This window comes from Shewanella sp. SM69 (assembly GCF_025653985.1).
GTDB classification, from domain to species: domain Bacteria; phylum Pseudomonadota; class Gammaproteobacteria; order Enterobacterales; family Shewanellaceae; genus Shewanella; species Shewanella oncorhynchi.
The window spans coordinates 230,687-280,229 of sequence record NZ_JAKKRV010000005.1 but is presented as its reverse complement, the minus strand read 5'-3'; the positions used below and the strand labels follow the sequence as shown (position 1 = coordinate 280,229).

The following is a 49,543-nucleotide window of genomic DNA, read 5'->3' as shown; positions in this document are numbered from 1 at the left end:
CATAACGATAAGGCAAGGCTCAATTTTCGCGACAAAGGGCAGCAAGTCTTTGCGTCTAAGCATTTTCTTTTTGATTAACTTGCCCGCTTTATCGACGCCAACAGCATGAAAAACAGACTTTGCGATATCTAAACCGATTGTAGTAATCTTCATAGGTGGACCCGTCCTCTTTCTGATGAGTTTTAGCGACTACATCGTGGCCCATTGCGAGGCCGATTTAAAGTGGATGGGTCCATTCCATTATCCATGCCTATCGACGTGCCGATGCGAGCCAAATGGCACCAGTAGAATATACAGGATTGATTTTTGCAGCCTTGTTAGGCTGGTGGATACTCGATGAAGAACTCAGCCTAGTGATTTTAATCGGTATTGGATTGGTCATTTTCTCATCCATATTGCCAAGCTACTGTGAGCTAAAGGCGAAATGGAAAAGCCGGCGAAGTTAACCTCGGCCGGCTCTTTAATTCGACATCTCGATCGCAATACAACTAAATCAATATGCCTTGTGCTTAGAAACGGAATTTACCGCCAATATACACACCATCTTCGAAAGTAAAATTGCGGGCATCATCGTATTCGAAGGCAATCTTGCGGTAACCAACATAAAGTGCCATGTTTGGCGTTATACGGTATTGCACTTTTGAGTCTAATTCATAATGACCATCAACATTGCCAAATGACAATACAGACGGTGCATAGTAAGCCGCGGCGTGCAGTGAAATATTGGGTCCCATTGATAGTGCATAACGACCACCAACAGAAACGGCACTGCCATTGGGTGAATAGTCAGACCAAAGCTGGCTTAACTGAGCACCGACCTCAAAGTGATGCACACCCGCATCATGAGTCATGTGCATTGCACCTTGAGCGATATGACCGCCTTCATCCGCATAGATATAACCCAAAACTGCGTTAGTATCTTTGTTCAATTGCAGTTCCAACTCAGTTGAAACCACATCGTTGTTCAACCCAAGATTAAATTCTGACGCATTCACTTGCAGCGCTGCTGCACTCAATAATAAGACACTTGCTACTCTGAACTTAGCCATAAAAAAACACCTCAATAATGACTGTGGGTAATAGCCGCGGATCATACCGAATAAATAAAGAAAATCAGCCTATTTGCGTATAAAGAGGGATTATTTGCGAGGAATATACAAATGTAAAACAAGATGAAAACACATTAAGATCTAAGTCTTTTCACTTGCAACACAATTAGACCGCAGGAGTACGATCGCCAACTAAAGACTGCATTATCGCTTCAGCATCGACATTAACGCTTAAAGCTAAGTAATACCAACCCACAGTATTTCCTGTGCCACGAATACTCAAATAATTACGCCAAAACTTAAAACCTGCCTTCAATAAATTAGCTTGACTCGACGTGTTTTCGGCGCGAATAGTGGCGTATAAAATCAAGATCCCCAAAGCCTTAGCCACTTCGATACGTTTTTGCGTTAAACCTTGAGCTATGCCTTGACGCCGATAATAGGGCGACACCACCAGATAACCCAATTCACCGACAGTGCCTTTATCGACAGTGCCTTTACCGGCTTTTATCGCGGCGCAACCGACAATCTCACCCTCGATAGTTTTCGCTAAGATCACCGCACGTGAATGGAAAAAGACCTGATGATCCAACGGATGAGCATTATCATCACGCCCATCAATTAATTGTGCCGCCAGTGCTAATTCTTCCGGCTTTTCACCTATAACAAACTGAATGTTATTCATATCCAGATTAAACCGTTAATGTTCCCAACATACGGTGAATGCACACCAAATTGCCGTGCATTCATCTTCCAAACTCACCCAAGAGCCCACGCTACAGATATAACAACGTCGCCATACCTAAGAAAGTAAAGAAACCCACCACATCGGTCACAGTCGTTAAGATCACTGAACCCGATAACGCCGCATCTTGATTAAACTTTTGTAACACCATAGGCACTATCACCCCAGCTATGGCAGCAACGGCCATATTAATCAATATCGCACAGCCAATCACTATACCTATCGTCGCTTCACCGAACCACCAGCCAGAGACTAAACCTATCACTATCGCCCACAAAAATCCGTTAACTATGCCAATGCCGAGTTCGTTTTTCATTAGCGAAAACAAGTTACCCGCCGAAATCTGTCCCATGGCCATGCCGCGGATCATTAGTGTTAGAGACTGGCTCCCCGCAATACCGCCCATAGAAGCAACAATCGGCATCAACACCGCTAATGCAACCACTTGCGATAGGACATTTTCAAATAAACCAATGGTCGCTGAGGCAAGGAAAGCCGTCAGTAAATTGATCCCAAGCCATACAGCACGGCGCTGAGCACCTTTCATAATCGGGGCGAACAAGTCGTCGGATTCATCCATACCCGCTGTTGCCATCAACTGCGCCTCATAATGCTCACGCACTAATGCCGTTGCGGTTCGTAGCGTCACACGGCCGATTAACTCTCCGGACTCATCAATCACAGGCAATTCAATTTCGCGGCTGTGCTCTATCGCTTCAGCCGCTTCTAAAAGACTCGTATCGGCGGATAACGCACGGCAGTCCTCAGACAAAAGTGAAATCAATAATTCATCGGGATTATGTTTAAAAATATCATAACGACGAACAGTACCTTGATACTTATCCAGATCATCAACGATAAACAAATTGTCGTTACAATCGAGCTCTATACGGCGAAAGAAGCGCTGCGCTTGAGCAACTGTCGCCTTATCACTGAGCACCAACATTTGATGATCGGTATAACGGCCGATTTCATTCTCAGAATATTGATCATAAAGTTCGAATCGTTGTCGCTGACGCTCCCCCATCTGAGCCAAGGCACGATCGGTAAAACTTTCAGGAAGATAATCACTCCACTCAATTAAATCTTCAGGGCTTAATTGCGCAAATAACAGATCCACTTCATTGTCAGGCATCCGCTTCAGGATCCCCATGCGTGGATCGGCACGCATCAGGCTCAGCACAGTCACTCTGTCAGCAAATTCAACTTGCTGCCAACGCTCATAACGCTCATCCAAGGGCAAGGACTCAAGCGCTAAGGCTATGGTTCCAGGTTCTGAGTCATTCAGAATTTCACTAAACACTTCAGCCTGTTCTTCGCCTTCAACTTCAGTGAGTTGTTGAACTACTTGCCCCACATCCGCTTGCATGTTTGTTTCGTATTCTGCGTCATTTTCTATCACACAGATGCCCTTTTCTTTAGCCACAAAATTGCTGTAACTATATTGATAATTAAGTAAATTAGCAAACCCACAAAATAAATTGCGCGCAATTATATTGCTGAAAATTATTTTAAGGTTTATGCTGTTTGGCTAAGATCCTACGGAGGTGAACATGACTACGAATATATACAGCCAATCAGCAACAGACATTCAAGGCAACGCGGTAAGCTTAGAGCAGTATCGGGGCAAAGTACTCTTAATCGTCAACACCGCCAGTGAATGTGGATTTACACCGCAATACAAAGGATTAGAAGCGCTATATCAAAAATACAAAGATCAAGGATTAGTGATTTTAGGCTTTCCTTGCAATCAATTTGGCGCCCAAGAAAAAGCCGATGAACAAGGCATTCAAGCCTTTTGTGAATTGAATTTTGGCGTGACGTTTCCGCTATTTTCTAAAATAGAAGTGAATGGCGAACATACGCATCCACTTTATCAATACCTTAAGAAAGCCGCTCCCGGCGTATTAGGCACTCAAGGTATTAAATGGAATTTCACTAAATTTTTAGTTAATCGCCAAGGCGAAGCAATCGAAAGATTTGCATCAACGACCAAACCCGAAGCATTAGAAAGTAAAATTGCTGCTTTGCTAAAATAATTTAATCACTATCTATTTGAAATCTTGCAATTTATAAAAATTTAGATTTATTTTAATTTTTTATGGAACTTTAACCGTACAAGGCCCCTCAAATGTATTGAACAGTGAATGTCTTTTTCATGTTCATCATCTCCCTGGGGCTTCTAGCGCAGTCCCCTTGACCTAGGAATAGGTCATTAGGCAACCATTAGGTTGCCTTTTTTTATCCCTTTATTTTATATGTAATATAAATGTAACAACTAAGTGTGGGCACTCAATATCTCTCAAAAACTTTTTTTGTCTTTTTTCTGATATCGGTGAACTTAATTAAAAATGGCGACTCTGAGTATAGGTAAGGATTAACGGATAAGATTAAATGCACCTTGAGAATGAAATATGTGAAGTCGCAGTTTCATGCACTCAAATGACACAGTTTCTGTTTTATCGCATTGAGTCGAATTGGTTGGTCGTTCATCATCATCTCCCTTTTGGGGCACAATAGAAAACACGCTAGCGCACTGAATTCTATTTGTATCCCGCACTGATTTCCTTGTGGCAACCTTAGGTTGCCATTTTTTTTGCTCAAATTTCAACAAGCGCTAACGCTAGCTCATAGATTAATAAATCTGGCATACGTTTAATTTTTATCCCCATGATTTCAATGTAAAACAAATGTAACACTTAAGTGTAAGCACTCAGTATTTCCCAGAAAAATGTCCCAGAAAATCTTTTTGAAACTTTTTGGGATTTTTTTTGATATCAGTGAACTTAATTAAAAATGGCGACTCTGAGTATAGGTAAGGATTAACGGATAAGATTAAATGCACCTTGAGAATGAAATATGTGAAGTCGCAGTTTCATGCACTCAAATGACACAGTTTCTGTTTTATCGCATTGAGTCGAATTAGTTGGTCGTTCATCATCATCTCCCTTTTGGGACACAATAGAAAACACGCTAGCGCATTGAATTCTATTTGTATCCCGCACTGATTTCTTTGTGGCAATCCATAGGTTGCCATTTTTTTTACCTAAATTTTTATAAGCTGAGTGATTTGTCCAATTGAACTTGAATCGAAGGATGGTAGCCTGCACGCGCCTTTGTATAGATGTCTTTTAATTCAGAGTGATATCCCGCAATTTGTAACTCAGCATAGAGTGGCCGCACAAATTTACCGCGTCCAATACGCACTAAATAGGCACTTAATGCCGGCAACACAGGATCATAATGATTACGAATCGCGACTCGAAACCAATCACAGGCAATTTCTGCATTAGTCGATTGGGTTAATTGGAAGGTTTCATCCAGATCCATCAATTGAACTTGACTAACGACTTCTGGTAATTGGGTCAGAAAATATTGCCAATGGTGCACTCGCCAATCTTTAACACTTAATCTGCCCGCTGCTGTTCCCTGTAGAAAACACGCCAGCGCATCATCGACTTTATCTAAACTCATGGATGTTGGTCCACAATAGCCCTTAGGTAAGCCTTCACCATAAATCCACGTTAATAGTTCAGCTTCAGTGATTTTATCTGCATGTAATTGCAGTAAAGTTTGTTTTGCGTACTCGACAAACACTTCGGTGGTAATGGCTTTAAACGCAAAATGATTCACATAAGTGAGTAAAAATTTATCAAATTCTACTCGCCCTAGCCTGCGCTCTAAATCATGGACAAACATCGAAGCCTTATCATAAGTAAAACGATTAAAGGCAAGATTAGGATCGTCCTGCTGCACATTAGCGGGTAAAGTTTGCTTACCCGTAGGCAAAGACGCGATTTCTTCTTTTAAGCGACCAAACTCTATTACCCATTCTAATTCTGCCTGTTCTTTGCCGTAGACAGCCTCGACAATACGGTTAGTAAAATAGGTCGTGAAACCTTCGTTTAACCAGAGATCACGCCAAGTCGCATTACTGACCAAATTGCCCGTCCAAGAATGCGCTAACTCATGGGCAACGGTTGACACTAAGCTTTTATCGCCAGCAATGAGTGTGGGCGTTAAAAAGGCTAAACGCGGATTTTCCATTCCACCGAATGGGAAACTCGGCGGCAAGATAATCATGTCATAGCGGCCCCATACGTAAGGACCTAACAATGACTCGACAACGTCGAGCATCTGTTCAGTATCTTCAAACTCTTTTGCCGCGGCCGCTAGCATGCTAGGCTCGGTATACACGCCGCATCTTGGACCTATCGCTTGAAAGGCAATATCACCCACAGCCAAGGCCATTAAATGGGTCGGAATAGGCTGTTCCATCTCAAAGTGAAACACACCATTAAGTGGCGTATCGGGATGATTCATCGCGCTCATAACGGCGCGCATGCCTTTGGGCACTTGCACCTTAGCATCAAAAGTGATCCGCGCCTTAGGCGTATCTTGTAATGGGATCCAACTGCGGGCATTGATCGGTTGCGATTGACTAAAGAGGTAAGGTAACTGTTTACCCGCGGTTTGCTCTGGCGCTAGCCACTGTAATCCTTGGGCGGACGGAGAGGTTTGATAGTGAATACAAACCTGCTTGCATGGAGATTCTGGTAACGTGATACACAATTTTTGCCCGAGGATGGGGTCAGCTTCATTAAGCACAAAGTCGAGCGGTTCATCATCCATTTCTGTTAATGCATTCACCCCCTCTATACCATTAAAGCAAGTCACAGCAAGTATGGTTAGATCTCGACTATCAAGCCAAAGCTCTGTTACATCACACTCAAGAAAATCCAAGGACAGCGTCGCTTTAGCGAAAAGACGCTGCGCGTCAAAATCCACCATGACATCCAAAGAGACATGGGTCACTTGCACTTGTTCGGTATTCGCAAAAGAATGGTAATCTCGGGTTAAATCCCAAGGGGCTACATCAGCTAACATACTCTTAGTTGGTTGCAACACTGTCGCCTCGATATTCAAGTTTTGAGCGGTATGTTCTAAATAGTGAGTTATGAGTTACCTTGCAGTGGTGACGGGCTTGATAACTTATCACTAATCATTGGGAGGTATTATCGACTGCAAATTTACTCAGAGGCAAATCGTAACTGAGCTCTAGAGCTCCTTAGGAACAAGTTTTTTGTAACAGTTCATCTTTGGGTCTAGGTACCGAGTTTGCAATAAGCTATCTCTAGCTTGCTGGATTTATCGGTAGTCACAGTAGAAGCAGCTAAAATTGAGACGTGCAAACTTGGCAAAAATCGAGTCAGCCTCTTTTTATAAAAACAAAATGCAAAATTATTTAAAATATTTCGCACTTTCCCTGAACTAATTTGATGATGCTGAGTCAGATATTATGAACCGAATCTTTGTAATGAGTTTCTTCGTTCATCATCATTCTCCTTTAGATGGTTTCTAGCGCGACCGTCCCAAGATTCCGAATTGGAATTTACAGCAACCTACTTAGGTTGCTTTTTTTATGTCTTTAATTTGGTCTAAATCCGACATCATCACACATTTAAAACCACAAAAACAAAAAGGACCTCCTAAGAGGTCCTTGATTAACAAGCCGTTTGGCTTACAAGCGAATACCTACTTGCTCTAAATCCTTAGCAACTACGCTATTAGGCACTGGCACATAGCCATCTTTCTCTACCACTTGCTGACCTTGCTTAGACAACACATAACGCAGGAATTCTTTTTCCATTGGTGCTAAGTCTTTGTTTGGTTGCTTGTTCACGTAAACGTATAAGTAACGTGATAGTGGGTAAGTACCATTAGCCGCGTTTTCAGCTGTAGCTTCGATAAACTCATTGCCTTTCTTAGCGATGGCAACAGCTTTAACACCTGCAGTTTTGTAACCGATACCTGAGTAGCCAATCGCATTCAAAGATTGAGAAACAGATTGCACAACAGAAGCTGAACCAGGTTGCTCGTTTACGTTAGCTTTAAAGTCACCTTTACAAAGCGCGTGCTCTTTAAAGTAACCGTAAGTGCCCGATACTGAGTTGCGACCGTAAAGTTGAACGTCTTTGGCAGACCAGTTACCGTCTAAGCCTAAATCGCCCCAACGTTGGATGTCACTGCTACCACATTTGTGAGTTGAAGAAAAAATGCCATCAACTTGCTCAACGCTTAAGCCTTTGATTGGGTTATCTTTGTGCACGAATACGGCTAAAGCATCGATAGCTACACGAATCGCAGTTGGTTTATAACCAAAATGCTTTTCGAACGCTTCAACTTCATTAGGCTTCATCTTACGGCTCATAGGACCGAACTGTGAAGTGCCTTCAGTCAACGCTGGTGGCGCAGTAGAAGAACCCGCCGCTTGGATCTGAATGTTGACGTTAGGGTACATTTGTTTAAATTCTTCTGCCCAAAGTGTCATCATGTTGGCTAAGGTATCTGATCCTACAGATGATAAGTTGCCAGATACACCGCTCGCTTTTTCATAAGTAGGCAGAGATGGATCAATCGATGCCATCGCAGTGGCAGAGAATACACCAGCGGCTGTTAGAGTAATCGCGCCGACAAGCTTTTTCAGTTTCATTATGTGCTCCAGTAGTAAGCTAACTAATTTGTAACTTAAGTTTCTTCAGACGCAGCCAGTATCAATCGCTACAATGACAATTCTATGTCCGTGATATGACACTTAAATGACAATGCACTATTTATCGCTTTTTTCTGTCATTAATACCAATCACATTAAATATCTAATCAGTTCAGAGCCTCACAGGCATTTCAATCCAAGGCGCATTGATGCAGAAATAGTTATTCCCTTTTAAGTCAATGCAACACCGGAGTGGGATGCTTGTGTGGCTCCCGAAGGGCGGCTGATGTTAACGGCATGGCAACGCGCTTTATACTGCGTTTAAGGCTTTCGACAGAGCACCACTCTGCCTTCAAGCCTTCGCCTTGTCTAAAGCGCGTTGAATCCCCGCTGAATGAACAGATATTTAATACTATTGGTATAATAAAGACTCAATAAACCTAGAAACAAAAACAGGCCCTAATGGCCTGTTTTTATTTCTAGATTTATTGTAAATATTTCACTCACACATACTATTTCTTACGTTCGATAAGATGCAAAGGGATAATAAAGCTAAAAGTACTGCCTTTACCGACTTCACTGCTGATTTTAAGCTTACTGTGATGGTGGTTAAGCGCATGTTTTACTATCGCTAAACCTAAACCACTACCACCGGTTTGCCTTGAGCGCGCACTGTCTACCCGATAAAAGCGTTCCGTTAATCGACCAATATGCTGAGCCGCAATACCTTCACCCGTATCCGTTACGCTAAAGATGGCACCCGTAGCCACACTGCACCACTGCACTGTAATTTTCCCGCCAGGTTCTGTGTAACGAATCGCATTAGAAATCAAGTTAGAACAGGCACTTCTCAGCTGCAATTCATTGCCGTGAGAATCAAGTCCAGGCTCACAATAGAAACTCAACTCATACTTATCTTGTGCCAGCGCCTTAGCTTCCTCCTTGAGCACCTCCATCAACTGCGTCATATTCACAGTGTTTTCGAGGTTAATATCCGCCGCATCTTCAATTCGCGATAACATCAATAGCTGTTCGACCATAGATTGCATTCGTCGTGTCTGCTGCTGCATCAATGCTAACGGCTTGACGTTCATCGAATCAGGTTCAGCCATGCTTTGCATCATTTCGAGGTAACCCTGTAGCACAGTGAGCGGCGTTTTTAATTCATGCGACACATTCGCGACAAACTCTTTTCGCATTCCCTCAAGCTGACGTATACGAGTGATATCCCGCGCAATTAACAGTAACTGCCTGTCACCGTAAGCCATGATACGGATTTCAAGCAAACGCCTATCCGATACCGGCGAAGGTAACTCCAGCGGCTCTTTGTATTGTGCGGATTTAATGTAAGCAGAAAAATCAGGATGACGAATTAAATTATCGATTCGTTGACCATTATCCTGTGGCCACACAAAACCGAGAATGAGTTGCGCTAACTTGTTACACCATAAAATATTATGCTCTGAATCAAGCACGACAGCGGCATCGGGTAACGCCTCAGCACCTTGACGAAATCGTGCCAGCAGTGCGGCCAGTTGACCGACTCGTCGACGATTCTTCCCTTGAAGGCGATAAATACCGTTAAATACACCTTCCCAGCTCCCACTGCCCTGCGGCGGCGTGAGTTTTCTATCCCGCCATAACCAAAAGTTAAGCCGTGATAATTGTCGGTAATGCCAGCAAACTAACCCTAGCGTGCCGATAAAGAGTATCCAGAGAAGTTTCCCTACCAATAAACCTATTAGCGCGCAAAGCAGTAGATATAAACCTAAGCGCGTAAACAACCGATACCCTGAATAAGAGTCAGACATAAATAAACCCAAACATCAGGCTAAATAAGAGGAGCACAAGATAGCGTAAAAGCTAACTTGTGCCTAACAGTTATTCAGCACTAAATGCGTGTAGAGAAACGATAACCAGCGCCACGAACCGTTTGGATCAAGCGATCATGACCAGACTCTTCAACGGCTTTACGAAGGCGTCTGATATGCACGTCAACGGTTCTGTCTTCAACATACACATTGGTGCCCCACACATTATCGAGCAGCTGTTCACGGCTGTAAACACGCTCAGGATGGGTCATGAAAAAGTGTAATAAACGAAATTCGGTTGGGCCCATATCTAATACAGTTTCACCCACACTCACCCTGTGACTCACAGGATCGAGCATTAAGCCCTGTACATCAATGGTTTCTTCTAAACGAGTCGGTGCACTACGACGCAATACAGCTTTAATACGTGCGACCAGCTCTTTAGGGGAAAAAGGTTTAGTGATGTAATCATCGGCGCCAACTTCGAGGCCTTTGACTTTATCTTCCTCTTCACCGCGGGCGGTTAACATAATGATCGGAATTTGGCGCGTAAACTCATCTTGCTTTAAGCGTTTCGCCAATTGAATACCACTTCCGCCAGGAAACATCCAATCCAATAAAATCAGATCGGGGTAAGGCTCCTTTAGCAGCGCAATGGCCGAATCAAAATCTTCCGCCGCAGAGGTGGTAAACCCATGCTGTTCCATTACAAAAGTCAGCATCTCGCGGATGGCCAACTCGTCTTCTACTATCAATATCCTTGCAGTCATAAGTGATTTTCTGTCAGTGAATGTCAACACGGCTATTATTAGTCATTTTTATTACAAATTTATGAATAAGTGCGCCGCTTGAGCCATATAGTAGTAATATTTGTCATAATAAGTTTATATAACTGTTTGTTTATAGCAATAAAAAAGGAGGCTATATGCCTCCTTAATTGAGCTTTAATGCTAGATTTAGAATTTGTGTTCTAAGCCAACACCAATGTATTTGTCATCATCTGTAGACGCTTCTAACGAACGGTTCGTGTAGAAAGCGAATAGTTTAGTTGGCTTACCTAAGCTGTAGTCTGCACCTACCGACCATGAATCACCAAGTTCTTCCATATCTTGGAACTGAGCTTTTAAAGTAACAGCATCGATATCATAGGCAGCGCTTAATAGATAGCCGTTAGCACTTTCTGCAGTGACTTCAACTGGCATCGACGTTGCAGAATCAAATTTATAGGTTTGTTCTTGTTGCTGGTACATACCACCCAGTTTAATACCGGCTAACTTAGCTTGTAAGCTGGCACGAACAATCTCATATCCAGACACATCTGAGTCATAGGCAAGAGATGCATAAACGGGCGTTTTCTTCAGTTTCGCATCACCATACATGGCCGCTAAGCTAAAACCATCTTGAGCAAATTGACCTTTTACATCATTTCCTTCGGCAACATAGGTAACACCGAATACAAAATCACCAAAGGAAGGCGTAAGGTAAGTCGCCGTTTGAGCAGCGCGAACTTCACCCTTGAACAGCTTACCTAAGTCACCTGAAAGGTCGTTAAACTGATCAACATCACCTTGAGAAATTTTCAACAAGGTATCATTACGACCCACAGAGAACGAACCAAATGCGCCTTTCAAACCAACAAATTGGTTACGTGCAGTAAAGTTATCGCTTGATGCTGCACCTGTATCAACTTGATATTCCACTGTGTAGAAAGCTTCCAGCGAGCTAGACAGCGCAAAATCACCCTTCACACCAAAACGAGAAGCATTACTTTGAATAGTTGTTGTAGCATCACCTTTCTCATCATTTGATTGAGCAGTGACATTCAACTTACCATAAACAGTCAGTGGCTCAGCGGCATTAGCTGAAGCCAGAGTTGCAGAAGCTAGCGCAGAAGCAAGTAGAGTTTTACAAAAAACGTTCATCATTTAATCCTTTCGACGTTATGTTCGTCTTGGTTATTGGTTTGGAACGACCGAAAGTTTGCAATGAATGTGTTTCAATTTTATTTCAATTGTGACCATTAACGTTGGCGAGCAAAAAAGCTGACGTGAAGCCAGGCACAAAACCCAGTAAAAATGCAGGCTGCAGCTAAGCTAATTATTATGTTACAGTTTAATGAATTCTGATCCTCAGTTAAAAATCAGCTATTGAACACAGGTTTACCCCGTCCAAACTATGCCGTAAACTGCCACTTTAATTTTCAATGGGCGCCTCTTATGTGGTTTAAAAATCTTACTCTTTATCGTTTCAATAAACCTTTTGCCGTCGAAACCGAAGCGCTAGAAACTGCGTTGGCCGATTTTACTTTCTCCCCCTGCTCAAGCCAAGATGTCAGTAAATTTGGTTTCTCAAATGCGTTAGGCAAAAAAGGCAGTTCTTTGGTCCATAGCGCTGACAATCGTCATCTGATCTGCGTGACTAAAGAAGAGAAAATTCTGCCAGGCCAAGTCATCAAAGAAGCCTTAGAAGAAAAAGTGGCTCTCATTGAAGATGAAGAAAATCGTAAACTGGCGAAAAAAGAAAAAGATGCGCTAAAAGATGAAATCATCACTAGCCTACTCCCACGCGCTTTTTCGCGCCGAAGCCAAACCCACGCCTTGATTTTACCTGAGCTAGAAATGATCCTCGTTGATAGTTCAAGTGCCACTAAGGCCGAAGAATTATTAGCGCTATTACGTAAAGCTCTCGGCAGTTTACCTGTGATCCCACTGAGCTTTAAAGCGCCAGTCGAATCCAATTTAACTGAATGGTTAAAACTTGGCAGCGCGCCATTACCCTTTGAAATGCAAGACGAAGCCGAGCTAAAATCTGAAGCTGATGAAGGCGGAATTGTGCGCTTTAAGCAGCAGGATTTGAAAGAAGACGAAGTGTTAGCTCACTTAGCAACAGGTAAGCAAGTACACAAGTTAGCGCTGCATTTCGGCCAATCGATTGCACTATTATTGCAATCAGATGCCAGCGTGAAGCGCCTTAAATTCTCTGAAGAATTTAGAGCAGGGAACGATGAAGTCGGCACTGACGATCCTATGGCTCGTTTAGATGCAGACTTTGCCCTAATGGGCAGCGAGTTAGTCGCCTTGATGCATGCACTCGTGGCCGCCCTTGGTGGACTCGAAGACGCACAAGTTTAAGCAAAACTCGTTAAGCAGACGAGATCTGCAACTCGCTTGTTAGACTGAGCCGTACAAGATAAGAAAAGGCGCCTCCATCAAAATAATGGTTGCGCCTTTTTTATGACGATTTTACTTTAGGTGGCTTTAAGACAAAGGCATTTAGATGCTAAATATGAAGTCATAACCACATTAAGCTTTAGTCGCTAACTCGCCTTTATTGTCAAACGGCCAATCAATGCCTAACCAAGTCTTGAAGAAAGCTTTTTGCTGTTTAGTCGCTTTTGCATCCCCCTTGAGCACTAGCTTACCGCTTTGCTGCTCGCCAAGGATGAGCTGTACTTGCTTGATTTTATCGTTGCTAAATAATATCACCTCTACACTATCGCCAACCTTAAAGTCTTTGATGCGCTTATAGAAACCCGCAGCAGTCACCTTGAGACCATTAATCGCCAATACTTCATCCCCCGTAACTATGCCCGCTTGCCAAGCAGGACCATTACGCAACACTTGGTCTAACACTAAAGAGCCATGGGTACTGCTCAAGGTCATTCCCGCAAATGCCTCAGCTTTTGAATCTTTACCATAGGACAGATTTAACCCTGCCTGTGATAATAATTCTGGGAAATCTAAACTCATGGGACTATTCACATTGGCTTGCCACCAAGACGCATAATCTTTGCCAGATAAGTCTTTAAGAATGTACTGAACATCACTAACACCATAGCCTTTTGGTACGCGATGATCTTGATATAAACGACGGTGCACATCGCGATATGAATACTTAAGCTCGGAGTCTTGCAGCAATGAAAAATCTAAGGCTAAAGAGGTTAAGTAGCCCTCTGAGTAAATATTTACACTGTGGTTAATGGCATAATCGCCACCAATACTGCTCCACTCCCCTGCACTCGCCTCTGCCACAGATTGAGTTTCACGACCCGGATTGAGTTGGTTTTTCTCGACGCGCTTGGCTAAATCTTCGAGGAACTCTTTAACTGTTATGACTCCAGCCCGCAACAGCAACTGATCTTGAAAATAACTGGTAGAACCTTCAGCCATCCACAGTAATTCCGTCATATTTTCATGTTGATAATCATAGGGAACTAATCCCTCGGGACGATAAGCCTTCACGTTCCAGGTATGAATAAACTCATGGGATGCCGTGCTAATAAAGCGCAGGTAGTCCTTGCGTTCACGGAAACTAAAGCGCGGCAGTTGAATGACAGTAGAGTTTAAATGTTCTGTCGCGCCACTGGCACCACTCGTTGCATGCACCATATACACGTAACGATCAAAAGGATAATCATCCCAAATCACCTTAGCTTGACCGCTTAAGGCTTTAAGATCTTTCACTATCGTATCAGTGTCATAGTTACCTTCCCCCCAAAACACCAATTCATAGTTTTTACCATTAGCACTAAATTGTTTATGGGTACTCACACCAGTTTCAATCGGGGAGTCGATCAACACATCATAATTAGGGGCAATAAAGGAATGAGCGGCCTTACCCGATGACATCCCAGAGTAACTTTGCCAATTTTTAGGTACTTTTAATTCTACGGATATTGGTTCAGAGCGAAATTGCGGACTGTACATGAACACACCGCTAGCATCTAAATAGGCATGGCTCGCGTCAATATGGCGCACCCTTTGGCCTAATTCATTAGCATACAATTGATAACTGACGGTAACACGGGTTGGCTGCGTGAGCGCCACTTGCCATTCACCGCTCGCGGTGCGCTTCCATTGCAGTTCATGACCTTGACTATCTTTAGCACTAAATCAGCGCACACCATCGGCCAAAGGCAATACTTGATATTTGCCTGTCCGCCACACAGGGAGATTCACCGTAAAATCGTTCGTCTTCACTTCAGGAAAAGTGACACTCACTTGGGCAATATGGTGTTCGGGTTGAATAAGGTCGATTTGGTATTTCACATCGGCCAATACTTGACCCGAAAATAATGCGCTCAATATCAAGATTGATAGTCTGTTGGGTTTCACTCTTGCTTCCTTCTGTTATTATGCTTCTTATGATTTTTCCAAGTATAACAAGTCGATGTAGCATCCTCATTAGGCGCTAACAAAAGCTAACAAAATAAGTTCCTTGACTAAAGGAATGAGGAATCACAGTTCAAATGCAAAAACTCACGGTTATTATATTTACTCTGTTGCTGTCACTGCCTTTTACAGTCCAAAGCCGAGATCTCGAAGCGGATGAGGTTGAGTTAAGAGAATCACCGCAGCAAATGTATGATGCGCTCAACAAAACGATTTCCTTTCCCCTCGCATTTCAAAACCGTGACCAATTTGAGCGCGCAGCCCAAGAGCAAGGCTACAATCCACTCGAATTTGAACAGATTTTGTATTTACTGGCCCGCCTCAATATGGAGCCAAACGTTAAAACCAAGGTCGATTTTCAAAACGCAAAAAGCTTGATTGAACTCCTATCGACTGCGGCGCAATCGCCCTACGAACTTGCCATGGTCGCCATGTTAAATGGCCGTTACCTTGGCCGTACTGAACAGAAATATCAAGAAGCGATTGGTCTTTATAATGAAGCGCTCACCCGCATCAACGACAGCTATGACATCGAAGCATTAATTCTTAAACACAATATTCATGAACATCTAGGTGGCTTACATTTATTGATCCGCCAAGAAGTGCCTGCACTGATGCACTTCCACACATACCGCGACATTGCCTATAAACTCAGAAACGATTACTTAATCGCGGCGGCTGAAGCGAGGCTTGGCTTTTATTACAATTTTAATCAGCAGCTTACAAAATCATTACAGCATTATAGTGAAGCGATTCGGATCTCCAATCGTTCTAATTACCCATCAATGAAAACCAATCTGCAATTGCAACTTTCTAAAGTATACCGTGACTTAAAGCAGTGGGATGAAGCGCTTAAAAACGCTCATGAAGCCGCAGCTGGCTTTAAAAAGATGGGCAATGACACTTATCTTTCAAGTTGTATGACAGTGATCGCTATGGTCTATGGCGAACAAGGGGATTGGCATAAAGCGATTGATTACTACCTAAATGCCCAGCAATTAGATGCAAAACGCGGTAACTACATCGCACAGGGGCTTAATTTCCATAATTTAGGACAAGCCTACTCAAATATTAAAGACAATGTTAACGCCCTAAAATATTTACTGATGGCCAATCAAATATTCAAAGAAAAACAAAGCCATCACTATCAAGTTTATAACGAACTCTTAATTGGTGAAATCGCCCAAACCAACCAAGATTGGCCGCTGATGATGACCCATGCCGATATCGCATTAGCACTCGCAGTCGATTTAAAACTGGTCGATGAACAAAAATCCGCACTCACACTTATCGCCTCGGCGGCGCAAAAATTAGGTGAATTATCAAAAACCATCGATGCCCAAGCCCGTATTATTGAGCTAAGTAAAAAGCCAGCTGAGACAGATAAAGACTCCCCTGTGTCGGCCTCTGCCCTTGCAGAGCAACAGCTTAAACTTGAGCTCAACATGCTACAGGGAAAACTCGTTGAGACAGTGAAAGAAAGCAACAACACTCACACGCTACTGCTCATTTGCAGCCTTATTGCCGGACTCTTGCTGCTCGTGATTATTTTCATGCTACAAAATCGTCGCAAAATAATGGCTAAAAACGCGGCATTAACTCAATTAACGCTACAGGAACCCTTCACTCACAATTTAGGGTATGCCGCATTATTAGCGCACTTAAGCCATAATAAAAGTCAGGAATCCACAACGGCACTCGCGATTATCGCCTTCCCCACCCAACTTACGGCGGATCTGGACTCTGGCCAATATTTTAGTGATGCAGTAACAGCGCAAATTGCCAATCATCTAACGGATGCACTCGCAGCATCTGTTTATGTGGTACGCCAAGGGGTATTTGCGGTTCGTTTCACGCAACCTATTGAGCCGACACAAATACTCAGCCAAGTACGCCTGAAACTCGATCAACAGCAAATCACACATCATTTCCGTCTTGGCTTTGCACATTTGCCACTTTTAGCAAAATCAGAAATTAAAATGGCAGCGAAATTAAAATTTGAAACAGTGCAGATGGCGCTTGCCTGTGCCCGTAGTTTAGATGGCAATAACGACTATTATGTCGCTCTCAGAGCCCTAGACTTTGTTCCTTTGAGCTTATTTGCAAACCCGTTATTTTTGCACCTTGAAAAAGGCATTGAGCGTGGATTAATCAGATTAGAGACCAACGGCAATAAAGAGGATATTCGCTGGCCTTGCTGGGAAAATAACCAAGATAGGCAATTATTGGAAAATATTTGATCAATATCGGTAATTAATCACAGAGTCACAGGCAAATCGCATTTGCACTCTACGCCCAGTGTTATAACATTAGTATCATATGAGTTAACAGCTAATCTGGACATAGGATTGTCATGTTTTTTAGCCTTGCAGAGTTAGGACAATACTCAGGATGAAGGATTCAAGCGCTACAGTTTCACAACTTGCCTTGCTGCAACAGAAACTCCATTCGGCCAAACTTGCCCTTGATGAAGTTAATGAAGATAGAAATGCAAAGTTACAGACATTACTCCAATTTATTGGTCACTTAAGCCTCGCCTGTAAAGGGCAAAATCTTGAGCTGGATAATAAACTCGCCAAACTTCGCCATAACTTAAATACGTTTGAGCGAGTCGATGAGGCATTGCCAGAATTAGTTGATGTCGAGCGCCTGCTAAAAGGCCAATATCACCATGTGATGGTACAACTCGAAGAGAGTCGTACTGGATTGTCACAGGTGATCCGTCAGATCCAACGCGTTAACTCAGCACCTGAAAAACTCAAAAAAGAAGTCAATTACTTCAAGCAAGATCTGGCTAAACCTTTTCATACTGTGTGGGAATATATACCTAAAGTTAAGCAAATCATTGGCTTCTACGAAACCATATTACAGCTACAATTTAGCGAATCTGAAAAACTTGATGTCTTACCAAAGCACAGGCAACTAGCCCATGAGCTGGCGCAGATGATTTCGGAAATCGAGTTCCGTAAAGATCAACGTGACCAAGTATTAGTGATCAAAGAAGTACTCTCTTCTGAGATTGAAGTTGATAGCTTGCTCGAAGCCTACCAAACCATTTTAGCGTTATTGCTTGATAACATCGCCCGCGAGAAATCGGCATCCCAAGAGTTTTTGTTTGCACTCAATGATGCCTTAGCCGCGGTACGTGAGGTGGTGAGCGAGTCTTACAATCACAATCAACGTAGCTTCCAATTAAAAACCCAGCTGAATCGTGAGATTAACACCCGCGTCGATAACGCAGGTGAAATCATTATCGATGTGGAAGACGTCGTTGACCTTAAAGCTCAACTAACAGAGCAACTTAACTCTATCCGCTCGGCATTAGCCCGTAAAGAAGCCCTAGAGCAAAGAGAGCAAGCCTTGTTGCGCAAGTCGATGGAGACAATGCGCAAAGAGCTTAATGAGTTAAGTAGTGAGGCTAACACCTACAAAGAGCGTTTGTTTGAACAACAAAAACTCAACTTACTCGACAGCTTAACTCAATTGCCTAACCGTGCTGCATTAGAAGAGCGCATGGAGCTAGAATACCGTAACTATCAACGGCATAAGTCCCCGTTGTGGGTTGCCGTTGCCGATATCGATCACTTCAAAACCATCAACGACAGTTTTGGCCACAGCACAGGTGATAAAACCTTGCAAGTTATAGCAATGGCATTGAAAAACTCCCTGCGAGATACAGAATTTGTAGCCCGCTATGGCGGTGAAGAATTTGTACTGCTATTACCTGATGTGGCCCCTGCTGATATCGCTCAACTTTTAAACAGAGTGCGCGAGAAAGTAAAAAATATTCCATTTAAATTTAAAAATCAGAGAATTACAGTTACAGTATCTATAGGGGCTGCGCAAGTTATGGGAAGTGAACTCATACATGAGACCTTTGAACGCGCCGATGCAGCACTCTACAAAGCGAAACACGAAAGCAGAGACAGGGTTGTGATTGACGTATAATTAAGCCCCACTATACGCCTCCTCTAATCACTCCTGTCATGACGAAGGAGTGGTAAATGATAGTAAAAGTCAGCCCAAAAGGCAGCATGGATCAGCTTTCGCAACTTGAAGTTGATCGACTCAAAAATAGTGCCAAAAGTGCCCTATACCAACTGTACCGCAACTGCTCCTTAGCAGTGCTTGCCGCGGGTTTAAAAACCGACAACTCTAAAGCCCTATTCGAGCAATACCATGATTTCGACATCAACGTTCTACAACGGGAGCGTGGTGTAAAATTAGAACTGGTCAATCCCCCCGAACAAGCCTTTGTCGATGGTCAAATTATCACGGGAATTCAAGAGCATCTGTTCTCAGTCTTACGCGATATCCTTTATATCAGTGATAGATATGACTCACTAAAACACATTAATCTGACCAATGCCCACCATATCACCAATGTGGTGTTTGATATTCTGCGTAATGCACGGGCGATAGCACCGATGAAAGACCCTAATGTGGTCGTCTGTTGGGGCGGACACAGTATTAATGCCATCGAATACCAGTACACACGTGAGGTAGGTTATCAACTTGGCCTAAGGGAATTAGATATTTGTACTGGCTGTGGTCCAGGTGCGATGGAAGGTCCGATGAAAGGTGCGGCGATAGGCCATGCCAAGCAACGGATTAAAAATGCACGATATATTGGTTTAACTGAACCAAGTATTATTGCCGCCGAGCCACCAAATCAAATTGTCAATGAACTGGTGATCTTACCCGATATTGAAAAGCGCCTCGAAGCTTTCGTGCGCTTAGGCCATGGTATTATTATCTTCCCTGGCGGTGCTGGCACGGCTGAAGAATTACTCTATATATTAGGTATTTTACTTAACGAAGAAAACCAACAAACACCTTTCCCGCTGATACTCACAGGCCCAACGGAGAGCGCAGATTACTTCATTAAGATTGATGAGTTTATTGCCTCAACCTTAGGACCCGAAGCTCAGAAAAAGTACCAAATTATCATTGATAATCCCACTGAAGTGGCACGCATCATGAAGCAAGGAATGGAGCAAGTAAAAGCCTATCGCCGCTCAACGGGTGATGCTTACCAATATCAGTGGGCACTGAAGATAGAGTCTGAATTCCAGCTACCTTTTGTCCCGAGCCACGAGGTGATGGCAAACTTGGACTTGCACTTCCAAACCAATAAAGCCGAGCTTGCCGCCAACCTTCGTAAAGCGTTTTCGGGTATAGTGGCGGGTAACGTCAAGTCGGAAACAATCAAGCACATAGAGCGTGATGGCCCCTTCCAATTAAAAGGCGATCCCAAGCTCATGGATATGATGGATAAACTCTTAAGTGCATTTGTACAACAACAAAGAATGAAGCTTCCAGGAAGCGCCTATATTCCTTGCTATCAAATAGTGAAATAGAGAGCGAAGCAACAACACCCCATGAACAAGTTTTTAATCATCGATGGTCTCAACTTGGTTCGCCGCATCTATGCGGCGATCCCCGATGAATCCGATATGCAAAGCCTCACAGAGCGCGTCAGTTTGGCATGTACTAAACTGCTGCGGGTGCATCGCCCTACCCATGTGGCTATCGTGTGGGACGGTGATGAAATCTCATGGCGTAAACAGCTTTACCCCGATTACAAAAAAGGCCGTAAACCTATGCCAGAGCCGCTGGCAAAAGGCCTTGCTGCGCTGCAAGATCACTTAACCATGATGAACATTGGCTCTATTTATGCGGCGGCTGAAGCCGATGATGTGATTGCCACTCTAGCGATAAAAACCGCCAAAGCGCAGGGTGAAGCCATAATTGTGTCCACCGACAAAGGGTTTAGTCAGCTCAATCATCGCCAAATCAGCCAGTGGGATCACTTTAATCAGCAGTACTTAGATATCGCTGCATTGGAACAAAAACTCGGTGTCGAACGCAATCAATTTCTCGACTTGATGGCGTTAGCTGGCGACAGCGGTAATAAAATTCCCGGTATTGCAGGCATAGGCCCTAAATCAGCCGCCGAATTATTGAAAACCTTTAGAAGCTTACCAACCTTGTTTTCATCGCTATCTAACTTAGGCGCTAAACAGGCCAAAAAACTTGCCGAAGGTAAGGAGATGGCAAGACTCAGCTATAAGCTCGCACAGTTACAAACAGACCTGCCACTCAATATTAATTTAAAAGATTTTCGCGTGATGAACTCCTTGCCTGATAATAACTGCCTGCCTGAAAACCCAATCAATCCAGCCTAAACATCTGTTAATATAAAGTTGCAATTAACGCATTTACCTTAGAACAACAAAAGCGTATTTTATGGACGTAATAACGTGACTCATTTAATGAGGTAAAGGAATAACTGTAAATGAAATCAAAAGTTTCGGTAATCATCGGTAGCATTTTCGCCGCCTACGTCGCCTTTGTCGCTGTGGTGGTACTCGTTTATGAACCTACGCCAGATGACATGAGTTGGGAGGACAGACAATCCTATAACAGCCAAAAAATGAACGAGTTAGCGCTAGGGCAAAATATCGTTTCAGTAAAACAGTTACTAGGTAAAGCTGACTTTTCAGAGGCCAAAGCCGTAAAAGAAACCAAGCTACAGGTGCTCTTTTATCGCACTCACCATGAAAAATCAGACGGTGTGACCACGAAAGAGGAATGTACCCCACTTATTTTTAAAAATGATCAATTGATTGCTTGGGGCCAAGATACCTATAAGCAATATCTCGATGCAGATACTGAAACAGCCCTCAGCTCTGCCCAAGAGACATTAACCAGTAAATAAATACGACTGACAGTTAAATAAAAACGCCACCGAATCGGTAGCGTTTTTATTTTGACAATCAACGAATTGACTCAATTGTAAAACAACTAAGCCAATTTCCTATTCATCATCGGCCTTATACTCAACATAGGCTTCACCTTTGCTGAGCCATTCTGGCGCAGGTTTTCCCTTCAGATAATGGTCGAAATATTGCATCATGCGAATGCTGTAATCGAGCTTGTTCGGGTACTTTTTCAAGTGATGCGGCTCATCCTCGTATTGCAAGAACACCACCTCTTTACCCGCACGGCGCATGGCTAAGTACATTTCAACACCTTGTTCCCAAGGCACTGCATCGTCCTTATCACCAAACATGATCATCAAAGGCGTTTGAATACGGTCAGCATAAAATACTGGCGAGTTTTCAATATACTTTTGCGGCGCGGCAAACAAACTTGCGCCAATACGACTCTGTCCGGTTTCATATTGGAACTGACGCGCAATACCTGTGCCGTGGCGAATACCGCTATAGGCACTGGTCATGTTCGATACTGGAGCACCTGCAACCGCCGCCTTAAACATCTTAGTTTGAGTAATGGCAAACGCCGTTTGATAGCCACTCCAAGAATGACCTTGCAAACCAATAGCATCGGGATCGGCAATGCCTATCTCAATCAGCTTTTGCACGCCAGACGTGAGCGCTTGTACTGAGCTCGCCCCTGGGTAACCAATTTCAAAGCGAATGTCCGGTAGGAACACCGCATAACCATTATTGATGTACCAAGCAAAGTTAGGTCTGTGGTTAATGTTCATCTGCGGAAAGGCGTGCAGTCTATCCGTCATAAAGCGATAGTAATAAACCAGTACAGGATAGCGCTTACCCGCTTGATAATTCGTCGGCTTGATCAGCACGCCATCTAACGGTTTACCATCGCCATTTGTCCAGTGAACTAACTCGGATTGGCTCCAGTTAAAGGCTTGACGCTGCTTATCTAAATCGGTTTGCTTAACTGCATTTTGCGGTGCGCTATAGTTAGCCGTATATAAGTCAGGGAATAAGTCAAAACGCTCCTTAGAAAACACGATAGTATCGCCGTCTTTACTGCGTCCCAATACTGTCAGCTTATACTCACCTTGCATCAACGTCTTCACGCCCGCTTCGCCCAAGGTGGCTTGATAAAAACCATCGGCCTTGGTTTTATCACTATAACCGTGGAGTAACACAGTGGCGTTATAGGCAAGCTCTGTCGGCTCATCGGGATTATCGACTAAGCCCTCAAGGCGATATTGAATTTTCTGGGTGCGCCCTTTACCTGCGGTTAAGGCAAAACCCGCCTTAGATTCGGTATTAAACTGCCAAACATCGTATTTGTCGTAAACCAAGAAACCCGCATCATTTTTAAGCCAAGGACCAAAACCATATCCTGGAGCACTGGATGGATAATCGTGGTCTTCATCGGCAAAACTGACCTTTAGGGATTTTGTGAGATTAGTGCGACGGTCCTGTGCAATATCATAGAGATACACATTACTTTGCTGATAATAAGCCACATACTTGCCATTTCCCGACAGCGTAGGCTCGGCATCACTCGGCTGTTGTGTCAAAAATGGCACTTTACTGCCAGTATTAATATCGACCAGATAATAATCTTGGTAGAAGCCCGCCCACGTCGCCATCTTGCGATAGGGCAAATCTGAACTGGCCAACATAAAGCGTTTATGTTGTGAAATCGTCACATCTGGAACAGTTTTATCGCCAAGCTGCACCACGTTATTCGAACCTAAATGCAATACCGCAAGGTAAGTGCGTTTTTGCTCGTCCTCATATTGCTTGATTTCATTAGGCTTAATACGAGGATCATCCCCATGCCATACCTTAAGCCCACGCTGTCCAGTGACAATATTTGTATCGAACAGGTCTTTTTCTTCGGTGATCTTCTGCAAACTGAGCTGCTGACTCACCTCAGGTACGCGGCCAAAGAACAGCCGTTCGCTATCCAATGAGAAGCTTAAGCTAGTGTAGCGATTCAGTTTCCACTCGGGTGATTCTGGGGGGGTACTGATTTTGCCCGACAGCAAATCCACCAGCGATAACTGATAGCTGCGGCCATAAGGTAACTCGCTGTCTTTGCCCTGCGTAAATGCAAGCCAACGACCATTTTTAGCCAGCGCTAACGCACCAATCTGTTGGCTAGGCGAATCAAAGGCAACGGTTTTTTTGTGAGTGTTTAAATCGACTAACTGCAATTGATGTTGCTTATTGGTGATATCGTTCACTGCCAGCGCGAGTCTACGGCTTGCCTTATCAAAAACATAGCCAGTAACCTGCTCGACATCAATTCGCTTTGTTTGGTCTTCTAAACTGAGCAACGTAAAACGTCGACCTTGGTCAAACTTATCGACCTTTGGCTTATCAATATTCGCAGGGCTTTGTGTGCCTGCTTCAGCGAGTTTTTCGGTAGTTTTAGGCTCAGCATCTTTTTTGGACTCTTCATCAGCCTCAAACCAAATCGCCAGATGCTTACCGTCATCACTGAACACAAATTCCTTCACACGCTCGAAGCGAGTTTGCGTGCCAGTTTGAGTATCGAGCAACACCATGTCGGATTTGAGCTTTTTCTTCGCCTTGGCATCACTCGTCTCACGCGTAAGCAAACTCGGTTTAACCACCACAGCCACATAACGACCATCATGGTTCACCAAGGGATCTGACGCACCCGAGATTTGATAGCTTTGCTGCGACAGGACATTTTTCACAATGACGTGACTATCCCCGCGATCGGGCGCAGACTCGACCGCGATGACTTGCCCCTTGTCTGCAATAATCGGCTTTTCAAGGGATTCAAAATGCATAATGTCTGTTAGGGTGAGCGGTTTAGTGCTGGTATCAGCCTGCACTGCTGGCAATATTCCGAGGGATAACAAAACCAGAGATGTGATAGGGATTAACTTCAATGTCTTCCTCTTTTATATATTTGTTAGACTAAAGTAGACTTTTTTAACCATTGGCTCTCCATCATGGTGAGAACCCAGTATTTTTACAAGTTATACCACATAAAAAATCGTGATATTGCTCACTATTTCCTGTGAAGTTTGACCAAAGATGGTTAAAATAATAGGCAGAAAAAATACCAAATTCATAGTCCTGCTATCCAGTTAGCACTGGGGCAGACAATTGCAGTAACGACGAACCGTGGAAGGACTTCTCCATGTCAAAAAGAACGATAACCGTAATTCCAGGTGATGGAATTGGCCCAAGTATTATTGATTCAGCCTTAAAAATTCTTGATAAAGCGGGCTGTGATTTTGAATATGAATTTGCCGATGCCGGCCTGACTGCACTTGAAAAGCAAGGCGAGTTACTGCCAGCACGCACTTTAGAACTCATTGAAAAAAACCGTATCACGCTGAAAGGGCCGCTGACGACTCCCGTTGGTGAAGGCTTTACTTCTATCAACGTAACCTTGCGTAAGAAATTCGGTCTGTATGCTAACGTACGCCCAGTACTGTCTTTCAAAGGTACCCAAGCCCGTTACGAAAATATCGATATCATCACAGTACGTGAAAACACCGAAGGCATGTATTCTGGCCATGGTCAAAAAGTGTCTGAAGATGGTTTAACGGCAGAAGCGACCAGTATCGTCACTCGCCAAGGTGCTGAGCAAATCGCCACTTTCGCCTACGAACTAGCTCGCAAAGAAAACCGTAAGAAAGTCACTATCGTGCACAAAGCTAACATTATGAAGTCAACGTCAGGCCTGTTCCTGAAAGTGGCCCGTGAAGTGAGCCTACGTTACCCAGACATCAAAACAGAAGAAATGATCGTCGATGCAACGTGCATGAAGTTAGTGATGAACCCAGAAAACTTCGATGTGATCGTGACAACCAACCTGTTCGGTGACATTTTATCGGACCTGTGTGCCGGTTTAGTGGGTGGTTTAGGTATGGCACCTGGCGCAAACATTGGCCGTGATGCTGCGATTTTCGAAGCCGTTCACGGTAGTGCGCCTGATATCGCTGGCAAAAACCTCGCAAACCCAACCTCAGTGATTTTAGCGTCTATCCAAATGCTGGAATACTTAGGTATGGCTGACAAAGCTGAGCAAATCCGTAAAGCGGTATCTGCAGTGATCGCAGAAGGCGACCGTACGACTCGCGATTTAGGCGGCACTCACGGCACGACTGACTTCACGCAAGCTGTGCTTGAGCGTCTGTGATCTCAATGCTAAGCGCGTTTAAGACGAGCCTATAACGCGCGTTTTCAAGTAAAAGCTTAAAAGAAGCAAGCGCTTGAAACTCAAATGAGTAAACACGAAAAAGCCCCAAAGTTTCCTTTGGGGCTTTTTGTTATCTAGCTTTTAAACCTGCGTGGCTTTATACCCGCGTGACAATTACCATTCTAGCGACAACAAGATCACCGCAGGGTTAGCACTGGAATTAATTCCAAGCGGTATTAGGGCGTAGCCATAAATGCACTGTCACTTCATCACGGTCGTGATAAAGATGCTTACACTGCACTTTAAAATCAGTCACACCATTCTCTTTAAGAATCGTCTGCATGGTCTCAAGGATAGCAGTCACTTCTTTATAGCGGCTCTTCATCGGTAATTTAAGGTTAAAAATCGCTTCCTTAAACCAACCGTTAATCGCCCAAGCTTCAATCAGTTCGGCAACACGCGCAGGTTTCTCAACCATGTCGCACACCAGCCAATAGATATTTTTACGTTGCGGTTCGAAACGGAAACCGTCTTCACGGTAATGTTTCACTTGGCCCGTTTCCATCAGTTTTTCATCCATAGGGCCATTATCAACTGCCGACACAAACATGCCGCGACGCACCAGTTGATAAGTCCAGCCACCAGGGCAAGCGCCCAAATCCACTGAGTTCATGCCACTGCGAATACGCTCTTCTTGCTCTTCCTTAGGCACGAATTGGCCAAAGGCTTCGTCGAGTTTCAGACTTGAACGACTCGGTGCATCCGCCGCCATTTTAAGGCGTGGAATGCCCATAAAATGTGGCGAACTGTTATTACTGTAGGAATAACCCACATAGGCACGGCCGGGGCCAATAAAACACACGTGGATAATCGGACGTTTGGGATTTTCCTGCGCGAGCAAACTGCCCGATTTTTTCAAATGCTGGCGTAAAGGCACAGTGAACTTACGGCAAAAAGCCGAGAGCTCTTTCGCTTCGTTAGTGTCAGGTGTTTCAACCCGCACTTCACCCGCTTTACTGACGTCACTGAGCGCCGCAACGATTGGGCTTATTCTGTCATTTTCAGGCAAGTCGACTAACAAGTCGCTAGCAGCAAACATCTGGCGGGCGAAAATGAGCGAATCTAAAGGTAATTGTTTGACTAACGTATCGGCAGCGTCGTCTTCAAAACATTGGTATACAACATAAGCGTCGTTATTGTTGGCCTTAACAAAGCCACCCACATTGAGCTCACCGGCTCGCTGTTGGATTTCTGCAGCGCATTCTTTTTCAAAGCCTGCGCGGCAAAATAAAAATAGGTTTTTCATGGGGATCCCTGAGAAATCCAAGCCAAAGCATTGGCTGACTATCGATTTGGGCGCCAGTATACCAATTTCAATCCACAAATGCCCTATTTGCCTACTGCTGAACCTTGAATTGCGATTAGAGAAATAAAAAAGGCTTAGGTGCGCCCTAAGCCTGTTAACTCACATAAGCATCAATGATTAAGACTCATGACCGTCGATAACTTTGTGACGCCATACCGCGGCGGCAAATAATAACCAACCGAGTAAGAAACAACCACCACCCATAGGCGTAATAGGACCTAACCACTTAGTCCCAAACAAAGCCAGTCCATATAGTGAGCCCGAAAATAGTACTATGCCTGCGACAAAGAGATATGCCGACCAGTCCAGTAAACGCGAGGTTAACCATTGGCCCGAGAAGGCAACCATGATGAGGGCAAAGGTATGGTAGAAATGATATTGCACACCTAAGTTAAAGACTTCAATTAAGTTTGGTGGCGCGACCGCTTTTAAACCATGGGCACCAAAAGCCCCTAAGGCGACGGCTAAGAATCCGCTCACGGCGGCGAGTAACAATAAACCTTTACGCATTTAACGCTCCTGCTGGAATGGGATTAACTCATTCAACATTTATTCGCTCAACATCAAGCTCACGAATAAAATCACTTGATAAATCAATAGCACGTGCAAGGTTAGCGGCTTCACTAGTGCCTGACGACTTTCTTGGGACAAAACTATGATCGCCGTCGGTTATCCAAGCCAATCCTATCTCAGCTTTCAAGGGCCAGCTTGGGATCTGCGCTTTGTCACCAAACTTATCCCGCTCACCCTGTACGACTAATACTGGGACTTGGCATTCATTCAAAGGTTCCAATCTAGGCTCGCCGCCTTTGAGTGGCACAAAAGGATAACCTAAACAAATCACCCTATCGATGCGCGCTGCTAATGCAGGATCGCAGGCTAATAGGGCCGCCATACGACCGCCCATGGATTTCCCCATTAACACCACACGTTCAACTTGTGGTTGTGAGTGGGCGATATCGAGCATCTGTGTAAAACACGCGAGCAATTTAGGCGCACGGTCCGGTGGACGCCGTTTACCATCTACAGCATTCGCCTGCATATAAGGAAAATTAAAGCGCATCACTCGGAAGCCCTGAGCAACGAATCCCGCCGACATGGCCTGCATAAAATCAGAATCCATGTTAGTACCCGCACCGTGGGCCAATAAAATCAAAGTACTCGCAGGCTCCCCTTCTAATACATAACTCGGCTTATCCGGGCAACAACTCACTGCGAGACTCCTCGGCAAACATGTCTAACATCCATTCACGAAACGCCACCACTTTACCCAGCTCAGCATGGTTTTGCTGGCAAACTAAGTAGTAAGCATCTTTACTGACCAAGACTTCTTGGAATGGGCACACAAGTCGCCCAGCTTTGATATCGGGGCGAGCCAGCACGCTGTAACCCAGAGCAACCCCTTGACCGTGGGCCGCCGCCTGCAATACCAAAGACGAATGACTGAAAATAGGTCCTTGATTCACATTAATATCGGTAATGCCACATTGCCTAAACCACGCCTGCCAATCGTGACGATTCATATCATGTAATAGCGTGTGATACTTTAAATCGCTCGGTTTTGAAAGTGGTTTAGGACCGTTGAGCAACATGGGCGAACACACGGGAATAAGCACTTCGTTTCTGAGCTTATCTGCACGTAGCCCAGGCCAATTACCTAAGCCATAATAAATAGCCACATCCACATCATCGGTTAATGAACTCGCTTCAGTATCAACGGCCTTTATTCGCACATCGATATCGGGATTTTTCTCACTGAATTTAGCCAAACGTGGCACTAGCCATTGAATCGCAAAACTGGGTGACATACTGACCGTCAGCGAACCAATCGCACTGCGGGCGAGTAATCTGTCGGTGGCATCGGCAAGCTGAATAAAGATATCTTTGATGTCGAGAAAATAGCTTTGCCCTTCTTCGGTTAATAGCAAAGAACGGTTCTTTCGACGAAATAATTTTAATCCGAGGAAATCTTCTAATGCTTTTATTTGATGGCTCACCGCAGCCTGTGTAACAAACAATTCTTCCGCTGCCCGCGTAAAGCTCAAATGCCGCGCGGCTGCCTCAAAAGCTTTAACCGCATTAAGCGGTGGTAATCGTCTCGACATAGTGATCTCAGTCTCGTTTTTTAATTAGTTTTTCTAATCCGTATTGTTACATTTAATCGTTTGTAAAGGCCAGCGTTTTTGGTTAAATTTTGCGCCAATGAAACAGCTTATCAACGAAACACCAATAGCGATGAAACATCCATAGCTATGAAATACCTAAGTTAGACAATCTCAAAGTTGGTGATGGGAATGTCTGATAGCGTTACTTTGTCAGCCCGGAGGCGACTATGTTCAATTTAAAATCGGCATTTGCGTTAATATTAGTCTCAGCACTCAGCTTTAATGCCAGTGCAAATGTACTCGTTGACGAAATCGTCATTGACACAAGCGACTTGCAAGCCAATATCACTGCAGATTTAACCGCTGCAATGAATAAAATGCACCAAGAAGTGCTGCAAGAAGCCACTCTGTTGATTGCCACTGACGATGTCACATCTCATCAGCAAGTCGTTAAAGCCGAATAACCTAAACGACACTTAAATTCAGGTCACCATCAGTAAGACCAAAGAAAAAGCCGCATTAATATGCGGCTTTTTTGTACTTGAATAGCAAATCAATCCCACTGACGATATACGGCAATGGGCAAGTTTTCGCCCGACTTATGGACGATACACTTTCACGTTCGTATAGCCTTGCTCGATTAAATACAATGCCTGCAATTTACTCATCACCCCACGCTCACAATAGAGCAAATAAGTCTTTTGCTTATCGAGATCGGCAAACTGAGTCGCTAACTTGAAGAATGGGATACGCTTTATCTCAATACCTTCAATTTGCAGCGGTTTGCTTTCCTCTTCTTCAGGGGCTCGAATATCAATGACCACTTGGTTAGTATCGATACTGGCAACCGTTTCTGTCTCAGTAATCCGAGTATCCATTTGTTCTGCGATCTCCCTGATATCGATAGTGACAGATTGGGCGATGATCTGATCGATCAAATCCTCAGAAAACTTTTTCTCTTCCGCTTCAACCTTAGCTAATACCGCTTTTACCGTCGGCTTTTGCGAAATTACGCCGCAATATTCAGGCATTGATTTAGCAAAATCTTCGGTGCCGATTTTACGGCTCTCGTTGATAATGTCTTGCTTATCCATGGCGATTAAGGGACGTAGAATCAATAACTCAGTACAACGGTCGATGACGTTTAAGTTGGTCAGGGTCTGGCTAGACACTTGGCCTAAACTTTCACCGGTAACTAAGGCTTGAATGCCCATACGCTCGGCGATACGCGCCGCGGTACGCATCATCATGCGTTTCAATACAACGCCCATTTGACCGTTATCGATACGCTCTAAAATCTCAGCAACCACAGGCTCAAAAGGCACGGAGATAAACTTCACTTTATGGGATTCACCGTAGGTTTTCCACAAATGGTAAGCTACTTGTTTAACACCAATTTCGTGCTGTGCGCCGCCCAGATTGAAGAAGCAGTAGTGGGTACGAGCGCCTTTTTTGATAAATTGATAGCTAGAGACGCCAGAGTCAAAACCACCCGAAATCAAGGACAATACATCTTCCTGTGTTGCCATCGGAAAACCGCCTAGACCTTCAATACGCTTAGTCACCATATAAAGGTTATCGCGCTCAATCTCTAAATTAACAGTAATGTCCGGATTCTTTAAACGTACGCCCAGCGCATCGGTAAACTGGTTTAAGCCACCACCGACATAACGCTCAACTTCAATAGAATTAAAATCATGATCGCCAGTACGCTTTACTCGCACGCAGAAGGTTTTACCCGCGAGTTGGTCACGGTAAACAGGTAAGACTTGCTGATAAATATCATCAACAGATTCAAAGCTGTACTCATCCACTTGCACTACGTGTGCAATGCCAGGAATACACGCCAGACGCTCACCGAAAGCTTGGGCCAATTCAGGCTTATCCTTTGGTACCATCACCATAATGCGGTCCCATTGACGCTGCACTTTTGCATCTTCGTCAACTTTTTTAAGCACATTACGGATGTTAGTTTCGAGCATTTTGGTGAAGCGCATGCGTACAGGCTTGCTCTTCATCATGATTTCTGGATACAGCTTTACAATAAACTTCATGGGATTTCCGCGGCAATTTTAAAACAGCAAAATTGGTTAAAAGAATAATCGGGGGATTATATACCCAAGCAACCTAAAAAGGCGAGTTTCAGCGCACATAGCCAACAGCCACACAGGCCACATTTATGGCGTATTCATTGCGTATTCATTGCGTATTCATTGCGTATTCATTGCGTATTAATGACTAAATCACGGCAGCTAATTAGGCTGAAATAATATCACTAAAGCCTATTCGAGTGGTTTGAATTACCCTGCTTGAAATAAGTGATTTGAGATGAATCATTAACAATAAGTCGTTGAGGGATAATTAAAGAAAACTTAGGGATTACACACTCAATGTGATTAACGTAAAGCCCAAATGGATTTAAATCAACCACAGCGATTTGATGCAGAATACGTTAACTAAAAAGGGAAAAGTCCACATTAACTCGATAAAAAAGCCGCAAGATTATTGCGGCTTTAGATTTGGAAAGTATCTAAACACTTAAGGCGAATTACCGATCTGAATTTCTTCAGACTCCTTAGCTTTACCTTGCTCAATAGCAATTTCAACCCTGCGGTTACGGGCACGATTTTCCGGAGAATCGTTAGGCACAATCGGATTGTTAGACGCCATACCAACCACTTTCATTCGATTAGAATCAAAGCCGCTGACCTGTACTAACTCATGGGCCACTGCCACGGCACGTTTGCTGGATAAATCCCAATTAGAACTATAGAGCTCATCGCTTATTTGCATATCATCCGTATAACCTGACACTGTGATGACACCTGGCACATCTTTTAACAATTCGCCGACTGAGCGTACCACAGGTTTAAATCGAGGCTGCAGGAAACCTGAGCCAGAAGCAAATGAACCCTTCTCACGTATACGAATAATAATCTGCTGACCTAATGACTCAATTTCAATCGCTCCATCAGTGATCTCTTTATTGAGCTCCTGCGCCATCTTCTTCACTTGCTGATTGATCTTTTCTTGCGCCGCTGCCGCTTCCGCTTTAACCGCATCGGCAACTTCTTGCGCCGTAGCACTCGCTTCGCCACCCCGCTGAGAACCATTTTGCTGCTGCACGCCGCCCGCACTATCGTCTTCACCCGCTTGGAAATCCAATACAGGTTCAGTCATTTCATTCGTTTGCTGGTTAATGATTTCAATCGGAGTCGGATCGGGGCGTCCTGGTCTAAATTCTAAGGCAATGACAGAAGTCCCTTTCGGGATGTCTTTAACTTCCACCTTATTTTGCACACCAAAGGCATACTTCATTGAGCCCGCGATCTGCTTAAACTTCATCACGTCCATTTCAGAAAATGACAATAACAATACGAAGAAACACATCAACAGCGACATCAAGTCGGCAAATGTTGCAAGCCACATCGGTGCTCCGGGCAGTGGACAGTTGCACTTAGCCTTAGCCATTGGCTACTCTCCGTCCGTTGTATCTATTTTGCGATTTTTCTCAGCCAAATAATTTTTCAAAAAGCCTTCAATCACCCGTGGGTTTTGTCCGTCTTGAATTGCCAATACCGCATCCATAATCAAATTACGATTGAGCATTTCTTCACCCATCCTAAGCGTTAGCTTATCCGCGATAGGGAGACAAACCATGTTAGCAAGCATAGCGCCGTATAATGTGGTTAACAAAGCAACGGCCATCGAAGGACCAATAGATTTAGGATCAGACATGTTTGATAACATGGCCACGAGACCAACGAGTGTACCTATCATCCCCATCGCTGGCCCAACATCACCAAAGGCTCTAAATATGGCAATCCCCGTCCGATGACGTTCTTCCGTTAGAGCGATATCCTTCTCTAGAGCTGCACGCACCACTTCACCATCGTGACCATCGACCAACATATCGACAGCCTTTTGCATAAAAGTATTGGTAATTTGCGCTTCTTCTAATGCCAAAAAACCCCCTTTACGGGCGGCATCAGCCATAGTTACGGACTGTTCAATCAAATCTTCTGGTTTATCAATCTTAAATACAAAGGCTTTCAAAGCAATTTTAACGGCACTAAAAAACTGTTTAAGAGTGAACTTCATCATTACCACGAAGAAGGACCCACCGAACACAATCAGGATCGAGGGCACATCAACGAAAATCATCAAGCCGCCACTGGTCACCATAGCGCCGAGAATAAAACCAAAGGCTCCCACAATTCCGATTATTGTTGCTAAATCCACAACGGCTCCTCAATTTTCGTAATAAACGACATAATACTTACTCTGGGTAAGCAAGAACACTCAGTTATTCTACCGAATAAGATAATCCCACCGACACACATACGAGCCTTGTTTATCCAGTTAAAAATTACCATACAAATGATTATACTATTGTCAGTTATCGGACACACACTAAGCAAGTTTAGCGACAATTTATATTTTCTGGAAAAATTTCAGTAACAAAGCGTGCTATTGAGCAAATATCTTTAGTCTGAATTTGACCCTTACGCCGCCCTGATATACCTTGTGTCCGCTAAATCAAAGGAAACCTGAACGTGGCGAAGAAACCCGAAAATCTTAGTTTTGAAGAATCCCTTGGCGAACTTGAACGCATCGTTGCCGATCTAGAACAAGGCGATATCTCCCTCGATGACGCGTTAAAACAATTTGAACGTGGCATCAATCTCGTTCGAAATAGCCAAGCAAAACTCGAACAAGCCCAACAAAAAGTGGCCATTTTACTGAAACAAGACGAAAATGCGCCCCTATCCCCCTATGCCGTTGAGGGCGAATAAGCGTGTTAGTCAGTACCATTCAAGAATATCAACAACGAGTTGATGATCAATTAAAACAGCGTTTTAGTACGCTTGAAGATACAGCTCCCCAATTAAAAGCCGCTATGACTTACGGTGCCTTATTGGGAGGGAAGCGCATTCGACCGTTCCTCGTATACAGTGTAGGACGCATGTTTGGGGTCGAACTCGAAAAGTTAGATGCTTGCGCCGCAGCCATTGAATGTATCCATGCTTATTCATTAATCCACGACGATTTACCCGCCATGGACGATGACGAGCTCCGCCGTGGCCAGCCGACCGTGCATATTGCCTTTGATGAAGCGACGGCCATTTTAGCGGGGGATGCTCTGCAAACCTTAGCCTTTGAAATTGTCACCGAAGCCGTAGCAGGGATCAGCAGCGAACAACATATTGCTATGGTAAGAGTATTAGCCAAAGCCTCAGGTTATCGTGGTATGTGTGGAGGCCAAGCAATAGACTTAGCCTCGACCGATAAACATATTGATCTTAAAGCATTAACTCAGCTACATAATATGAAAACCGGCGCCCTTATCAGCTGCGCCGTTGAGTTAGCTTTGATCGCCGCAAACGCGCCAAAAGATCAGTATGCTGCTATGATGGATTTTGCTCGTGCGGTCGGACTCGCCTTCCAAGTACAAGACGATATCCTTGACATCGTAGCCACCACCGAAGAGCTAGGTAAACCGCAAGGCTCTGATACTGAATCGAATAAGAGTACGTTTCCACAACTACTTGGACTACAAGGTGCACAAGACACCGCCAAACAACTGATCCAAGAGGCACTATCAGCGCTGGCTAAATTGCCATACAATAGCCAGTTAATTGCAGACTTCGCCCGCTATATCATTGAGCGAAGAATATAATAAGAGTCGAAGTATCTCGCTATGAGTTTGGACATTTCTCAGTTTCCCGTGTTGGCGCAGGCCAACACCCCCAATGAGCTCCGCCAGCTTCCTCAGGCACTTTTACCACAAGTAGCCGATGAACTGCGCGAGTTCCTTCTTAAGTCTGTTGGCATGTCCAGCGGACATTTTGCCTCTGGGCTCGGCACAGTAGAACTCACTGTGGCACTGCACTATGTCTACAATACCCCCTTTGATCGACTGATCTGGGACGTAGGCCATCAAGCCTATCCCCATAAAATTCTCACGGGTCGACGTGACAAGATGCACACCATTCGGCAAAAAGATGGCTTACATCCTTTCCCATGGCGTGAAGAAAGTGAATACGACACTTTCAGCGTTGGCCATTCAGGCACGTCGATTAGCGCCGCGCTGGCGATGGCGATAGCTGCAGAAAAAGAACAAGCAGGTCGTAAAGTTGTCGCTGTGATCGGCGATGGCGCTATGACTGGCGGCATGGTGTTTGAAGCCATGAACCACGCGGGCGACTTGCACAATGACATGCTCGTGGTACTGAACGACAACGAAATGTCGATTTCAGAAAATGTCGGCGCCCTCAATAATCATTTAGCACAACTGATGTCAGGCCGTTTCTACACCACACTGCGCGAAGGCGGCAAAAAAGTGTTGAAAGGTATGCCAGTCATCAAAGAAATGGCCAAGCGCACTGAGGAACACCTCAAAGGTATGGTCGTTCCTGGCACTCTATTTGAAGAGTTAGGTTTCAACTACATAGGTCCTATCGATGGCCACGACGTAGACGCTCTGGTCGAGACCATGCGCAATATGCGTAATCTGAAAGGTCCACAGGTGCTGCACATCATGACCAAAAAAGGTCGTGGTTATGAACCTGCTGAAAAAGATCCTATCGGTTGGCATGCTGTGCCTAAGTTTGACCCATCACTCTTTAAAAAGCCGGCCACCAAACCCGGTTTACCGACTTTTTCTCAAGTCTTCGGTAAATGGTTGTGCGACATTGCCGAACAAGATGAGAAAGTGTTAGCGATTACTCCTGCTATGCGTGAGGGTTCTGGCATGGTGGAGTTTTCCCAGCGCTTCCCGAAACAATATTTTGATGCAGCGATTGCCGAGCAGCATGCAGTCACCTTAGCGGCGGGTTTTGCCTGCGAAGGTTTCAAGCCTGTCGTCGCGATTTACTCGACTTTCCTGCAACGCGCCTATGATCAGCTTATTCACGATGTCGCACTACAACAATTGCCCGTGTTATTTGCCATTGACCGTGGCGGTATCGTCGGTGCCGATGGTCCAACCCACCAAGGTGCATTCGATTTAAGTTTTATGCGTTGTATCCCTAATATGGTGATCATGGCGCCGTCCGATGAAAACGAATGTCGTCAAATGCTCTACACTGGCTATTGCTATGATGCGGGCCCAAGCGCGGTGCGTTACCCAAGAGGTAGTGCCACGGGAGCGATGCAAGTCGAGTCCATGACTGCGTTGCCAATTGGTAAAGGTGTCATTAAGCGCATCGGTAAGCGTATTGCCATACTTAACTTTGGTACCTTGCTCGCATCGGCATTAACCGCTGCCGAAAGCTTAGATGCGACGGTTGTCGATATGCGCTTTGTGAAACCACTTGATGTTGATTTGGTAAAAGAAATGGCACTAACCCATGAAGTGTTAGTCACTGTGGAGGAAAATGCCATTATAGGCGGTGCGGGTGCCGGAGTGCTTGAACAGCTTCAAAAGCTAAAAATGCCTAAAGCCGTACTCCAAATTGGTTTGCCAGACGAGTTCATTAAACATGGCTCGCCAGAGGAAGTCATCCACGACTTGCAACTGGATGCCGAAGGCATACTGGCGCAAATCAATGCTTATCTAGCGCAATAGGCTGAACTTGCTTATCTCGTTAAGACGCTAAATGTTATCAATAAAAATTCCGCCCATAAAAAAAGGACTGCAATTGCAGTCCTTTTTTGTTGCTGTCTTTATATAACCGCGGCTGATCCAATAAAGCTTAAGCTTCGATATCTATCGTTGCGCTTTCTTGGTTAGGGCCACCCTGTGACACCATTACCATAGCAGGGCGCAGCAAGCGACTGTTCAGCTCATAACCCTTTTGCATCACCAACATCACAGTGTTCGCAGGGAACTCGGCGCTTGGCTGCATGCCAATCGCTTGATGTTGATCAGGGTTAAATGACTGACCTTGTGGATCAATTTGCTTAACACCAAATTTAGCCACCGCAGTGAGTAAGCTTTTTTGAGTTAACTCAACACCTTGATAAATCGCTTTCGTCGCTTCATCTTCTGGGTTTGTACCCATTAGCGCGCGCTCCATGTTATCAAGCACAGGCAAAAGCTCATTGGCGAACTTTTCCAAGGCAAACTTGTTCGCCTTTTCCACATCCATTGCGGCACGACGACGAATGTTATCGACCTCGGCTGCGGCGCGGATGACTGAATCCTTCTGCTCTTCAACTTTCGCCAAAGCTTCAGCGAGTAACTGTTCCAGCTCTTCAATACGGAAATTGGCCTGGGTAAGCTCATCGATCAGACTTGCTTCTGCGGTAGATACTTCAGACTCTACACCCTCTTGGATCAGATCCTGTTCTGCTTTAATCGATTCGTTGCTCATTTTCACTCCAGCTAAAAATGCTTTGTTTCTGAAATACTCTGGGCATATTATGGGGATCAATTTTGACGTTTCAAGGCCTAAGGCCAGATCTAGCATAAATATGACCACAAAGTTTCATACTATCGGCCTTATCGGCAAACCTCACCACCAAGGGACCAACCAAACCTTAAAGCGTCTGCATTATTGGCTGACAATGCAGGGCTTTGAAGTCTTAGTGGAAGAGCGTGTTGCTACCGAATTAGGACCCAATATCATAGCGGTTGATTTACTAGAAATTGGCGCGCGTTGCGACTTAGCCATAGTCGTCGGTGGTGACGGTAACATGCTCGGCGCGGCAAGGGTATTAGCCCGCTTCGATTTAGGCGTGATTGGGGTTAACCGCGGCAATTTAGGCTTTTTAACCGATCTGCCGCCCGATGCCTTCGAAGAGGCGCTCGCCAAGGTACTCGATGGAGAGTTCGATACCGAGCATAGATTCTTACTCGAAGCCGAAGTCTATCGCCACGGTATGCTCAAGGCGAGCAACACCGCCGTCAACGAAGCCGTACTCCATCCGGGTAAAATTGCCCACATGATTGAGTTTGAGGTCTATATTGACGATCAGTTCATGTACAGCCAACGTGCCGACGGCATGATAGTGTCAACGCCTACCGGTTCAACGGCCTACGCCCTCTCCGCTGGCGGCGCTATTCTGACGCCTAATTTACAGGCCCTAATCTTAGTACCTATGTTCCCGCACACTTTGTCGTGCCGCCCGATTGTTGTCGATGCGTGCAGCACCATAAAAATGGTTGTATCACCTGAAAATGGCGAAAACCTCGAAGTCAGCTGTGATGGCCACGTGCATTTAGCCGTGTTACCCGGCGATGAAATCATAGTGCGCCGCAGCTCTGAACGTTTACGGCTTATTCATCCTAAAGGACACAACTATTTCCACGTGCTGCGGACCAAATTAGGCTGGGGCAGCAAGTTGTTTTAAGTCTGTATCTGTTGGCTAAATCACCAATAAAAGAGACATATCACGTCTCTTTTTTATTTTGTAAATTTAACCTAAAAGGTTGCCATTAAAGCCTTATCTTTTCCCCTGCACAGTCTTTGGTGAACTTTTTAGCACCTCTCACAAACGGCTGGTATTCACATTAATGACGTTTAAGCATTAATGACACTAACCAGTTTGATAAAAGTTCAAACAGTATTTTTTAGTTTTGTTACTTAAAATTTCTGCTTCAATTTCACCCTGTTCTCTCAATTTCCCCTCTTAACCCATTAGAAGCGGTCACTTTTTATTTCAACTTTTATGTTGTTCTCTCAATATACTTGAATATTTTGGCTGGCTGTTCGCTCAAATAAATTGAAATTAAATTAAATAATGGTTATTAAATTTCATATTAAAGTAAAATTCATTAAGTGATATCCATCACAATAAAATCCCACCATTTTAAAAGGTGCTCTAGATCACTATAAAAAACCATTCCAAAATGGACATATTAGGCAAGCATTACAATAGCTTGATGAAAATAGAAGTAAATGAGTTAATCCAGCCACAACAATCTATGCGACCTTAATCACACCTTAAAAATGACTGAAAAAACCAATAACAGACTATTAATGAAATAAATGGATCAGTTAATTGCAATAATGATGATGAATATGAGTGATAGCTCTACTTTTAATAACCAGAAAAACAACAAATTTAATTTAATATAACCAAAGTAGATATACACCCAGCAGTCTAAGTGATCATTGTCACATATAAGAAAATCCCCCGAGAGAAGCACCCCGCAGCACTGTAAATTAGCATTTCATATAACAGCCAAGATGATCTAGATCATATTAGTCAAGCTCACAATAGCGTCTAGTACACAACACAGAATGTCGAGACCGTAAGTACTTGCAGTATTAACTGCTGATTTATTGGTCTGGGAAGTCGACATGAAGGCAGATGAAAAATCCTAATATCAATAATAAGACAGACCACTTTATGAAGAGGCAAGCATGACAATACTTCAACTCCTCGCTAGCTTGACGCCAGTGCTCAGTGTAATGCTATTTCTAGTGTTACTCAGAATGCCTGCATCTAAGGCTATGCCTATCTCCATGATAATCACAGCGCTCGCCGCCGTGTTTATTTGGCAAATGGATACCACATTACTGGCGGCATCGGTCCTCGAAGGACTGCTCTCAGCCATCACACCGTTAACCATCATTTTTGGTGCCGTATTCCTACTCAATACCCTGAAATACTCAGGTGCCATGGACACTATCCGTGCTGGGTTTACTAACATCAGTGCCGATGCCCGTGTACAAGTCATCATCATCTGTTGGTTATTCGGTGCCTTTATTGAAGGTAGTGCTGGTTTTGGTACTCCCGCAGCCATTGGCGCACCACTACTGGTATTGCTTGGTGTACCACCCGTTGCCGCAGCTGTCGTGGCTTTGATTGCAGACTCTGCCTGTGTATCCTTCGGTGCGATTGGTCTACCCGTACTTTTTGGGATGGAACAAGGTCTGATCCAAGGTGGCGTGAGCATGGCGGCGGAGCAATTTGCTGCCCATGGCGGTAACTATGCTGGTTATGCTCGATATATCGTCATGCATATGATCACTATCGATTTAATCACAGGTTCATTAATTCCTCTCGTAATGGTGACCATGCTGACAGGATTCTTTGGTCGCAATAAATCCTTTAAGGAAGGCTTAGCAATTTGGAAATTTGCGATTTTCTCAGGTCTTGCCTTTACCGTCCCCGCATGGATCATCAACTACCTTGCAGGCCCAGAATTCCCTTCGGTTATCGGTTCACTGATCGGTATGGCCTTAGTGATCCCCGTTGCGCGTAAAGGCTACTTACTGCCTAAAACGCCATGGAATGATTTCGCAGAGAATGACAGTCAAGAAAGCGGAAAAGTCGAAACAACGGCTAAGTTTTCCCAAATTGCCGCTTGGACACCTTACATCATCATGGCTGCGCTTTTGGTACTGTCGCGTACAGTGGCACCGTTAAAAGCATGGTTATCAAGCTTTAACATCAGCTGGACAGGCCTAATGGGCACTGAGCTTAAAGCCAGCTTCGCAACCTTATATGCACCAGGTGCCTTCTTTGTTGCCGTGTGTATTCTAGGTTTCTTCCTGTTCAAAATGAAAAGCCCTGCGATTCAGCAAACGGTCGGTGTTTCATGTAAGTCCATGTTGCCAACCATTATTTCATTAGGCGCATCAGTGCCTATGGTAAAAATCTTCTTAAACTCAGGCGCGAATGGTGCAGGTCTTGCCTCAATGCCTGTCGCTTTAGCGGATATGTTGGCAGGTTCCATGGGCGCAGTGTGGGCTTGGATGGCACCTATCGTGGGGATTTTTGGTGCCTTCTTATCGGGTTCAGCCACTTTCTCAAACATGATGTTCTCCAGCCTTCAATACAGCGTGGCCGACAATATTGGCATGAACCACACACTGGTATTGGCACTACAAGGTATCGGTGCAAACGCCGGTAACATGATGTGCGTAATGAACGTGGTTGCCGCTGCAACGGTAGTGGGTATGGCAGGTAGAGAATCAGAAATTATCCGTAAAACAATGCCTGTTGCCATTGGTTATGCCTTACTGGCGGGCACAATAGCTACCCTGTGGGGTGGATTCTAAGCCGTTTTATTTTATTGAATGCCCGAAGTCACTCCCAGTGACTTCGGCTTTAATCTATTAATAAAGAGAGTGATGCTATGTCGATTAACTATAAACTGGTCATCGATGATCTAAGAACGCAATTAGGTGATCATCCCGTGACGGATGATCCCGTTCGCCGTTTTGCCTGGTCCACCGATGCAAGCTACTTCAGGATAGTCCCAGAAGTGGTTGTCCATGCAGAAACCCTAGAACAGGTAAAGCTCACATTAGCCGTTGCCCGTAAGCATGATGCACCAGTCACGTTTAGGGCCGCTGGAACCAGTTTATCTGGCCAAGCTATCGGTGAAGGTATTTTGTTGATCCTTGGCCATGATGGTTTTAGAAAGATTGAAGTCAGTAGCGATGCCAAACAGATCACCTTAGGTGCTGCTGTCATTGGTTCCGACGCTAACGCCGTACTCGCGCCGCTTAACCGCAAAATTGGTCCCGATCCCGCCACCATAGGCTCCGCCAAAATTGGTGGTATTGTGGCAAACAATGCTTCGGGAATGTGCTGTGGTACTGCGCAAAACAGTTACCAAACTATCGCTTCCGCGAAACTTCTTTTTGCAGATGGTACTGAACTCGATACAGGCTGTGAAAAATCAAAAGCTGCCTTTGTTAAATCCCATGGAAAAATACTAGATGCGCTGACAGAACTGTCGCACATGACTCGTCATAACACAGTGTTAGCGGACAGAATTCGTAAAAAGTATTCCATTAAAAATACCACCGGCTACGGCATCAATTCGTTACTCGATTTTACCGACCCATTTGACATCATCAACCACTTAATGGTGGGGATGGAAGGCACCTTAGCTTTTATTAATGAAGTCACTTATCACACAGTGAATGAAGCTAAATTTAAAGCCTCAGCTATGGCCGTATTCCATAATATGGAAGATGCCGCACGAGCCATACCACTGATAAACGGTGAAAGCGTTTCTGCTGCTGAACTCCTTGATTGGCCATCAATCAAAGCAGTAACGGGCAAGCCTGGCATGCCAGATTGGTTATCAGAATTGCCGGCCCTATCCGCTATTCTACTGATAGAATCCCGTGCTGATGACGACAAAACCTTAGAAAATTATACTCAAGATGTCACCGCGAAACTCGCCGGTTTTGACTTTATCCGCCCAATGGAATTTAGTACTAATCCAGCGGTTTATGACAAATACTGGGCAATGCGCAAAGGCTTGTTCCCGATTGTAGGTGGTGAGCGTCCAAAGGGAACCTCAGTAATCATCGAAGACGTGGCCTTTGAACTAGAGCACCTTGCTGCTGCGGCGCACGATATCACTGAGCTTTTCCATAAACATGGTTACCCTGAAGGCTGTATTTATGGCCATGCTCTTGCGGGGAACTTCCACTTTATTATCACCCCCACCTTCTCGACTCAAGCCGATATCGATCGTTTCCATGCCTTTATGGATGATATTGCCGACATGGTGATTAACAAGTACGACGGTTCAATGAAAGCCGAGCATGGTACTGGCCGTGCTGTCGCGCCGTTCGTCGAAAAAGAATGGGGACAAGATGCTTACACTTTGATGAAGAGCATCAAACAAGTATTTGATCCACAGGGTATTCTAAACCCAGGCGTTATTCTTAACGACGATAGCAATGTCCACGTTAAAAACATCAAGCCCTGCCCTGTGGTCGATGATTTTGTTGATAAATGTATCGAATGTGGTTTCTGTGAAAAAACCTGCCCAACATCGGCACTCAACTTCTCACCTCGTCAACGTATTGCGACTCTGCGTGAAATCGAACGTTTAGAACAATCCGGTGATAAAGCCGCAGCAGCAGAAATGCGCGCCGCCGCTAAATACGATGTAGTTGATACCTGTGCCGCCTGCCAGCTTTGTACTATTGCTTGCCCAGTGGATAACAGCATGGGCCAACTGGTGCGTAAACTGCGCACGCCGTACATCAGCACTACTGAACAAAAAGTCTTAGATTTCCAAGCCAAACACTTTGGCGCAGTTAACCAAGTTATCAGTTCAGGTTTTGACATGCTTGGCGTGATCCACAAGATCACTGGCGATAACATTACCAGTGCCCTAATGAAAACCGGCCGTTTGATTTCAAAAGAAGTGCCTTATTGGAACCCAGATTTCCCGAAAGGCGGCAAATTGCCAAAACCATCCCCCGCTAAAGTTGGCCAAGAAACAGTGGTTTACTTCCCAGCCTGCGGCGGCAGAACCTTTGGTCCGACGCCAAAAGATCCCGATAACCGCACTTTGCCAGAGGTGGTTGTCACGCTGCTGGAACGTGCTGGCTATAACGTCATCACGCCAGAAAAAACCCGCGATTTATGTTGCGGCCAGATGTGGGAATCTAAGGGCGACTTTAAAAACGCCGATGCCAAACGCCAAGAACTTATCGATGCAGTGAGCAAGATGACCAATGGTGGCAAGCTGCCAGTAATCGTCGATGCCTTGTCTTGCACCTACCGCACTTTGTCAGGTAATCCAAAAGTACAAATTATCGACTTAGTTGAGTTTATGCACGACAAGCTACTGACTAAGCTCAACATCAGCAAAAAAGTCAATGTGGCACTGCACTTAGGTTGTAGCGCACGCAAGATGAAACTTGAACCTAAGATGCAAGCAATCGCCGATGCCTGCTCTGCACAAGTGCTCAAACCTGCGGGAATTGACTGCTGCGGTTACGCGGGTGAAAAAGGCTTGTATAAGCCTGAAATCAACGCCAGCGCACTGCGTAATATTAAAAAGCTCATTCCTGTCGAAATTAAGGAAGGCTATTACGCCAACCGTATGTGCGAAGTCGGTTTGACCCAACACAGCGGCATTTCCTACCGCCACTTAGCTTATCTGCTCGAAGAGTGCAGCCGCTAATCTGGTATGACAGTAGTAAACAACGGGGCTATTTTTTGCCCCGTTTGTTTATATAAGCGAACTATTCTCATTTATTTGTCATTAAGTATTTTTTGAGAATTTCAAACCTGAATAAATACATTTTAAAATCAATGTAATCATCAAGTTAAAATATTCTCATTTTTGAAAAAATCTACAAGCTCATTTACTAAATTAGGGCTACTTATTCCGCTAAGATAGGCCTATATTTGATCAACTACCTTAGCATTAGTGTGGATATTGGGTCACACTGCAAGGCAATGTCGTTCACTAACAAGAAAGAGAAAACACAATGAAAATCGCCCTTTTCATCCCGTGTCTAGTCAATCAAATGATGCCAGAGGTCGCGATTGCCACCTTGGAATTATTAGAGAAACTCGGGCACCAAGTGATTCTACCCGCGGGTCAAACATGCTGTGGCCAGCCGATGACAAACTCGGGTTGCTTCGATGCAGCACGCAGTACCACCCTTAAATTGCTCAACGCCTTTAAAGGAGTGGAATGCGACGCTATTGTTTGCCCTGCCGCCTCTTGTTTAGTGGCCGCTAAAGAAAACTTCCACGAGTTTGATAGCAGCCCAGAAGCACAAGCTGTGATCAACAAACTCTATGAACTCACAGAGTTTTTACACGATATCGCGCCGATTCCCGCCTTTACCAAGCCCTTCGCGCACAAGGTAAGCCTGCAACTAAGTTGCCATGGCATTCGCATGTTAAGCCTTGCCACCCCAAGTGAGCAAATGGGACCAAGATTCAACAAAGTCGAAGCTGTATTGGCCAATATTGCAGGCATAGACATAGTGTATCCAGACCGCCGTGACGAATGCTGCGGCTTTGGTGGCACCTTCGCCGTCGATGAAGGCGCAGTGTCGGCCAAAATGGGCAAAGACAAAGCCCACGCCCACGCCGCAACGGGTGCTGAGTATGTGGTGGGTTTTGATCCCTCATGCCTGTTGCACCTCGATGGCATGATCCGCAGACAGCAATTGCCGATTGAAATTCGCCACATAGCGCAAGTGCTAAACACCGCGCTCTAGGAGACTCACCATGGCTTACAATCATAATCACGGGGCTAATGGCTCCCAAGTCCATGCCCATAAAGCCGATATTTTTTGCCGCGACGAAACCCGTGTCGACTGGCATTCAAAAGCGCTGTGGATGCTCAGAGAAAAACGCGACCGCGCCGCGGGTAGCATCCCAGAATGGGAACAACTGCGCCAACTTGGCTCAGAAATTAAGCTCCACACGCTAACCCATCTTGCTCAATATCTTGAAACCTTTGAACAAAACTGTATCGCCAACGGCATACAAGTCCATTGGGCGAAAGATGGCGCAGAGCACAATCGTATCGTGCATGACATTTTATCCCGCCATAAAGTCAAAAAGTTGGTGAAGTCTAAGTCTATGCTGACCGAGGAATGTCACCTCAATCCGTACTTAGAACAACGTGGCATTGAAGTCATAGACACCGACTTAGGTGAGCGGATTATTCAGCTCGCCAAAATGCCACCATCACACATAGTCGTGCCCGCTATCCATATGAAAAAGGAAGAAGTCGGCGAACTCTTCCATGAGAAACTCGGCACTAAAGCAGGGGCAGCCGATCCCTTGTATTTAACCCGCGCCGCCCGTGCCCACCTGCGTGAACAGTTCCTTAGCGCCGATGCCGCGATGACAGGCGTGAACATGGCGATTGCCGATAAAGGCGCCGTGGTGGTCTGCACGAACGAAGGCAACGCCGACATGGGTGCTAACCTGCCTAAGTTGCAGTTGCATTCAATGGGCATCGACAAAGTGGTGCCCGATATCGATAGCGCAGCCGTCTTGCTACGCACACTGGCGCGCAACGCCACAGGCCAACCTGTCACGACTTATAGCGCCTTTTACCGTGGCCCACAGCCCAAAGGTGAGATGCACATTATTATCGTCGACAATGGCCGCACTGAGATGCTCAAGGATAAAATCCTCGCAGAATCATTGAAATGTATTCGTTGTGGTGGTTGCCTCAATACCTGTCCTGTGTATCGTCGCTCCGGCGGTTACAGCTACAACTACACTATCCCTGGCCCAATTGGTATCGCAGTGGGCGCTAAGATTGATGACACGAACTCGATTGCCTGGGCCTGTACCTTGTGTGGCAGCTGTACCTATATCTGTCCGACTAAGGTACCGCTCGATAAGATTATTTTCCACCACAGACGCCTTAAGGCTGAAGCCGGAAAACTCCCCTATGGCAAAAACAGTTACATGCCATTAGTGGGTAAATTTATGGCAAGCGAAACCATGCTTAACTGCTCTATGAGTGTGGCGAGAACTGCGCTGCGCATTCTACCGGGTAGTCTGTTAAAACCCTTTAGCGGTGCATGGGGTAAATACCGTGAACTGCCCGTTGCCCCGAACTCCAGCTTCGAAGCTTGGTTTAAGAAACACAGGAGCCTATAAGATGTCTAGTAAACTTGAAATTCTCAATGCGCTCAAACTGTCGGCCTTAACAAATCATCCTATGCCAAGCATAGATGTGACGCCAAGAGTCGAAAATCTCGTCGGCCAGTTCGAGACCAACCTCAATACTGTCGCGGGTACGCTGCATAAAGAAGGTGGCATCAAAGCCCTGCAAGCCAAAGTCAATGAACTTATCGCCCAAGGGTTACAGGTCATCTCCCTTGTAGAGGGTGTCACGGCAAACCGTGAAATGCCACCCACTGCCCACGAGCTCAAAAACATAGATTATGCAGTGATCCCAGGTGACATTGGCGTTGCCGAAAACGGTGCCATTTGGGTTAACAATAAGAATCTAGGCCACAGAGTGACACCTTTTATCTGTGAAAACCTGATCTTAGCCCTGCCAACGAATAAGATTGTGCCGACCCTACATCAGGCAGCTAAAGAAATCACGTTAGCCTCAGGTGAGTTCGGGGTATTTATCGCGGGTCCATCAAAAACCGCCGATATCGAACAAGCCCTCGTCGTCGGCGCCCACGGCGCCTGCAGCTTGAACGTGTATTTGCTCTAATGCCTCGAGATTTAATGTAACCAAGAAAATTCAAAGGTTATGGAATAATCGAAACACAAAAGCCGCCTTCATTAGCGGCTTTCTTATTGAGACTCGCTGAATGATATTTGATTTGTAGGCTGATAAACCACTAACACAGCTTACTAATTAACGTTTATTGACTAACAGTTTACAGGCTTGCCATGGCATTCGTTCGCCGACTTGGTGAATAGAAACCTAGGGCCTCTAAGCTTATGAACGAGAGCCATGGTCGTTCTCATGCATCCCTGCATTGCACGACATTCAGGCGTCCTGCCTATCAGATGGCGAACTGGTAGTTAAACGCGGATGTTGTTCAAGTAAATCAGTGGATGCAGGAGGGTCGTCCCGTCCTGCTCTTTGATGAACGGCGCCGTCCCTAACATTTATCTGCATACGTTAGTGAACACTTAAATATAAATCCAACATTAAGATGTTGATTTAAATTGTGATATCACTACGTTCTAAGGCAATCGTTAGTGATAAGCAGGAGATCTTTATCAAGTCGCTTTAACCACGTGCGATAGCGCACATACTGAGGATACCTTGGTAGTATCCTCGACTCGGTTGGCTGTATTCTCGACTATGTCCATTAGGCATTTATAGTAAAGGTGAGTAAATGAACGAGGTATTACTACAAATAAAGGCACTCACCAATGGTGATCCTTTGTTGACGGCTGTCATTGTTGGAGTATTGACATTAACGTTAATTGGACTCGTAGGCTATATGCTAAAAGAAGTCCCCACGAAGCTGTTAAGTTGTCTAAGTAGTCTGCTGTTTGTGCGGCTCACTATAGACGATAGTCATCAGGCGCGCACAGAGGTATTCAATAAACTGTCCTTTTTGATCAGTAATACTACTATTCCGTTTTTTTCACGCTCTATCTCTGAGGCTGTGTACTATGACTATAGTGTGAGTTACGACGGGCGTGTCAGTGTTAAGTCTATCGGCTACGGTATGCACCTGTTTAAATACGGTGGTTGTTTCATGTTGGCTACCCGATCTAAGGTCGATAGTACGATGGCATACGATACTATTACTGTAAGTGCACCATGGTGGGCAAAAGATAAACTATACAGTTTTTTAGAACATACTCGTGGAGACATCTCTACAGAGCCAAAAGTGAATATTTTCGAAGAAACCGAATGGTGTCGCTATGGCACATTGAAATCATCGGGTTTTATTGAATTAGTGCTAGATGAAGGGTTTAAGCAGGAGTTGATGAGGGAAGTTGATAACTTCGCCAGTAGGGGAAAATCGGTTGTAAGTAAGCTAACCATACTGTTACATGGCAAAACGGGTACAGGTAAGACGGGTATAGCGAGAGCCTTAGCGGTTGAGTATCATCGCGATCTTTACATATTGAATCTATCGACTGTAAATGATGCCACTATTCATAAGGCGATTAGAAAAGTACCGCCCGGAGCTATGTTGTTAATAGAGGACTGTGACTGTGTAAAGGCTACGGTATCACGAACTGCTGAAAGCAATGTAGATAACCCACCACTCACTTTAGGTGGCGTTCTAAACGCGTTAGACGGAATCATTCCTCTTGATGACTGCCTTGTAATAATGACCACAAATCATCCTGATAATCTTGACCCAGCGTTGATACGTAAAGGTCGTGTAGATGTCAGTATTGAAGTACCACTTATCAGTGCAAAACAAGTTAATGAAGACTACTTTGAGCGTTTTGGCGCAGTTCTTAATAGAACTGAGCCATTGTTAGGTTGTGAAGTCTATGAACTCCATCGCAGAGCGAACTTAAGATATGGTGTGTGTTGTAAGCCAGTGTAGATGCTCTGGATTCAACAAACCATGAGGTCATGATAGCCATGAATAACAATAAACTGATCGTCTTCAATTAGTGGTAACTGGCCGAGTTGCTGTAATCTGATTTTTAATTCAGCAAGCAGAAATACATTGTCATCCGCCAAACCGGCGGGAAAAACGGTTTTCGCAATTCTAATCGCGTTAATGGATTTATAGCGAATACAC

Annotated in this window: 37 protein-coding genes and 3 pseudogenes (1 of these 40 only partly in view); 20 read left to right on the top strand and 20 right to left on the bottom strand. The window is 44.7% G+C overall.

The features are described 5' to 3' along the window. Positions 1 to 153: pseudogene (locus L5M37_RS09855) on the bottom strand (IS110 family transposase); the annotation flags it as partial. 71 nt (positions 154 to 224) lie between these two features. Here L5M37_RS09855 and L5M37_RS09850 point away from each other — a divergent pair. Next, positions 225 to 446: pseudogene (locus tag L5M37_RS09850) on the top strand (EamA family transporter); the annotation flags it as partial. Between the two features lie 63 nt (positions 447 to 509). Here L5M37_RS09850 and L5M37_RS09845 read toward each other — a convergent pair. The 3 genes from L5M37_RS09845 to L5M37_RS09835 all read right to left on the bottom strand — a co-directional run bounded on the left by L5M37_RS09845 (position 510) and on the right by L5M37_RS09835 (position 3,196). Further along, positions 510 to 1,049, bottom strand: a complete 540-nt coding sequence (locus tag L5M37_RS09845; protein ID WP_028760670.1) for a YfaZ family outer membrane protein — start codon at positions 1,047 to 1,049, stop codon at positions 510 to 512. A gap of 166 nt (positions 1,050 to 1,215) precedes the next feature. Continuing rightward, positions 1,216 to 1,734, bottom strand: a complete 519-nt coding sequence (locus L5M37_RS09840) for a GNAT family N-acetyltransferase (protein WP_263200300.1) — start codon at positions 1,732 to 1,734, stop codon at positions 1,216 to 1,218. Positions 1,735 to 1,825: 91 nt separating this feature from the next. Continuing rightward, positions 1,826 to 3,196, bottom strand: a complete 1,371-nt coding sequence (locus L5M37_RS09835; protein ID WP_028760672.1) for a magnesium transporter — start codon at positions 3,194 to 3,196, stop codon at positions 1,826 to 1,828. Between the two features lie 151 nt (positions 3,197 to 3,347). Between L5M37_RS09835 and L5M37_RS09830 the strand changes: the two genes are divergently transcribed. Beyond that, a complete protein-coding gene (locus L5M37_RS09830) occupies positions 3,348 to 3,833 on the top strand; it encodes a glutathione peroxidase (protein WP_106651117.1) in 486 nt (161 codons plus the stop codon). Positions 3,834 to 4,848: 1,015 nt separating this feature from the next. Here L5M37_RS09830 and L5M37_RS09825 read toward each other — a convergent pair. The 5 genes from L5M37_RS09825 to L5M37_RS09805 form a co-directional block, all read right to left on the bottom strand. Next, a complete protein-coding gene (locus L5M37_RS09825; RefSeq protein ID WP_263200298.1) occupies positions 4,849 to 6,702 on the bottom strand; it encodes a M1 family metallopeptidase in 1,854 nt (617 codons plus the stop codon). 613 nt (positions 6,703 to 7,315) lie between these two features. Then, positions 7,316 to 8,287: a PstS family phosphate ABC transporter substrate-binding protein gene (locus tag L5M37_RS09820; RefSeq protein ID WP_113941039.1), complete on the bottom strand. Its 972-nt coding sequence runs from the start codon at positions 8,285 to 8,287 to the stop codon at positions 7,316 to 7,318. A gap of 512 nt (positions 8,288 to 8,799) precedes the next feature. Beyond that, positions 8,800 to 10,098, bottom strand: a complete 1,299-nt coding sequence (gene phoR, locus L5M37_RS09815) for a phosphate regulon sensor histidine kinase PhoR (protein WP_105249762.1) — start codon at positions 10,096 to 10,098, stop codon at positions 8,800 to 8,802. Between the two features lie 80 nt (positions 10,099 to 10,178). Further along, complete coding sequence (gene phoB / locus L5M37_RS09810; protein WP_006085167.1) at positions 10,179 to 10,868, bottom strand: phosphate regulon transcriptional regulator PhoB; 690 nt, start codon at positions 10,866 to 10,868, stop codon at positions 10,179 to 10,181. A 186-nt stretch (positions 10,869 to 11,054) separates the two neighbouring features. Then, a complete protein-coding gene (locus tag L5M37_RS09805; RefSeq protein ID WP_168823290.1) occupies positions 11,055 to 12,023 on the bottom strand; it encodes a porin in 969 nt (322 codons plus the stop codon). Between the two features lie 291 nt (positions 12,024 to 12,314). Here L5M37_RS09805 and rdgC point away from each other — a divergent pair, with 291 nt between their 5' ends. Next, positions 12,315 to 13,229, top strand: a complete 915-nt coding sequence (gene rdgC, locus L5M37_RS09800; RefSeq protein WP_113941038.1) for a recombination-associated protein RdgC — start codon at positions 12,315 to 12,317, stop codon at positions 13,227 to 13,229. Between the two features lie 171 nt (positions 13,230 to 13,400). Here the strand turns inward: rdgC and L5M37_RS09795 are convergent. Beyond that, a pseudogene (locus L5M37_RS09795) lies at positions 13,401 to 15,212 on the bottom strand (M61 family metallopeptidase). A 134-nt stretch (positions 15,213 to 15,346) separates the two neighbouring features. On the opposite strand from L5M37_RS09795, the gene L5M37_RS09790 reads away from it, so the two are divergent. The 5 genes from L5M37_RS09790 to L5M37_RS09770 all read left to right on the top strand — a co-directional run bounded on the left by L5M37_RS09790 (position 15,347) and on the right by L5M37_RS09770 (position 21,990). Continuing rightward, on the top strand, positions 15,347 to 17,509 hold the full coding sequence (locus L5M37_RS09790; RefSeq protein WP_263200296.1) for a tetratricopeptide repeat protein: 2,163 nt from the start codon (positions 15,347 to 15,349) through the stop codon (positions 17,507 to 17,509). 151 nt (positions 17,510 to 17,660) lie between these two features. Then, on the top strand, positions 17,661 to 19,217 hold the full coding sequence (locus L5M37_RS09785) for a GGDEF domain-containing protein (RefSeq protein WP_105249767.1): 1,557 nt from the start codon (positions 17,661 to 17,663) through the stop codon (positions 19,215 to 19,217). A gap of 56 nt (positions 19,218 to 19,273) precedes the next feature. Continuing rightward, positions 19,274 to 20,629, top strand: a complete 1,356-nt coding sequence (gene ppnN, locus L5M37_RS09780; protein ID WP_263200294.1) for a nucleotide 5'-monophosphate nucleosidase PpnN — start codon at positions 19,274 to 19,276, stop codon at positions 20,627 to 20,629. Between the two features lie 21 nt (positions 20,630 to 20,650). After that, a complete protein-coding gene (gene xni / locus L5M37_RS09775) occupies positions 20,651 to 21,457 on the top strand; it encodes a flap endonuclease Xni (RefSeq protein WP_263200292.1) in 807 nt (268 codons plus the stop codon). Positions 21,458 to 21,567: 110 nt separating this feature from the next. Beyond that, on the top strand, positions 21,568 to 21,990 hold the full coding sequence (locus L5M37_RS09770) for a DUF3192 domain-containing protein (protein ID WP_263200290.1): 423 nt from the start codon (positions 21,568 to 21,570) through the stop codon (positions 21,988 to 21,990). A 99-nt stretch (positions 21,991 to 22,089) separates the two neighbouring features. Here L5M37_RS09770 and L5M37_RS09765 read toward each other — a convergent pair whose 3' ends face one another. Next, positions 22,090 to 24,924, bottom strand: coding sequence for a prolyl oligopeptidase family serine peptidase (locus tag L5M37_RS09765; protein WP_263200288.1), 2,835 nt, complete (start codon positions 24,922 to 24,924; stop codon positions 22,090 to 22,092). 254 nt (positions 24,925 to 25,178) lie between these two features. On the opposite strand from L5M37_RS09765, the gene L5M37_RS09760 reads away from it, so the two are divergent. Continuing rightward, positions 25,179 to 26,186: an isocitrate dehydrogenase gene (locus tag L5M37_RS09760; RefSeq protein ID WP_028760682.1), complete on the top strand. Its 1,008-nt coding sequence runs from the start codon at positions 25,179 to 25,181 to the stop codon at positions 26,184 to 26,186. Positions 26,187 to 26,406: 220 nt separating this feature from the next. Here L5M37_RS09760 and rlmM read toward each other — a convergent pair whose 3' ends face one another. From rlmM to L5M37_RS09740, 4 genes are all read right to left on the bottom strand, one after another. Further along, positions 26,407 to 27,492: a 23S rRNA (cytidine(2498)-2'-O)-methyltransferase RlmM gene (rlmM, locus tag L5M37_RS09755; RefSeq protein WP_011846285.1), complete on the bottom strand. Its 1,086-nt coding sequence runs from the start codon at positions 27,490 to 27,492 to the stop codon at positions 26,407 to 26,409. A gap of 177 nt (positions 27,493 to 27,669) precedes the next feature. Next, positions 27,670 to 28,062 (bottom strand): DUF423 domain-containing protein, encoded by a 393-nt coding sequence (locus tag L5M37_RS09750; RefSeq protein WP_011918954.1) that lies wholly within the window; start codon positions 28,060 to 28,062, stop codon positions 27,670 to 27,672. Between the two features lie 28 nt (positions 28,063 to 28,090). Then, the gene (locus tag L5M37_RS09745; protein WP_263200286.1) at positions 28,091 to 28,765 is read right to left on the bottom strand and encodes an alpha/beta family hydrolase; all 675 of its coding nucleotides are present in this window, start codon (positions 28,763 to 28,765) and stop codon (positions 28,091 to 28,093) included. Then, positions 28,746 to 29,657 (bottom strand): transcriptional regulator GcvA, encoded by a 912-nt coding sequence (locus L5M37_RS09740; protein ID WP_105249769.1) that lies wholly within the window; start codon positions 29,655 to 29,657, stop codon positions 28,746 to 28,748. The genes L5M37_RS09745 and L5M37_RS09740 overlap by 20 nt, the downstream gene beginning before the upstream one ends. Before the next feature lie 227 nt (positions 29,658 to 29,884). On the opposite strand from L5M37_RS09740, the gene L5M37_RS09735 reads away from it, so the two are divergent. Further along, positions 29,885 to 30,121, top strand: coding sequence for a hypothetical protein (locus L5M37_RS09735; RefSeq protein WP_198572079.1), 237 nt, complete (start codon positions 29,885 to 29,887; stop codon positions 30,119 to 30,121). 135 nt (positions 30,122 to 30,256) lie between these two features. Here the strand turns inward: L5M37_RS09735 and thiI are convergent, their stop codons facing one another. From thiI to pomA, 3 genes are all read right to left on the bottom strand, one after another. Next, positions 30,257 to 31,711: a tRNA uracil 4-sulfurtransferase ThiI gene (gene thiI / locus L5M37_RS09730; protein ID WP_028760687.1), complete on the bottom strand. Its 1,455-nt coding sequence runs from the start codon at positions 31,709 to 31,711 to the stop codon at positions 30,257 to 30,259. A gap of 484 nt (positions 31,712 to 32,195) precedes the next feature. Next, complete coding sequence (locus L5M37_RS09725) at positions 32,196 to 33,128, bottom strand: flagellar motor protein MotB (protein ID WP_263200284.1); 933 nt, start codon at positions 33,126 to 33,128, stop codon at positions 32,196 to 32,198. A 3-nt stretch (positions 33,129 to 33,131) separates the two neighbouring features. Then, positions 33,132 to 33,899, bottom strand: coding sequence for a flagellar motor protein PomA (gene pomA / locus L5M37_RS09720; protein WP_131522982.1), 768 nt, complete (start codon positions 33,897 to 33,899; stop codon positions 33,132 to 33,134). A gap of 314 nt (positions 33,900 to 34,213) precedes the next feature. Between pomA and xseB the strand changes: the two genes are divergently transcribed. The 3 genes from xseB to dxs are packed head-to-tail and all read left to right on the top strand — an operon-like array spanning position 34,214 to position 37,227. After that, the gene (gene xseB / locus L5M37_RS09715) at positions 34,214 to 34,453 is read left to right on the top strand and encodes an exodeoxyribonuclease VII small subunit (RefSeq protein WP_006080884.1); all 240 of its coding nucleotides are present in this window, start codon (positions 34,214 to 34,216) and stop codon (positions 34,451 to 34,453) included. Between the two features lie 2 nt (positions 34,454 to 34,455). Next, positions 34,456 to 35,337 (top strand): (2E,6E)-farnesyl diphosphate synthase, encoded by an 882-nt coding sequence (ispA, locus tag L5M37_RS09710; RefSeq protein ID WP_113941026.1) that lies wholly within the window; start codon positions 34,456 to 34,458, stop codon positions 35,335 to 35,337. Positions 35,338 to 35,358: 21 nt separating this feature from the next. Beyond that, the gene (dxs, locus tag L5M37_RS09705; RefSeq protein ID WP_105249771.1) at positions 35,359 to 37,227 is read left to right on the top strand and encodes a 1-deoxy-D-xylulose-5-phosphate synthase; all 1,869 of its coding nucleotides are present in this window, start codon (positions 35,359 to 35,361) and stop codon (positions 37,225 to 37,227) included. A 127-nt stretch (positions 37,228 to 37,354) separates the two neighbouring features. Here the strand turns inward: dxs and grpE are convergent, their stop codons facing one another. Further along, positions 37,355 to 37,975, bottom strand: coding sequence for a nucleotide exchange factor GrpE (gene grpE, locus L5M37_RS09700; protein WP_028760692.1), 621 nt, complete (start codon positions 37,973 to 37,975; stop codon positions 37,355 to 37,357). Positions 37,976 to 38,075: 100 nt separating this feature from the next. On the opposite strand from grpE, the gene nadK reads away from it, so the two are divergent. The 7 genes from nadK (at position 38,076) to L5M37_RS09665 (ending at position 49,342) form a co-directional block, all read left to right on the top strand. Then, on the top strand, positions 38,076 to 38,954 hold the full coding sequence (nadK, locus tag L5M37_RS09695; RefSeq protein ID WP_081729057.1) for an NAD(+) kinase: 879 nt from the start codon (positions 38,076 to 38,078) through the stop codon (positions 38,952 to 38,954). A 1,016-nt stretch (positions 38,955 to 39,970) separates the two neighbouring features. Then, positions 39,971 to 41,614, top strand: a complete 1,644-nt coding sequence (locus tag L5M37_RS09690) for an L-lactate permease (protein ID WP_049821741.1) — start codon at positions 39,971 to 39,973, stop codon at positions 41,612 to 41,614. A gap of 77 nt (positions 41,615 to 41,691) precedes the next feature. Further along, the gene (locus L5M37_RS09685) at positions 41,692 to 44,496 is read left to right on the top strand and encodes an FAD-binding and (Fe-S)-binding domain-containing protein (protein ID WP_113941023.1); all 2,805 of its coding nucleotides are present in this window, start codon (positions 41,692 to 41,694) and stop codon (positions 44,494 to 44,496) included. Between the two features lie 310 nt (positions 44,497 to 44,806). Next, complete coding sequence (locus L5M37_RS09680) at positions 44,807 to 45,550, top strand: (Fe-S)-binding protein (RefSeq protein WP_263200281.1); 744 nt, start codon at positions 44,807 to 44,809, stop codon at positions 45,548 to 45,550. Between the two features lie 10 nt (positions 45,551 to 45,560). Then, positions 45,561 to 46,955 (top strand): lactate utilization protein B, encoded by a 1,395-nt coding sequence (locus L5M37_RS09675; RefSeq protein ID WP_263200279.1) that lies wholly within the window; start codon positions 45,561 to 45,563, stop codon positions 46,953 to 46,955. Position 46,956: 1 nt separating this feature from the next. After that, complete coding sequence (locus L5M37_RS09670) at positions 46,957 to 47,526, top strand: lactate utilization protein C (RefSeq protein ID WP_263200278.1); 570 nt, start codon at positions 46,957 to 46,959, stop codon at positions 47,524 to 47,526. A 637-nt stretch (positions 47,527 to 48,163) separates the two neighbouring features. Beyond that, a complete protein-coding gene (locus L5M37_RS09665) occupies positions 48,164 to 49,342 on the top strand; it encodes an AAA family ATPase (RefSeq protein ID WP_263200276.1) in 1,179 nt (392 codons plus the stop codon). An 11-nt stretch (positions 49,343 to 49,353) separates the two neighbouring features. Here the strand turns inward: L5M37_RS09665 and L5M37_RS09660 are convergent, their stop codons facing one another. Next, a protein-coding gene (locus L5M37_RS09660; protein ID WP_263200274.1) for a hypothetical protein crosses the window boundary here: on the bottom strand, positions 49,354 to 49,543 show its 3' portion. It continues 164 nt past the right edge of the window; 190 of the gene's 354 nt are visible here — the last part of the coding sequence; its start codon lies beyond the right edge, outside the window; the stop codon is at positions 49,354 to 49,356.

Coding starts and splice junctions, on each gene's coding strand:
- L5M37_RS09785 (WP_105249767.1), top strand. CDS start 17,661: ATGAAGGATTCAAGCGCTACAGTTTCACAACTTGCCTTGCTGCAACAG.
- dxs (WP_105249771.1), top strand. CDS start 35,359: ATGAGTTTGGACATTTCTCAGTTTCCCGTGTTGGCGCAGGCCAACACC.
- L5M37_RS09760 (WP_028760682.1), top strand. CDS start 25,179: ATGTCAAAAAGAACGATAACCGTAATTCCAGGTGATGGAATTGGCCCA.
- L5M37_RS09725 (WP_263200284.1), bottom strand. CDS start 33,128: ATGGCTAAGGCTAAGTGCAACTGTCCACTGCCCGGAGCACCGATGTGG.
- ppnN (WP_263200294.1), top strand. CDS start 19,274: ATGATAGTAAAAGTCAGCCCAAAAGGCAGCATGGATCAGCTTTCGCAA.
- L5M37_RS09740 (WP_105249769.1), bottom strand. CDS start 29,657: ATGTCGAGACGATTACCACCGCTTAATGCGGTTAAAGCTTTTGAGGCA.
- L5M37_RS09665 (WP_263200276.1), top strand. CDS start 48,164: ATGAACGAGGTATTACTACAAATAAAGGCACTCACCAATGGTGATCCT.
- xni (WP_263200292.1), top strand. CDS start 20,651: ATGAACAAGTTTTTAATCATCGATGGTCTCAACTTGGTTCGCCGCATC.
- grpE (WP_028760692.1), bottom strand. CDS start 37,975: ATGAGCAACGAATCGATTAAAGCAGAACAGGATCTGATCCAAGAGGGT.
- nadK (WP_081729057.1), top strand. CDS start 38,076: ATGACCACAAAGTTTCATACTATCGGCCTTATCGGCAAACCTCACCAC.
- L5M37_RS09820 (WP_113941039.1), bottom strand. CDS start 8,287: ATGAAACTGAAAAAGCTTGTCGGCGCGATTACTCTAACAGCCGCTGGT.
- L5M37_RS09830 (WP_106651117.1), top strand. CDS start 3,348: ATGACTACGAATATATACAGCCAATCAGCAACAGACATTCAAGGCAAC.
- L5M37_RS09735 (WP_198572079.1), top strand. CDS start 29,885: ATGTTCAATTTAAAATCGGCATTTGCGTTAATATTAGTCTCAGCACTC.
- L5M37_RS09680 (WP_263200281.1), top strand. CDS start 44,807: ATGAAAATCGCCCTTTTCATCCCGTGTCTAGTCAATCAAATGATGCCA.
- L5M37_RS09685 (WP_113941023.1), top strand. CDS start 41,692: ATGTCGATTAACTATAAACTGGTCATCGATGATCTAAGAACGCAATTA.
- thiI (WP_028760687.1), bottom strand. CDS start 31,711: ATGAAGTTTATTGTAAAGCTGTATCCAGAAATCATGATGAAGAGCAAG.
- phoB (WP_006085167.1), bottom strand. CDS start 10,868: ATGACTGCAAGGATATTGATAGTAGAAGACGAGTTGGCCATCCGCGAG.
- L5M37_RS09805 (WP_168823290.1), bottom strand. CDS start 12,023: ATGATGAACGTTTTTTGTAAAACTCTACTTGCTTCTGCGCTAGCTTCT.
- L5M37_RS09750 (WP_011918954.1), bottom strand. CDS start 28,062: ATGCGTAAAGGTTTATTGTTACTCGCCGCCGTGAGCGGATTCTTAGCC.
- L5M37_RS09690 (WP_049821741.1), top strand. CDS start 39,971: ATGACAATACTTCAACTCCTCGCTAGCTTGACGCCAGTGCTCAGTGTA.
- L5M37_RS09770 (WP_263200290.1), top strand. CDS start 21,568: ATGAAATCAAAAGTTTCGGTAATCATCGGTAGCATTTTCGCCGCCTAC.
- rlmM (WP_011846285.1), bottom strand. CDS start 27,492: ATGAAAAACCTATTTTTATTTTGCCGCGCAGGCTTTGAAAAAGAATGC.
- L5M37_RS09670 (WP_263200278.1), top strand. CDS start 46,957: ATGTCTAGTAAACTTGAAATTCTCAATGCGCTCAAACTGTCGGCCTTA.
- L5M37_RS09675 (WP_263200279.1), top strand. CDS start 45,561: ATGGCTTACAATCATAATCACGGGGCTAATGGCTCCCAAGTCCATGCC.
- L5M37_RS09790 (WP_263200296.1), top strand. CDS start 15,347: ATGCAAAAACTCACGGTTATTATATTTACTCTGTTGCTGTCACTGCCT.
- L5M37_RS09840 (WP_263200300.1), bottom strand. CDS start 1,734: ATGAATAACATTCAGTTTGTTATAGGTGAAAAGCCGGAAGAATTAGCA.
- phoR (WP_105249762.1), bottom strand. CDS start 10,098: ATGTCTGACTCTTATTCAGGGTATCGGTTGTTTACGCGCTTAGGTTTA.
- L5M37_RS09845 (WP_028760670.1), bottom strand. CDS start 1,049: ATGGCTAAGTTCAGAGTAGCAAGTGTCTTATTATTGAGTGCAGCAGCG.
- rdgC (WP_113941038.1), top strand. CDS start 12,315: ATGTGGTTTAAAAATCTTACTCTTTATCGTTTCAATAAACCTTTTGCC.